The 54,759-nt window shown below is 60.2% G+C and carries 58 protein-coding genes (1 of these 58 cut by a window edge); 32 read left to right on the forward strand and 26 right to left on the reverse strand.

The features are described 5' to 3' along the window. Positions 1 to 322 carry the 5' end (the start) of a DEAD/DEAH box helicase gene (locus ACA066_RS19025; protein WP_461954045.1) on the reverse strand. The gene continues 1,352 nt to the left of window position 1, outside the view, so the window shows 322 of its 1,674 coding nt (coding positions 1–322); it begins with the start codon at positions 320 to 322; its stop codon lies off the left edge, out of view. Positions 323 to 741: 419 nt separating this feature from the next. On the opposite strand from ACA066_RS19025, the gene ACA066_RS19030 reads away from it, so the two are divergent. Then, a complete protein-coding gene (locus ACA066_RS19030) occupies positions 742 to 1,533 on the forward strand; it encodes a crotonase/enoyl-CoA hydratase family protein (RefSeq protein ID WP_497696182.1) in 792 nt (263 codons plus the stop codon). A 134-nt stretch (positions 1,534 to 1,667) separates the two neighbouring features. Here the strand turns inward: ACA066_RS19030 and ACA066_RS19035 are convergent, their stop codons facing one another. Next, a complete protein-coding gene (locus ACA066_RS19035) occupies positions 1,668 to 2,423 on the reverse strand; it encodes a spermidine synthase (RefSeq protein WP_497696183.1) in 756 nt (251 codons plus the stop codon). 149 nt (positions 2,424 to 2,572) lie between these two features. On the opposite strand from ACA066_RS19035, the gene ACA066_RS19040 reads away from it, so the two are divergent. After that, positions 2,573 to 3,919: a class II 3-deoxy-7-phosphoheptulonate synthase gene (locus ACA066_RS19040; RefSeq protein WP_017339794.1), complete on the forward strand. Its 1,347-nt coding sequence runs from the start codon at positions 2,573 to 2,575 to the stop codon at positions 3,917 to 3,919. Between the two features lie 89 nt (positions 3,920 to 4,008). Here the strand turns inward: ACA066_RS19040 and ACA066_RS19045 are convergent, their stop codons facing one another. Together ACA066_RS19045 and ACA066_RS19050 are read right to left on the reverse strand one after the other, a co-directional pair. Then, positions 4,009 to 5,238, reverse strand: a complete 1,230-nt coding sequence (locus ACA066_RS19045) for a winged helix-turn-helix domain-containing protein (RefSeq protein ID WP_497696184.1) — start codon at positions 5,236 to 5,238, stop codon at positions 4,009 to 4,011. Positions 5,239 to 5,302: 64 nt separating this feature from the next. Then, complete coding sequence (locus ACA066_RS19050; RefSeq protein WP_157709631.1) at positions 5,303 to 5,518, reverse strand: DUF1127 domain-containing protein; 216 nt, start codon at positions 5,516 to 5,518, stop codon at positions 5,303 to 5,305. A gap of 95 nt (positions 5,519 to 5,613) precedes the next feature. Between ACA066_RS19050 and ACA066_RS19055 the strand changes: the two genes are divergently transcribed. Next, positions 5,614 to 6,468 (forward strand): LysR substrate-binding domain-containing protein, encoded by an 855-nt coding sequence (locus ACA066_RS19055; RefSeq protein WP_497696185.1) that lies wholly within the window; start codon positions 5,614 to 5,616, stop codon positions 6,466 to 6,468. On the opposite strand, the gene ACA066_RS19060 is transcribed toward ACA066_RS19055, so the two are convergent. Then, the gene (locus ACA066_RS19060) at positions 6,458 to 7,192 is read right to left on the reverse strand and encodes a sulfite exporter TauE/SafE family protein (RefSeq protein ID WP_497699917.1); all 735 of its coding nucleotides are present in this window, start codon (positions 7,190 to 7,192) and stop codon (positions 6,458 to 6,460) included. The genes ACA066_RS19055 and ACA066_RS19060 overlap by 11 nt on opposite strands. 126 nt (positions 7,193 to 7,318) lie before the next feature. On the opposite strand from ACA066_RS19060, the gene ACA066_RS19065 reads away from it, so the two are divergent. The 4 genes from ACA066_RS19065 to ACA066_RS19080 all read left to right on the forward strand — a co-directional run bounded on the left by ACA066_RS19065 (position 7,319) and on the right by ACA066_RS19080 (position 10,636). After that, positions 7,319 to 8,275 carry a LysR family transcriptional regulator gene (locus tag ACA066_RS19065; RefSeq protein WP_497696186.1) on the forward strand — a complete coding sequence of 319 codons (957 nt, stop codon included), beginning with the start codon at positions 7,319 to 7,321 and terminating at the stop codon, positions 8,273 to 8,275. A gap of 69 nt (positions 8,276 to 8,344) precedes the next feature. Further along, positions 8,345 to 8,806 carry a MarR family winged helix-turn-helix transcriptional regulator gene (locus ACA066_RS19070; protein ID WP_497699918.1) on the forward strand — a complete coding sequence of 154 codons (462 nt, stop codon included), beginning with the start codon at positions 8,345 to 8,347 and terminating at the stop codon, positions 8,804 to 8,806. A 361-nt stretch (positions 8,807 to 9,167) separates the two neighbouring features. Continuing rightward, on the forward strand, positions 9,168 to 9,587 hold the full coding sequence (locus ACA066_RS19075) for an organic hydroperoxide resistance protein (RefSeq protein ID WP_497696187.1): 420 nt from the start codon (positions 9,168 to 9,170) through the stop codon (positions 9,585 to 9,587). A 32-nt stretch (positions 9,588 to 9,619) separates the two neighbouring features. After that, the gene (locus ACA066_RS19080; protein ID WP_497696188.1) at positions 9,620 to 10,636 is read left to right on the forward strand and encodes an alpha/beta hydrolase; all 1,017 of its coding nucleotides are present in this window, start codon (positions 9,620 to 9,622) and stop codon (positions 10,634 to 10,636) included. Positions 10,637 to 10,816: 180 nt separating this feature from the next. Here ACA066_RS19080 and ACA066_RS19085 read toward each other — a convergent pair whose 3' ends face one another. Then, positions 10,817 to 11,386, reverse strand: a complete 570-nt coding sequence (locus ACA066_RS19085; protein WP_007943632.1) for an elongation factor P — start codon at positions 11,384 to 11,386, stop codon at positions 10,817 to 10,819. A 48-nt stretch (positions 11,387 to 11,434) separates the two neighbouring features. Then, positions 11,435 to 12,577, reverse strand: a complete 1,143-nt coding sequence (gene earP / locus ACA066_RS19090) for an elongation factor P maturation arginine rhamnosyltransferase EarP (RefSeq protein ID WP_497699919.1) — start codon at positions 12,575 to 12,577, stop codon at positions 11,435 to 11,437. A 133-nt stretch (positions 12,578 to 12,710) separates the two neighbouring features. On the opposite strand from earP, the gene ACA066_RS19095 reads away from it, so the two are divergent. Continuing rightward, entirely contained in the window at positions 12,711 to 13,121 is a 411-nt protein-coding gene (locus tag ACA066_RS19095) for a hypothetical protein (RefSeq protein WP_497696189.1), read from the forward strand. Between the two features lie 2 nt (positions 13,122 to 13,123). Next, positions 13,124 to 13,606, forward strand: a complete 483-nt coding sequence (locus tag ACA066_RS19100) for a GreA/GreB family elongation factor (RefSeq protein WP_497696190.1) — start codon at positions 13,124 to 13,126, stop codon at positions 13,604 to 13,606. Between the two features lie 9 nt (positions 13,607 to 13,615). Here the strand turns inward: ACA066_RS19100 and cysB are convergent, their stop codons facing one another. The 5 genes from cysB to ACA066_RS19125 form a co-directional block, all read right to left on the reverse strand. Further along, positions 13,616 to 14,590 (reverse strand): HTH-type transcriptional regulator CysB, encoded by a 975-nt coding sequence (gene cysB / locus ACA066_RS19105; protein WP_497696191.1) that lies wholly within the window; start codon positions 14,588 to 14,590, stop codon positions 13,616 to 13,618. Positions 14,591 to 14,863: 273 nt separating this feature from the next. Next, on the reverse strand, positions 14,864 to 15,367 hold the full coding sequence (locus ACA066_RS19110) for a universal stress protein (protein WP_214377315.1): 504 nt from the start codon (positions 15,365 to 15,367) through the stop codon (positions 14,864 to 14,866). 94 nt (positions 15,368 to 15,461) lie between these two features. Beyond that, positions 15,462 to 16,367: a 5'-nucleotidase gene (locus tag ACA066_RS19115; protein WP_497696192.1), complete on the reverse strand. Its 906-nt coding sequence runs from the start codon at positions 16,365 to 16,367 to the stop codon at positions 15,462 to 15,464. A gap of 25 nt (positions 16,368 to 16,392) precedes the next feature. Continuing rightward, entirely contained in the window at positions 16,393 to 17,349 is a 957-nt protein-coding gene (locus ACA066_RS19120; RefSeq protein WP_497696193.1) for a putative 2-dehydropantoate 2-reductase, read from the reverse strand. Next, positions 17,346 to 17,732 carry a thioredoxin family protein gene (locus ACA066_RS19125; RefSeq protein WP_497696194.1) on the reverse strand — a complete coding sequence of 129 codons (387 nt, stop codon included), beginning with the start codon at positions 17,730 to 17,732 and terminating at the stop codon, positions 17,346 to 17,348. Before ACA066_RS19125 ends, ACA066_RS19120 begins: the two co-directional genes overlap by 4 nt. On the opposite strand from ACA066_RS19125, the gene ACA066_RS19130 reads away from it, so the two are divergent. Both ACA066_RS19130 and ACA066_RS19135 read left to right on the forward strand, forming a co-directional pair. Next, a complete protein-coding gene (locus ACA066_RS19130; protein ID WP_497696195.1) occupies positions 17,731 to 18,174 on the forward strand; it encodes a PilZ domain-containing protein in 444 nt (147 codons plus the stop codon). The two genes, ACA066_RS19125 and ACA066_RS19130, sit on opposite strands and share 2 nt — an antisense overlap. Before the next feature lie 162 nt (positions 18,175 to 18,336). Continuing rightward, positions 18,337 to 19,413: a 3-deoxy-7-phosphoheptulonate synthase gene (locus tag ACA066_RS19135; RefSeq protein WP_017339811.1), complete on the forward strand. Its 1,077-nt coding sequence runs from the start codon at positions 18,337 to 18,339 to the stop codon at positions 19,411 to 19,413. A gap of 63 nt (positions 19,414 to 19,476) precedes the next feature. Here the strand turns inward: ACA066_RS19135 and ACA066_RS19140 are convergent, their stop codons facing one another. Beyond that, a complete protein-coding gene (locus ACA066_RS19140; RefSeq protein WP_008057026.1) occupies positions 19,477 to 19,764 on the reverse strand; it encodes a GNAT family N-acetyltransferase in 288 nt (95 codons plus the stop codon). 643 nt (positions 19,765 to 20,407) lie between these two features. Here ACA066_RS19140 and oprI point away from each other — a divergent pair. Continuing rightward, the gene (oprI, locus tag ACA066_RS19145) at positions 20,408 to 20,659 is read left to right on the forward strand and encodes an outer membrane lipoprotei OprI (RefSeq protein ID WP_002553018.1); all 252 of its coding nucleotides are present in this window, start codon (positions 20,408 to 20,410) and stop codon (positions 20,657 to 20,659) included. A gap of 124 nt (positions 20,660 to 20,783) precedes the next feature. Here oprI and ACA066_RS19150 read toward each other — a convergent pair whose 3' ends face one another. From ACA066_RS19150 to ACA066_RS19160, 3 genes are all read right to left on the reverse strand, one after another. After that, positions 20,784 to 21,755, reverse strand: a complete 972-nt coding sequence (locus ACA066_RS19150; protein WP_497696196.1) for a L,D-transpeptidase family protein — start codon at positions 21,753 to 21,755, stop codon at positions 20,784 to 20,786. A gap of 97 nt (positions 21,756 to 21,852) precedes the next feature. Beyond that, a complete protein-coding gene (locus ACA066_RS19155; protein ID WP_003226812.1) occupies positions 21,853 to 22,146 on the reverse strand; it encodes a hypothetical protein in 294 nt (97 codons plus the stop codon). 56 nt (positions 22,147 to 22,202) lie between these two features. Next, on the reverse strand, positions 22,203 to 22,808 hold the full coding sequence (locus tag ACA066_RS19160; protein ID WP_497696197.1) for an arylesterase: 606 nt from the start codon (positions 22,806 to 22,808) through the stop codon (positions 22,203 to 22,205). A gap of 10 nt (positions 22,809 to 22,818) precedes the next feature. On the opposite strand from ACA066_RS19160, the gene ACA066_RS19165 reads away from it, so the two are divergent. The 3 genes from ACA066_RS19165 to greB are packed head-to-tail and all read left to right on the forward strand — an operon-like array spanning position 22,819 to position 26,538. Beyond that, positions 22,819 to 23,502 carry an ABC transporter ATP-binding protein gene (locus ACA066_RS19165; protein ID WP_497696198.1) on the forward strand — a complete coding sequence of 228 codons (684 nt, stop codon included), beginning with the start codon at positions 22,819 to 22,821 and terminating at the stop codon, positions 23,500 to 23,502. Next, positions 23,502 to 26,006: an ABC transporter permease gene (locus ACA066_RS19170; RefSeq protein ID WP_497696199.1), complete on the forward strand. Its 2,505-nt coding sequence runs from the start codon at positions 23,502 to 23,504 to the stop codon at positions 26,004 to 26,006. The genes ACA066_RS19165 and ACA066_RS19170 overlap by 1 nt, the downstream gene beginning before the upstream one ends. A gap of 34 nt (positions 26,007 to 26,040) precedes the next feature. Further along, entirely contained in the window at positions 26,041 to 26,538 is a 498-nt protein-coding gene (gene greB, locus ACA066_RS19175; RefSeq protein ID WP_017339816.1) for a transcription elongation factor GreB, read from the forward strand. Between the two features lie 3 nt (positions 26,539 to 26,541). On the opposite strand, the gene ACA066_RS19180 is transcribed toward greB, so the two are convergent. From ACA066_RS19180 to ACA066_RS19190, 3 genes are all read right to left on the reverse strand, one after another. Continuing rightward, entirely contained in the window at positions 26,542 to 26,850 is a 309-nt protein-coding gene (locus ACA066_RS19180) for a hypothetical protein (protein ID WP_084319875.1), read from the reverse strand. A gap of 395 nt (positions 26,851 to 27,245) precedes the next feature. Beyond that, the gene (locus ACA066_RS19185) at positions 27,246 to 27,680 is read right to left on the reverse strand and encodes a DoxX family protein (protein ID WP_497696200.1); all 435 of its coding nucleotides are present in this window, start codon (positions 27,678 to 27,680) and stop codon (positions 27,246 to 27,248) included. 106 nt (positions 27,681 to 27,786) lie between these two features. After that, entirely contained in the window at positions 27,787 to 29,208 is a 1,422-nt protein-coding gene (locus ACA066_RS19190; protein WP_497696201.1) for an MltF family protein, read from the reverse strand. 235 nt (positions 29,209 to 29,443) lie between these two features. Here ACA066_RS19190 and ACA066_RS19195 point away from each other — a divergent pair, with 235 nt between their 5' ends. Further along, the gene (locus ACA066_RS19195) at positions 29,444 to 30,250 is read left to right on the forward strand and encodes a TatD family hydrolase (protein WP_497696202.1); all 807 of its coding nucleotides are present in this window, start codon (positions 29,444 to 29,446) and stop codon (positions 30,248 to 30,250) included. Positions 30,251 to 30,363: 113 nt separating this feature from the next. On the opposite strand, the gene ACA066_RS19200 is transcribed toward ACA066_RS19195, so the two are convergent. Continuing rightward, positions 30,364 to 31,590, reverse strand: coding sequence for an acyl-CoA dehydrogenase (locus tag ACA066_RS19200; protein WP_497696203.1), 1,227 nt, complete (start codon positions 31,588 to 31,590; stop codon positions 30,364 to 30,366). A 176-nt stretch (positions 31,591 to 31,766) separates the two neighbouring features. Between ACA066_RS19200 and ACA066_RS19205 the strand changes: the two genes are divergently transcribed. From ACA066_RS19205 to ACA066_RS19215, 3 genes are all read left to right on the forward strand, one after another. Further along, positions 31,767 to 32,696, forward strand: coding sequence for a LysR family transcriptional regulator (locus ACA066_RS19205; RefSeq protein ID WP_008148497.1), 930 nt, complete (start codon positions 31,767 to 31,769; stop codon positions 32,694 to 32,696). Positions 32,697 to 32,900: 204 nt separating this feature from the next. Continuing rightward, the gene (locus ACA066_RS19210) at positions 32,901 to 33,299 is read left to right on the forward strand and encodes a MerR family transcriptional regulator (protein ID WP_497696204.1); all 399 of its coding nucleotides are present in this window, start codon (positions 32,901 to 32,903) and stop codon (positions 33,297 to 33,299) included. A gap of 129 nt (positions 33,300 to 33,428) precedes the next feature. After that, complete coding sequence (locus tag ACA066_RS19215) at positions 33,429 to 34,328, forward strand: hydroxymethylglutaryl-CoA lyase (protein WP_497696205.1); 900 nt, start codon at positions 33,429 to 33,431, stop codon at positions 34,326 to 34,328. A 669-nt stretch (positions 34,329 to 34,997) separates the two neighbouring features. Here the strand turns inward: ACA066_RS19215 and ACA066_RS19220 are convergent. Continuing rightward, positions 34,998 to 36,695, reverse strand: a complete 1,698-nt coding sequence (locus ACA066_RS19220) for an AMP-binding protein (RefSeq protein WP_497696206.1) — start codon at positions 36,693 to 36,695, stop codon at positions 34,998 to 35,000. Positions 36,696 to 37,042: 347 nt separating this feature from the next. Here ACA066_RS19220 and ACA066_RS19225 point away from each other — a divergent pair, with 347 nt between their 5' ends. The 4 genes from ACA066_RS19225 (at position 37,043) to ACA066_RS19240 (ending at position 42,717) form a co-directional block, all read left to right on the forward strand. Further along, positions 37,043 to 38,206: an isovaleryl-CoA dehydrogenase gene (locus ACA066_RS19225; RefSeq protein ID WP_017339825.1), complete on the forward strand. Its 1,164-nt coding sequence runs from the start codon at positions 37,043 to 37,045 to the stop codon at positions 38,204 to 38,206. A gap of 13 nt (positions 38,207 to 38,219) precedes the next feature. Then, positions 38,220 to 39,827, forward strand: coding sequence for a carboxyl transferase domain-containing protein (locus tag ACA066_RS19230; protein ID WP_253429386.1), 1,608 nt, complete (start codon positions 38,220 to 38,222; stop codon positions 39,825 to 39,827). A gap of 119 nt (positions 39,828 to 39,946) precedes the next feature. Beyond that, a complete protein-coding gene (locus ACA066_RS19235; protein WP_497696207.1) occupies positions 39,947 to 40,762 on the forward strand; it encodes a gamma-carboxygeranoyl-CoA hydratase in 816 nt (271 codons plus the stop codon). Next, a complete protein-coding gene (locus ACA066_RS19240) occupies positions 40,762 to 42,717 on the forward strand; it encodes an acetyl/propionyl/methylcrotonyl-CoA carboxylase subunit alpha (protein WP_497696208.1) in 1,956 nt (651 codons plus the stop codon). Before ACA066_RS19235 ends, ACA066_RS19240 begins: the two co-directional genes overlap by 1 nt. A 39-nt stretch (positions 42,718 to 42,756) precedes the next feature. On the opposite strand, the gene ACA066_RS19245 is transcribed toward ACA066_RS19240, so the two are convergent. Beyond that, positions 42,757 to 43,404, reverse strand: coding sequence for a LexA family protein (locus ACA066_RS19245; protein WP_497696209.1), 648 nt, complete (start codon positions 43,402 to 43,404; stop codon positions 42,757 to 42,759). 129 nt (positions 43,405 to 43,533) lie between these two features. On the opposite strand from ACA066_RS19245, the gene ACA066_RS19250 reads away from it, so the two are divergent. After that, on the forward strand, positions 43,534 to 43,875 hold the full coding sequence (locus ACA066_RS19250; RefSeq protein WP_497696210.1) for a DUF6124 family protein: 342 nt from the start codon (positions 43,534 to 43,536) through the stop codon (positions 43,873 to 43,875). 485 nt (positions 43,876 to 44,360) lie between these two features. Beyond that, positions 44,361 to 45,512, forward strand: coding sequence for a M14 family metallopeptidase (locus ACA066_RS19255; protein ID WP_497696211.1), 1,152 nt, complete (start codon positions 44,361 to 44,363; stop codon positions 45,510 to 45,512). Between the two features lie 39 nt (positions 45,513 to 45,551). Here ACA066_RS19255 and ACA066_RS19260 read toward each other — a convergent pair whose 3' ends face one another. Further along, positions 45,552 to 45,998: a winged helix-turn-helix transcriptional regulator gene (locus ACA066_RS19260; protein ID WP_497696212.1), complete on the reverse strand. Its 447-nt coding sequence runs from the start codon at positions 45,996 to 45,998 to the stop codon at positions 45,552 to 45,554. Positions 45,999 to 46,092: 94 nt separating this feature from the next. On the opposite strand from ACA066_RS19260, the gene ACA066_RS19265 reads away from it, so the two are divergent. After that, positions 46,093 to 47,322 (forward strand): MFS transporter, encoded by a 1,230-nt coding sequence (locus ACA066_RS19265; RefSeq protein ID WP_497696213.1) that lies wholly within the window; start codon positions 46,093 to 46,095, stop codon positions 47,320 to 47,322. A gap of 126 nt (positions 47,323 to 47,448) precedes the next feature. Here ACA066_RS19265 and ACA066_RS19270 read toward each other — a convergent pair whose 3' ends face one another. Both ACA066_RS19270 and ACA066_RS19275 read right to left on the reverse strand, forming a co-directional pair. After that, positions 47,449 to 47,994, reverse strand: a complete 546-nt coding sequence (locus ACA066_RS19270; protein ID WP_497696214.1) for a cytochrome b — start codon at positions 47,992 to 47,994, stop codon at positions 47,449 to 47,451. Next, entirely contained in the window at positions 47,991 to 49,076 is a 1,086-nt protein-coding gene (locus ACA066_RS19275) for a catalase family peroxidase (protein WP_497696215.1), read from the reverse strand. Before ACA066_RS19275 ends, ACA066_RS19270 begins: the two co-directional genes overlap by 4 nt. Before the next feature lie 158 nt (positions 49,077 to 49,234). Between ACA066_RS19275 and ACA066_RS19280 the strand changes: the two genes are divergently transcribed. Beyond that, the gene (locus ACA066_RS19280; RefSeq protein WP_497696216.1) at positions 49,235 to 49,741 is read left to right on the forward strand and encodes an RNA polymerase sigma factor; all 507 of its coding nucleotides are present in this window, start codon (positions 49,235 to 49,237) and stop codon (positions 49,739 to 49,741) included. Further along, on the forward strand, positions 49,738 to 50,490 hold the full coding sequence (locus ACA066_RS19285; protein ID WP_497696217.1) for an anti-sigma factor family protein: 753 nt from the start codon (positions 49,738 to 49,740) through the stop codon (positions 50,488 to 50,490). The genes ACA066_RS19280 and ACA066_RS19285 overlap by 4 nt, the downstream gene beginning before the upstream one ends. Before the next feature lie 122 nt (positions 50,491 to 50,612). On the opposite strand, the gene ACA066_RS19290 is transcribed toward ACA066_RS19285, so the two are convergent. Beyond that, a complete protein-coding gene (locus tag ACA066_RS19290; protein ID WP_497696218.1) occupies positions 50,613 to 51,449 on the reverse strand; it encodes an IclR family transcriptional regulator in 837 nt (278 codons plus the stop codon). Between the two features lie 241 nt (positions 51,450 to 51,690). Here ACA066_RS19290 and ACA066_RS19295 point away from each other — a divergent pair, with 241 nt between their 5' ends. Genes ACA066_RS19295 through ACA066_RS19310 form a run of 4 tightly spaced genes read left to right on the forward strand, consistent with a single transcriptional unit; the run spans position 51,691 to position 54,675 of the window. Continuing rightward, a complete protein-coding gene (locus ACA066_RS19295; RefSeq protein ID WP_497696219.1) occupies positions 51,691 to 52,710 on the forward strand; it encodes an ABC transporter ATP-binding protein in 1,020 nt (339 codons plus the stop codon). Beyond that, positions 52,707 to 53,576 carry an ABC transporter permease gene (locus tag ACA066_RS19300; protein WP_497696220.1) on the forward strand — a complete coding sequence of 290 codons (870 nt, stop codon included), beginning with the start codon at positions 52,707 to 52,709 and terminating at the stop codon, positions 53,574 to 53,576. Before ACA066_RS19295 ends, ACA066_RS19300 begins: the two co-directional genes overlap by 4 nt. Before the next feature lie 6 nt (positions 53,577 to 53,582). Further along, the gene (locus ACA066_RS19305) at positions 53,583 to 54,377 is read left to right on the forward strand and encodes an ABC transporter permease (protein ID WP_497696221.1); all 795 of its coding nucleotides are present in this window, start codon (positions 53,583 to 53,585) and stop codon (positions 54,375 to 54,377) included. A gap of 7 nt (positions 54,378 to 54,384) precedes the next feature. Further along, positions 54,385 to 54,675, forward strand: coding sequence for a (2Fe-2S)-binding protein (locus ACA066_RS19310; RefSeq protein ID WP_497696222.1), 291 nt, complete (start codon positions 54,385 to 54,387; stop codon positions 54,673 to 54,675). Positions 54,676 to 54,759 lie beyond the last annotated feature (84 nt).

Consider the following 54,759-nt stretch of genomic DNA (forward strand, 5'->3'; position numbering starts at 1 on the left):
CCACAACGGTAACGCCCGGCATTTGCTTGGCGTAGGTTTCGAAAGCGGTTGCTACTTGCAGCGCCAACTCACGGGTTGGCGCCAGGATCAGGGCTTGCGGCTCGCGCTTGGCAGGATCGATGCAATGCAGGATAGGCAGGGCGAACGCAGCGGTTTTACCCGTACCGGTTTGCGCCTGGCCAATCATGTCCTGGCCGGCCATGATGATCGGGATCGATTGCTGCTGAATAGCCGAAGGCTCTTCGTAGCCAGTCGCAATGACGGCTGCAAGAATATTCGGATTAAGATTAAAAGCGGCGAAGCCGCCGGTTTCCTGGGTCATGGGTCTGCCTCTAAGTGCATCCGCAAAGACCCATGCTCCAAAGCTGCGCATGCCGTGTAAGACTCAAGAGTCGCCCTGGCTGCTTTGTCGGCGGGGATTTGCGAAAACGAATGAATGAAAAAGATTCGTCAAGGGAGAGTCCGCTGTGCGGACGTGCAGCCGAAGCTGACTTCGGGGAATTGCGCTACCTAAACGCGGCCCGGTTAAAGGCCGGCGCGCACTATACCGGAATTCGCCCAAAAAGGGAGCATTATTTGTCGGAAATCTGACGCATACACCGTTATGTCACAGGCTTTGCAGATAATCGTGCAGCGGTCTATTTTTCAAAGGCCCGGCCCTGCTGGCGATGGCGCTAAAACGGTCACCCTTGGGACGCAGCCCTGCGGTCTCAAACCCCTTCCCGCCCGAGGAATTGCTTGATGAATCAATCCGTTACCAGCCGTGTAACCTGCGAACGGCACGGCCATGTCCTGTTGATGGGCCTGGATCGGGTGGCCAAGCGCAACGCCTTCGATCTCGACCTGCTCAATGCCCTCAGCCTGGCCTACGGCGAATTCGAGGCCGACAGCGAGGCGCGGGTGGCGGTGGTGTTCGGGCATGGCGAGCATTTCACTGCCGGGCTCGACCTGGTCAATGCCAGCGCAGCGCTGGCCGAAGGCTGGCAAGCGCCACCCGGGGGGTGCGATCCGTGGGGGGTGTTTGCAGGTCCGCGAGTCAGTAAACCGGTGATTGTCGCCGCGCAAGGCTACTGCCTGACCATCGGCATCGAGCTGATGCTGGCCGCCGACATCAACCTGTGTGCCAGCAACACCCGATTCGCCCAGAAAGAAGTACAGCGCGGGATCTTCCCGTTTGGCGGCGCGACGTTGCGCCTGCATCAGGTTGCAGGCTGGGGCAATGCCATGCGCTGGCTGCTGACCGGCGATGAGTTCGATGCCCATGATGCGCTGCATCTGGGCCTGGTGCAGGAAGTCATGGCCAGCGAGGATTTGTTGCCGCGAGCGATTGAACTGGCTGAGCGGATTGCCCGGCAGGCGCCGCTGGGGGTTCAGGCGACGTTGATGTCGGCGCGACAGGCACGTTATGAAGGGGAAACCGCGGCGGCGCAGGGATTGCCGGCGCTGGTGAAGAAGTTGTTGGCGAGTGAGGATGCGAAGGAAGGTGTGCGGTCGATGCTGGAGAAGCGGCCGGGCATTTTCAAAGGCTGCTGACAAGACGGCTTTATGTGGCGAGGGAGCTTGCTCCCGCTGGGCTGCGAAGCGGCCCCAAAACTCCGGCCGCCCAGAGATTTTGTGAGTGCTGCGCACTCAAGCGGGAGCGAGCTCCCTCGCCACAGGATTTCGCATCAGGTAGCCGGGCGAATCGCCTTGATCAACGACTGCAACGAATACCCCAACCGCGGCGCCAACGCTTCGGCCCGCGCAACCAACCCGTCCATGTCCAGTTCCTGATCCAGTTCCGAAGGCACGATCAGAATCACATTGCCCTCCTTCACCGGCAGCTCCCAGTAATGCCGATGATAAAGCCCGCGCAACAACGCCGCGCCCAACGGTTTGCCATCGTCGGTGGCCCATTGGTTGATCACCAGCCAACCGCCCGGATTCAGGCGTTTCTGACAGTTTTCCAGAAAACTCCAGGCCAGATGCCCGACGCCCGGCCCGACATCGGTATAGAGGTCGACGAAAATCAGGTCCGCCGGCTCGGCGGTTTCCAGCAATTCCAGCGCATCGCCAACCCGGATGTACAGTCGCGGATCGTCATCCAGCCCGAGGTATTCGATGGCCAGGCGCGGCACGTCGGGGCGCAGTTCGATGGCCTCGACATCTTCCAGCGGCAGGAATTTCAGGCAGGCCTGGGTCAACGTGCCGGCACCGAGGCCGAGGAACAGCGCGCTCTCCGGTTGCTCGTGGCACAACGCACCGATCAGCATCGCCCGGGTGTAATCGTATTCGAGCCAGCTCGGGTCGGCGGTGAACACACAGCTCTGTTCGATGGCATCACCGAACTCGAGAAACCGGTAATCGGCCACTTCCAGCACACGAATCACACCGAACTCGTCCTGTACCTCGGCGAGCAGATGCTCGACGCGCTCCTCAGTCATTTCGTCTCCTGATCGTTACCGGACCCGGCAACGTAGTACACCGCAACATGAGGCGGCAAAAGCGCGATTGTCCGCGAAGCGACGGGAACAGGTCACGCACTAATTTGCTGATAACATGAACGCCCGAGCGTAAAACAACCGAGACCGTGATGAGCCAACCCTGGAGCCCTGACAGCTGGCGCGCCCTGCCGATCCAGCAACAACCTGTTTATCCCGACGCGGCGCATTTGCTGCACGTCGAGCAAACCCTGGCCAGCTATCCGCCGCTGGTGTTTGCCGGTGAGGCCCGGGAGTTGCGCCGTCAGTTCGCCGAAGTGACCCAGGGTCGCGCGTTTCTGTTGCAGGGCGGCGACTGCGCCGAAAGCTTCGCCGAGTTCTCCGCCGCGAAAATTCGCGACACCTTCAAAGTGCTGCTGCAAATGGCGATCGTCATGACCTTCGCGGCCGGTTGCCCGGTGGTCAAGGTCGGGCGCATGGCCGGCCAGTTCGCCAAACCGCGTTCGGCCAACGATGAAACCATCGATGGCGTGACGCTGCCGGCCTATCGTGGCGACATCGTCAACGGCATCGGTTTCGATGAAAAAAGCCGCGTACCGGACCCGGAACGCCTGCTGCAGTCTTATCACCAGTCCACCGCCACCCTGAACCTGCTGCGCGCCTTCGCCCAGGGCGGTTTTGCCGACCTGCATCAGGTGCACAAGTGGAACCTGGATTTCATCGCCAACTCGGCGCTGGCGGAAAAATACAGCCACCTCGCCGACCGCATCGATGAAACCCTGGCGTTCATGCGCGCCTGCGGCATGGACAGTTCGCCGCAATTGCGCGAAACCAGTTTCTTCACCGCCCACGAAGCGCTGCTGCTGAACTACGAAGAAGCCTTCGTGCGTCGCGACAGCCTGACCAACGATTACTACGACTGCTCGGCGCACATGCTGTGGATCGGCGACCGCACCCGCCAGCTCGACGGTGCCCACGTCGAATTCCTGCGCGGGGTGAACAACCCGATCGGGGTCAAGGTCGGCCCGAGCATGAACCCGGAAGACCTGATCCGCCTGATCGACGTGCTCAACCCGGACAACGATCCGGGGCGCTTGAACCTGATCGCGCGGATGGGCGCGAACAAGGTCGGCGATCACTTGCCGGCGTTGATCCGCGCGGTGCAGCGTGAAGGCAAGCAAGTGCTCTGGAGTTCCGACCCGATGCATGGCAACACCATCAAGGCCAGCAGCGGCTACAAGACCCGCGATTTTGCGCAGATCCTCGGCGAAGTGAAGCAGTTCTTCCAGGTTCACGAAGCGGAAGGCAGTTATGCCGGTGGTATCCATATCGAGATGACCGGGCAGAATGTCACCGAGTGCATTGGTGGTGCGCGGCCGATTACCGAGGATGGGTTATCGGACCGGTATCACACCCATTGTGATCCGCGGATGAATGCTGATCAGTCGCTGGAATTGGCGTTCCTTATTGCTGAAACTTTGAAGCAAGTCCGACGTTAAATCGCGTCGCGCCCTTCGCGGGCAAGCCTCGCTCCTACAGGGTTTCGCGATCCCTTGTAGGAGCGAGGCTTGCCCGCGAAGGCGTCTGATCAATCACCGCCAATACTGGCCAATGCCACCCGCAACCGCGCCGCACTCGCCCGCGGACAATTCAACTGCACCCGCTCCAACCCCAACCAATCCGCCATCCGCCGTAAATTCACCGCCAACGCCAGCATCCCCTCCTCGTCCAGCCCCGGTTCTTCCTCATGCACGGCATGCACCGCGAGCCGCCCCAACGCCCGTTCCGCCCGCAAATCCACCCGCGCGGCAATCCGTTCGTTGTGTAAAAACGGCAGCACGTAATACCCGTAGATGCGTTTGTCCGGCGGCGTGTAGATCTCCAACCGATAGCGAAAATCGAACAAGCGCTCGGTACGGCTGCGTTCCCAGACCAGCGAATCAAACGGTGAAAGCAAGGCACTGGCCTCGACCTTGCGCGGCACTTTTGGCTCCGGCAGACAAAACGCCGGTTGCCGCCAACCCTGAACCTCGCAAGTCTGCAACTCGCCTGCCTCCACCAGTTCCGCCAGACGCGGACGCGCATCGCCGGGGCTCAAGCGAAAGTAGTCGCGCAGGTCCTTCTCCGTCGCCACCCCCAAAGCATTCGCGGCATGCAGCAGCAGCCCGCGCTGGGCCTCGTCTTCCGAGAGCAACGGCTGCTGCAGAATCGCTGAGGGAATAACCCGCTCCGGCAAATCATAAAGCCGCTCGAATCCGCGCCGTCCGGCCACGGTCACCTCACCGGCGGCGAACAGCCACTCCAGCGCATGCTTTTCCGCGCTCCAGTCCCACCACGGCCCTGCCCGCTCCTGGCGGGTCGACAGACTCCCGGCACCCAGCGCGCCGAGCTCCTGAACCGAGGCCAGCACGCGGCGAATGGTGTCCTGCTGCTCACGCCCGAAACACGCCAGTTGCTGATAGATGTCTTCGCCACGGCTCGCACGCCGCATGCGCCAGCGCATCAACGGATACATCGACAGGGGCAGCAACGAGGCTTCATGGCCCCAGTATTCGAACAACGTGCGTCGACGGCCCGAACTCCAGGCAGCCTGGTCGAGCAAATCGGATGAGTAGTTGCCGAGACGGGAAAACAAGGGAAGGTAGTGCGAACGCACCAACGCATTGACCGAATCGATCTGCAGAATGCCCAGCCGTTCGATCAGCCGATTGAGCTGAACCGCTTTGATCGCCGCCGGCGGCTGGCGCCCATTGAACCCTTGGGCGGCCAGCGCCAGGCGTCGAGCCTGCTTGATGGAAAAGGACAGCGTTGCGGGCATGAGCATCTCCTTGTCTGCTCGCAACCTACCTCACCGGGAGACGGTTTGTGTAGTTGTGGGTTACTCATTTGTGCATCGGGTCATTCCAGAATGGTTTGACCGACTCGAACTCCACATCCGCACGGCTCATGCCGATGTCCTTCAGTGCTTCGTCGCTCAGACTCGCCAACAGCTCGCGCTCCCGGTGAAGTTCGTACCAGCGACTGAATTTATGCAGCAGATCGGATACCAGGTGGACCGAGTGTTTTTCTACGGCTGGATACTCATGTTGACCTTTCATCTTGTTGCCCTCCGTTTAGGTGGTTCCAGTCTCGCCCCAGGACTAAGATCAATCCAACGAATGTTTCTGATGTCACATATCTCGGAGATTGATGAATGTCAGCCTTCCCAAGTATCGACACCGAAGTGCTGCGCACCTTTGTCGCCATCGCCGACCAGGGTGGTTTTACCCGCGCCGGTGAGCTGGTGAATCGCACGCAGTCCGCCGTAAGCATGCAAATGAAGCGGCTGGAAGAGGATGTGTTGCAGCGTCAACTGTTCCAGCGTGACGGACGGCAGGTACGCCTGACGGCTGAGGGCCAGGTGCTGCTGGGTTATGCCCGACGTATCCTCAAGCTGCACAGCGAAGTGTTCAACACGTTGCGCGAGCCGCACATGGTCGGCATGGTCCGCATCGGCACACCAGACGATTATGTGATGCGTTTTCTGCCAGGGATTCTGCGTCGGTTTGCCCAGTCGTATCCGCTGGTCCAGATCGAGGTGCACTGCGAATCATCAAAACAATTGCTGATACGTCAGGACCTGGATCTGACGATCGTTACCCGAGAACCGGGCAACGAGATCGGCCAGTTGTTGCGCAAGGAGCGTTTTGTCTGGGCTGAAGCGCAATGTTTCAGTGCCCATGAGCAAACGCCGCTGCCGCTGGCGATGTTCAACAGCGATTGTTTCTGCCGCCTGTGGGCCTGCAATGCCCTCGATGCCATGGGCCGCGATTATCGCGTGGCCTATAACAGCGACAGCCTGTCGGCGATCATGGCGGTGGTCAGCGCCGGCCTGGCGGTGACCGCGCAACTGGAAAGCCTGGTCACCCCGGACATGCGCATTCTCGGTGAAGCCGAAGACCTGCCGATCTTGCCGGAGGCGAGCATCATGCTGCTGCGCAACCTGCACAATCCGTCACCGATCACCGAATGCCTGGCCGAACATATCGTCGAAGGGTTCAAACTTTAAAGGCGAGCATCGCCGCGCACAGCACCAGGAAGCCACAGAACAGCCCGCGCAGCAGCCGCTCCGGCATGGCGTGGGCGATCTTCACGCCCCAGCTGATGCTCATCAGACCGCCGACGGCCAAAGGCACACCGATCATCCAGTCCACTTGATGATGCGCGGCATAAGTCACCAGCGTGACGCCCGTGCTGGGTAACGCCAGCGCCAGCGACAAGCCTTGGGCCACCACTTGGCTGGTGCCGAACAGGCTGGTCAGCACCGGCGTTGCCACCACCGCCCCGCCCACGCCGAACAATCCGCCCATGGTCCCGGAAGCCGCGCCGAGTACGCCCAGCCATGGCCATGAGTAATTCATCTGCGAAGTAGCCGACGCGTTGGCGTAGAACATTCGCATCAGATTGTAGGCCGACAGCGCGATCAGGAACGCGACAAATCCTGCGCGCATGGTTTGCGCATCAATGCCCACCGCCCAGATCGAGCCGATCCACGCAAAGCAAAAACCCATCGACGCCAGCGGCAGCGCGTGACGCAATTCGATTTTATTGCGCTGGTGATAGCGCCACAGCGCCAGCATCACGTTCGGCACCACCATGACCAGCGCAGTGCCTTGGGCGATCTGCTGATCGAGACCAAACAACACCCCCAGCAACGGAATGGCGATCAGCCCGCCGCCAATGCCAAACAAACCGCCCAGGGTTCCCAGCGCGGCGCCGAATACCAGATACATCAAAAACTCAATCACGGCCGATTTCCTATCATCTCAGGCGATCCATCCTACGCAGTCGGCGCTGGCGGGGAAACGCACAGCAACGCACAATGGCTGTGCCAACTTCGCACAAGCACTGATGACACCATGAACCCCAATCAATTGACCGACCAACTGGCTCTGTTCCTCGATGTACTGGAAACCGGCAGTTTCTCCGCCGCCTCCCGCCGTCATCCGATGACACCGTCGGCTGTGGCGCGGCGCATCGACAGCCTGGAAAACGCCGTCGGCAGCCAGTTGTTTATCCGCAGTACCCATGCAGTGCGTGCGACGCCCGCCGGGTTGGCGTTCGCCGAACGTGCGCGGCGGATTGTGGCGGAACTGCAACTGGCGCGGGCCGAAGCGGTGTCCCTGAGCAGCGCGCCGGAAGGCCTGATCCGGATCGACGCGCCCGCCGCGTTCGGCCGGCGGCATCTGGCGCCGGTGATCGCTGATTTTCTGATGCTCTACCCCGGCCTCGACGTGCAATTGCACCTGATCGACAGTTTTGTCGACATGCAGGGTTTGAACCTGGGCAAGGTTGATCTGGTGCTGCGTGCCGGGCAAATGGCCGATACCCGCCTGGTGGCCACGCCGCTGGCGAGCATGGTGCGCATTGCCTGCGCCAGCCCCGACTATCTGAAGCGTCGCGGCGTACCGACCGACCCGGCGCAGTTGATTGAACACGACGGCCTCGACTGGGATGGCCTCGCCCCGCCCTTCGCCTGGCGTTTCGAGCGGGATGGGCAAATGTACCTGCACCGTCCGTCGCGCATCCGCATGAGCGCCAACAATGCCGAAGCGCTGGTCTGCGGCGCGCTGGCCGGGCTGGGTGTCGCGCATCTGCCGACCTGGCTGGCCAGCGAATATTTGTTGCGTGGCGAGTTGCTGCCTCTGTTTTGCGAGAGCGGCCTGCCACCACCGGAAACCACCGGCATCTATGCCTTGCGCCTGGAGCAACAACCCAATTCCCGCAGTCGTTTGTTGCTGGAATACCTGAAAACCCGCTTCAGTCCGATTCCGCCTTGGGACCTGGCACTGCAAACCAACCTGGACCGGCACTAGTCCAGAATTGTCTGGCGCATTAAAGATTCGCCCGCTAGATTTATGACGATCACTGATCAAGGCTTCGAAATGAACACCGAGCGCAACATCTCCGATAACTGCGACGCCCTGCTGCTGGATAATCAGGCCTGCTTCGCCCTGCACTCCACCTCGCTGCTGATGACCAAGGTCTACAAGCCACTGCTGCAAGCGCTGGGCCTGACCTATCCGCAATACCTGGCGATGATGGTGTTGTGGGAACAGGACGGTTTGACCGTAGGCGAAATCAGCACGCGCCTGCTGACCGATCCTGGCTCACTGACGCCACTGCTCAAACGCCTGGAAGCCGAAGGCTTGCTCAGCCGCACCCGCAGCCGCGAAGACGAACGAGTGGTGATTGTCGAACTCACCGAACAGGGTCGCACCTTGCGGGAAAAGGCTCGCGGAGTTCCCCAGTGCATCCTCGGCGCCAGCGGGATGACGCTGGAGAGACTGCAGAAATTGCAGGCGGAGCTGCAAGTGCTGCGTAGTAATCTGCAAGACAGCCTCTAATCTTCCAGACACCGTAGATCCCTTGTAGGAGCAAGCTTGCTCGCGATCGCGGTGTGTCATTCAGCGATGATGGGGCTGAGACGACGCCATCGCGAGCAAGCTTGCTCCTACAAGACTTCGGTGTTCCTGCTGCCAGTGCTCGACTTCACCCTCTTCTGAAAAAAATCTTCGCCGGAAAACCTGCTTCGACAGCTCTGGATCGACTGTTTCGCTACCACTCCCTCCACACTCCTCTCTCCTTTTCGCGATTTTTTCAAAATTTATCTTGCGCACTAAATATTAGCGCGATACATTTACTTCGCACTTACTTAGCGCGCAAACATTTAGCGCAAAACACCCAGACCCGAACGAGGCTTACATCATGCAAACTCTCTACACCGCAATCGCAACCTCCACTGGCGGCCGTGACGGTCGTGCGGTTTCCAGCGACAACATCCTCGACGTCAAACTCGCCACCCCGAAAGAACTCGGTGGTGCTGGCGGCGCTGCCACCAACCCTGAACAACTGTTCGCCGCCGGTTACTCGGCCTGCTTCATCGGCGCGCTGAAATTCGTCGCCAGCCAGACCAAACGCAGCATCCCGACCGACGCATCGATCACCGCCCATGTCGGCATCGGTCAGATTCCTGGTGGTTTCGGTCTGGACATCGACCTGCACGTCAGCCTGCCAGGTCTTGAACAAGCCGATGCGCAATCCCTGGTCGACGCTGCCCACCAGGTCTGCCCGTACTCCAACGCCACCCGTGGCAACGTCGATGTGCGCCTGCACGTTACCGTCTAACTGCTGACTCCAAGACCGAACAGGAAACGAACATGAACACTTTCAGCAAAGTCTTGACCGGTACCCTTCTCGCCCTGTCCATCCACAGTGCATTCGCGGGCGACGGGGTTGAGCACAACACCCAGGCGTTCCTCGATGTGCTGAATGCCGGCACCGGCAAACCGATGGAACAGCTTTCACCGAAAGATGCCCGGGCCATTTTGGTCGGCGCGCAAGCCGGGGTGAAATTGACGCTGCCAAAAGCGGATGTCAGCCAGAAGACCATTCAAGTCGACGGCCAACCGATCAGCCTGACCATCGTCCGGCCGGCCGGGGTCAAAGGCGAGCTGCCGGTGTTCATGTTCTTTCACGGCGGCGGCTGGGTGCTGGGGGATTTCCCGACCCACGAACGCCTGGTTCGGGATCTGGTCACGGGTTCGGGTGCGGCGGCGGTGTTCGTCAATTACACCCCGTCGCCGGAAGCGCATTACCCGGTGGCAATCAACCAGGCTTACGCCGCGACCAAGTGGGTGGCTGAGCACGGTAAAGAAATCAACGTCGACGGCAAGCGTCTGGCCGTGGCCGGTAACAGCGTCGGCGGCAACATGGCGGCCGTGGTTGCACTGATGGCCAAAGACAAAGGCACCCCGGCAATCAAGTTCCAGGTGCTGCTGTGGCCGGTGACGGACGCAAACTTTGAAACGGCGTCTTACAACCAGTTTGCCGAGGGGCACTTCCTTACCAAAAACATGATGAAGTGGTTCTGGGACAACTACACCACCGACGCCAACCAACGTAACGAGATCTACGCTTCGCCACTGCGGGCGACCACTGCCCAACTCAAAGGCTTGCCACCTGCGCTGGTGCAGACGGCCGGCGCCGATGTGCTGCGCGATGAAGGTGAGGCCTACGCCCGCAAACTCGACGAGGCCGGTGTGCCGGTGACGGCGGTTCGCTACAACGGCATGATTCACGACTACGGTTTGCTGAATGTGGTGAGCCAGGTGCCAGCGGTGCGTTCGGCGATGTTGCAAGCGTCCGAAGAGCTCAAGCAACACCTGAAGAAATAACACTTCCACCCTGTAGGAGCCCGGCTTGCCGGCGATAGCGATCTCGAGGACGCCATCGCCGGCAAGCCGGGCTCCTACAAGGTCCGCGCAATGTTCCAGTCAGCGAATGCCTGCTGCATTTCTGCCAGGCACAAAAAAGCCCGACTCAATGGTCGGGCTTTTTCATTCCTGAAGCGGTGCTTATTTGGCACGGCCTTTGTAGGAACCGCCTTCGCGGGTATCGATCTCGATCATGTCGCCGATTTCGATGAAGTCAGCAACCGACAGTTCGGTACCGTTCTTCAGTTTGGCAGGCTTCATCACCTTGCCGGAAGTGTCGCCGCGAGCGGAACCTTCGGTGTAGTCAACCTGACGCACGATAGTGGTCGGCAGTTCTACGGAAACCAGACGCTCTTCGAAGAAGATCGCTTCGCAAACATCGGTCATGCCTTCTTCAACGAAAGGCAGAACGGCTTCGATGTCTTCAGCGTTCAGTTCGTACATGGTGTAGTCGGTGGTGTCCATGAACGTGTAGGTGTCGCCGCTGATGAAGGACAGGGTCGCTTCTTTGCGGTCGAGGATTACGTCGTCCAGTTTGTCGTCGGCGCTGTAAACGATCTCGGTCTTGTAGCCGGTCAGCAGGTTTTTCAGCTTGGTCTTCATGATCGCGCTGTTACGACCAGATTTGGTGAATTCAGCTTTCTGAACCAGCCAAGGATCGTTTTCGAGACGGATCACGGTACCGGGTTTCAGTTCTTTACCAGTTTTCATTGCGAATATCCGAATTTGGATGGGATTTACAAAAATCTAGGCCGCGCATCATATCCAATTTAGGTAAAACTGTACCAGCGCCGCGGCAAGATCTGCCTGCAAGGCTTGTTCCAGACACCACGCTTCGGCATGTTTTTGCAGTTCCGGCCAGTGTTTACGAGTCGTCAGCCAGTGACCGGACATATCATGCCCGGCATTCCACGCACGCCAAAGACCGCTGATCGCCTCGCGGGCAGGCGCAGACAGGCCTTTTGTGTACAGCGTCAGGAAGGCTTCGAGCTTGTCCAGGTGAATGTCTTCGTCCTGCCGATAGATGTGCCAGAGCAGTGGCCGGCCCGCCCACTGGGCGCGGACAAACGAATCTTCGCCGCGCACGGCGTTGAAATCGCAGCACCAGAGCAGGTGATCGTATTGCTCCTGTCGGACGAACGGCAGCACTTGCACGGTCAAGGCCTCGCGCACATGCACGGCACCCGCCGCCAATCCGTCGACACCGAGCCACCGCTCGACATCACCCAGAATCCGGCCTTCGGGCACCAACAGATGGGTGGGCGCCGAATCGGCGGCCATCACCTCCAGCCAACTTGCCAGGCCGGTATTCTCATAGGCAAACAGCGAGATCAGCTGCGCACCTTGTGCGCGATCAATCCCTAACCCTTGCAGGAATTTTCGCTGAGCCTCGGGGCTCTGCTGAAATTGCCGGCGCCGCTCGAGCAATCCGCTTTCACGCAGCAAGCCACCGGTGCCCTTCTGGAAACCCGGAAAGAAAAAGTACTTCTGCACGCTTTTGTATTTCACCGACGGCAAACCATGGCAGCCGATGACCCAGTCTTCGGCACTCAGGTAATCAAGGTTCATCCACAGTGGCGGCTTTTCCCGAGCGGCCATGGCGTCCATGTAGATGCTCGGCAGTTGGCAGGCGAATGCGGCGATCACTACATCGGCGGCGTCGGTGGGTAACCAGTCGGCGGGCCATTGCCGGACTTCGACACCGTCCTGCCATTGTTGCGCGACATGGATGTCGATCTGCGGACAGAGTCGCTCGAAGGCCCGCAAGTCGTCGACCCACAAACGCACCTCCAGCGAATGCTCGGTGACCAGTTGTCGGGCCAGGCGCCAGGTCACGCCGATATCGCCAAAGTTGTCGACCACGGCGCAAAAAATATCCCAGCGGGTTTTCATTTGAGACATTTCAGGCATTCCAGGCTCCCGTTGGCAAAGGCGCCGATTGTCCGCATAAATTACTCCGTGCAGAAGAGCCGACGGCGATTAATCTTCATGCGACAATCGCCACTCGCCCGCGACCACCCGCCAGGAGGCAGTCATGCCCTACCGCCCCAACCCGCGCCGCCCCTTGCCGATTCAGCTCAACGCCCTGCAACTGACCGGCAGCATTGCCCTCGGCTTGTGGCTGGGATTCCTCGCCATCGCGCTGACCTGCTGGCTCGCTTCCCGACTGTTGTTCAGCGAGCAATTGGCGCCGGTCGCGCAAGCGATAGAGCAACTGGCGAAACCACCCGTGGTCGCGCAACCAGTGCCGGATATTCCGCCGCAGAGCCCGCTGTTCGATCAATACGAAGAGAACCTGCGCAAGAACGAGCAGCAGCAACGACTGGATCAGGCGCGCAGCACCAGCCGCAATCTGGCCAATCCGAAATGCCAGTTCTGGCTGCAACAGGACCAGACCGCGCCAAGCGAAAAGAGCCGCGCCAACGTCCTGCAATTCTGCGATTGATCATGAATAAACAGACTGTCCACCAACTGATTCTCGACAAGCTGCGTGTCGACCTCGACATCGCCGAACGTGCCGCGCAAACCGCGTACGAAACGGCGACCCACGAAGAAAACATCGCCGAAAACAAGTACGACACACTGGGACTGGAGGCGTCATACCTGGCGGCCGGGCAGGCGAAACGGGTCGAGGAAATCAGGCAATCGCTGGCGCTGTGCCAGAACCTGACGCTGCGGCCTTACGACGATCAGCGCGGCATCGATGTCGGCGCCCTGCTGGGTCTGGAAGACGAAAAGGGTCGTGAACAATGGCTGTTTCTGGCCCCCGACGCAGCGGGCTTGAAGGTCGATCTGGTGGGGCAATGGATTACCGTCATCACCCCTCGCTCACCGCTGGGCAAAAGCCTGCTGGGCAAGTTCGAAGGGGATGAGGTGGAGATTCTGGTGGCGGGCGCTCGGCAACAGTTTTCTGTCACCGAGGTGATCTGAAACCGGAGATTAATGAACGGGCAGTTCGACGCCGTCGAACAGCTCTTCCAGTTCCTGCTTGTTGTGGCACTGAATGGCTTTGGCCATGACTTCGCGGGTCAGGTGCGGGGCGAACTTCTCGATGAAGTCGCACATGAAGCCACGCAGGAAGGTGCCACGACGGAAACCGATTTTGGTGATGCTGGATTCGAACAATTCGCTGGCGTCGAGCACCACCAGGTCATTGTCGAGTTTGGTATCGACCGCCATTTTCGCCACGATGCCCACACCCAGACCCAATCGCACGTAGGTCTTGATCACGTCGGCGTCGGCCGCGGTGAACACCACTTTCGGCGTCAGGCCGCGATGGCTGAACGCTTCGTCGAGTTTCGAACGGCCGGTGAAACCGAACACGTACGTCACGATCGGGTATTCGGCCAGCGCTTCAAGGGTCAACTGCGACAGCTTGGTCAGCGGATGGCCCTGAGGCACGACCACGCAGCGGTTCCAGCGGTAGCACGGCATCATTACCAGGTCACCGAACAGCTCAAGGGCTTCGGTGGCGATGGCGAAATCGACGGTGCCGTCAGCGGCCATTTCGGCGATCTGCATCGGCGAACCCTGGTGCATGTGCAGCGCAACGTCCGGGTATTGCTTGATGAAATTGCTGATCACCGGCGGCAATGCATAACGTGCCTGGGTGTGCGTGGTGGCGATCGACAGGGTGCCTTTCTTCTCGTTGGAGAATTCCTGGGCGATCTGCTTGATGCTTTCAACCTTGCGCAGGATCTCACCGGCGGTGGTGATGATGCGCTCGCCGGCCGGGGTGACGCGGGTCAGGTGCTTGCCGCTGCGAGCAAAAACCTCGACGCCCAATTCGTCTTCCAGCAGACGGATCTGCTTGCTGATACCTGGTTGCGAGGTGTAAAGGCTTTGGGCTGTAGCGGAAACGTTGAGGTCGTGGTGCGCCACTTCCCAGATGTAGCGCAGTTGTTGAAGCTTCATATGAATCCCTCAAAGCAGGTAGACGCCACGGGCATCAGCGACGGTATATAACTATATTAATGGTTTGAAGAATAAATCTAGAACTTTTTTATCAAAACGCCACTATTTGTGTTCTGTGTCCTGCCTCGTGAATACGTTTCTCTTTTGACGAATGGCTGTTGCTGCCAGGCAAGGCGCCGCGACGAGTCATAGCCCGCTATGGCGAGGAGCGGCAACGCAGCATGGCAGAAACAGACGCCGTCAAAAGAGGAACAGTATTTGCGAGGCAGGACACTAGCGGTCTCCCTGGCGACGGCGTTCCACCAGCGGCACCAGATAGACCGGGACCCGAGCCAACTGCAACACCCGCGCTGCGGTCCTGCCCAAAGGCGTTTCCGCGCCAGCACCATGGCTATGACTACCTACGATCAACAAATCCACGGAGAGTTTCTGCGCCTGGTCGAGAATCACCTGCGACGGATCGCCCTGAAGCACCCGCACCGCTTGTATCCTTTCCAGGTCCTGCTCCCCTTCATCCCCCAGTTCTTCACGAAAGCTGTCGAGCACGCGCTGCTCGATACTGGCGATCACCGTGTTCAAGCCCTGACTGTGAAATTCGTTCAGCGCCTGCTCATCGAGGTAACTCTGCAGCACTGATTCGGCAAACAGCCCCATGGGTTCCACGGCGTGCACCACATACAAGTCGGCATTGAATGTTCGAGCCAGCGCCAGGGCATGCTGCATCACCAAAGGGGCGTACAGGCCGAGGTCAGTGGCATAGAGCATCGAACGAATCATATGACCTCCTCGAGTGCCAACATGGCGGAGATTGATTCAGCTTAGCAGTGCCTTGGCGAGTACGACGGCCCGCGTAACGCGTTGAACGGCGGGCTTAAACCTTTTGCTCGTTGCTTATGCCATGGGGTACATGGCCGGTAGCGACCACCTCGCGGGCCAACTCGCAATGGCCGGCCTGATCGTCGAAAAACACGTCGGCGGCAAAGGCTTCGAGGAAAGCGGATTTGGTCAGGCCGCCGAGGAACAACGACTCATCCAGGCGAATGTCCCACTCGCGCAACGTGCGGATCACCCGCTCATGGGCGGGCGCCGAACGGGCGGTGACCAGCGCGGTGCGGATCGGACAGGCGTCCTCCGGAAATTCGCGCTGCAACAGATTGAGCGCCGCGAGAAAGCCTTTGAACGGCCCACCGCGCAGTGGCTCGCGGGCGCTTTCGCGTTCGCTGGCCTGAAACGCTTCCAGGCCGCCCGCCTGATAAACACGCTCCGACTCGTCGGAAAACAGCACCGCGTCACCGTCGAAGGCAATCCGCAATTCATCGCTCGCAGCACGGCTGGCGCCGCCCGACAGAATGGTCGCTGCAGCGAAACCGGCATCCAGCGCACTGCGCACGTCTTCGGCGTGGGTCGACAGAAACAGGTCGCAACCAAAAGCCTTGAGATACGGGTACGGACTGCGCCCACCGACAAACGCCGCACGGGAGATCGCCAGCCCGTAATGGTGAATCGAGTTGAACACCCGCAGCCCGGTGTCGGCGCTGTTACGCGACACCAGGATCACCTCGACCCTGGCGCGGCCGAGGCTGGTATTGAGGCTGAGGAGTTTTTCCACCAGCGGGAAGGCATCACCGGGTTCGAGGATTTCGTCTTCGTGTTCGATCTGATATTGCCGATAGGCCTCGACGCCGCTCGACAGGTAAACCTTGTGGCTTTCGCTCAGGTCGAACAGCGCGCGCGAAGAAATCGCCAGCACCAGTTTGTCGTCAATCGTCTTTGCCATGCCCTTCCCCCTCGGGTTGATCGACTCAGGTGTTCCGTCGATCGATAAAACTCAAACTGCGATACAACGCTTCGATTCGCGGCAATTCGCAACCGGCGGCCTTGGCTGCCGCCAGTGGCCGGGCGTAAATCGCCGCCAGTTCCAGCGGTCGCTTGTGCAGAAAATCGTGGTACATGCTCGGCCAGTAGTCCGGCATTTTCTCGGTCATCATGAACAGATAGTCGGCGTAACCGGCCGGCATGTCGTGACCGCAGGCCTTGGCGCCCTGAACCACTTCGGCCATCAAGGCCTTGATCAGTTCCCGGCTGTCGGCATCGGCCATCAACGGTGTGGTGCCTGCACCGAGCAGAACCGACAGGCCGTTGTAAGGGATATTCCAGACCAGTTTCTGCCAGCGTGCCTGGTGCAGGTTCGGCATGGCCTGGGAGTCGATGCCGGCGCTGCGGAACAACCCGGCGCCTTCCTCGACAATCGCCATGCGCACCTGTTCATCGGCGGCGGGGCCACTGTGGTAGCCGACGTTCACCGCGCCAAGGGCCTGATGAGTGATCGCACCCGGGCCGGTGCGATGGACGCAGATCAGGCAAAGCCCGCCGAGCAGGTGCAGGGAATCCGGGAGCAAGGCTCGCAGACTGTCTTCGACATCCAGGCCGTTTTGCAGCAACAGCACCTTGGCGTTCGGTGCCGCCGCTTGAATGATCGCCGGCGCCAGACCGGCATTGCTGGTGGTCTTCGCGCCCACCAGCAACCAGTCGCAGGGCGGCATGTCTTCGGCCGACGAATAGGCCTGAACCGGATTCAACGTCAGCGCACCATGCACCGCGCTGTCGAGTTGCAACCCGCGCTCGGCCACCGCTGAAAATTCGCTGCGCAACAGAAAATGCACGTCGAAACCGGCACGCGCCAGCATCAACCCGTAGAAACCACCGATCGCACCGGTTCCGATAATACCGATGGTCGGCCTGGCAACTGCACCCGTCATGGCAACTCCTCTGCTGTTCTGGTCAGCGCCTGACCCACGGCCGCATTGAGCTCGGTGCTGGTCAGGCGCGATTCAAGTGCTCCGAAAAACTCACCGTCGCGCACCACAAACAGCGCCGGCAAATGAAAGACCTGATAACGCTCGACCACCCCGCCATTGTCCCCGGCATCGATCCAGCACAAGCGGTCGACCTGCAGATCGAGCCTCGGCAATTGCTCACGGGCAAAACGGCAGCTGGCGCAGCCGACGCTGGTGAATATAACCAGCGACACCCCGCTCATCGCCAGCAACCGTTGGTCGGCGTCGAAATCGGTCAGTTCCGATTCGACCACTATACTGGGGGAAACAATGTCAGATGGCCGACACATGGAGTCCGTGCTCATGGGACGTTTTATTCCTCATCCTGACGATGTACCCGTCGAATTAACGTTGCTCAAACCTGAGTGTATTTCACGACAACAGCTGCACACTATCAGCCTCGGGGGCATGGCTTGCAATTACCACCGCGCCTGGCGCCACGGTACGGCGCTGGAAGTTCGCATACCGACCTTGAACCCCGATTTGCGTTTTCTGGGCTATGTAGCCTGGTGCCTGCGACGCAAACACGGTTATCTGGTGGGCATTGCCTTTGTCGACGAGCAGATGATGTTCAGTGCCCGAATGGGCGAACAGGTGTGCCAGATCGAACGTTATTGTCGCCAGCATGACGCCCACGACGACCTGCAGGAAACCCAGGCGCTGGCCCTCGAATGGGTCCAGCAACACGCCGACGAGTTCTCCCACGACACGGTTCGCAGGGCATTTGCACAGGCGGTGCTGGATTAAGGGACGTTATCAATTCGTTGCGAATGCCCCTTAAACCGCTGTCTGCCCATTGTCGAGCCACGGTGTAACGCGCTAAGGTTCCGCTCCCCGACGCGCTTAATTTGCTGTGCTCCGCCGCGCGGGTTCGCTGGCGGCCGGCACCCGTGACCTGACGAGTAAACGATGGCTGATTTACCGATCAACGACCTAAACGTCGCCTCCAACGAGACGCTGATCACTCCCGACCAGCTCAAGCGTGATATTCCTCTGAGCGACGCTGCCCTGCGCACCGTCACCAAGGGTCGCGAAGTCATTCGCAACATCCTGGATGGCACCGACCACCGCCTGTTTGTCGTCATCGGGCCGTGCTCGATCCACGACATCAAGGCTGCCCACGAATACGCCGAGCGCCTGAAGGTACTGGCTGCGGAAGTGTCCGATACCTTGTATCTGGTCATGCGCGTGTATTTCGAGAAGCCACGCACCACCGTCGGCTGGAAAGGCTTGATCAACGACCCGTACCTGGACGACTCCTTCAAGATTCAGGACGGTCTGCACATCGGTCGTCAGCTGTTGCTGGACCTGGCCGAGATGGGCCTGCCAACCGCTACCGAAGCCCTCGACCCGATCTCCCCGCAGTATCTGCAGGACCTGATCAGCTGGTCGGCCATCGGCGCGCGCACCACTGAATCCCAGACTCACCGTGAAATGGCCTCCGGCCTGTCTTCGGCCGTCGGCTTCAAGAACGGCACCGACGGCGGCCTGACGGTGGCGATCAACGCCCTGCAATCGGTTTCCAGCCCGCATCGTTTCCTGGGGATCAACCAGGAAGGCGGCGTGTCGATCGTCACCACCAAGGGCAATGCCTACGGTCACGTCGTATTGCGCGGCGGCAACGGCAAGCCGAACTACGATTCGGTCAGCGTCGCACTGTGCGAGCAGGCGCTGAACAAGGCGAAGATCAAGCCGAACATCATGGTCGATTGCAGCCACGCCAACTCCAACAAGGACCCGGCACTGCAACCGCTGGTAATGGAGAACGTCGCCAACCAGATCCTCGAAGGCAACCAGTCGATCATCGGCCTGATGGTCGAAAGTCACCTGAACTGGGGCTGCCAGGCCATCCCGAAAGACCTCGCCGACCTGCAATACGGCGTGTCGATCACCGATGCCTGCATCGACTGGTCCGCTACCGAAAACACCTTGCGCAGCATGCATGCCAAGCTCAAGGACGTGCTGCCGAAACGCGCTCGCACCTGATCCCTTTTCAGCGCACAAAAAAAACGCCGGGCTATAAACCCGGCGTTTTTTTATGCATTCGTTTTACTGGCTCAGCTTGGCCGCATGCCGCTGGTGACGTTCCATGTAGCGCTCCACGTAGGAACACGAAGGAATGACGGTGTAGCCCATCTCCTCGGCGTATTCCAGCGCCTTCTCGGTCAAGGCTGCCGCAATGCCGCGACCACGCAAGGCATTGGGCACGAATGTGCGATAGATATCCAGGGTCTGTTTCCCGAGATCCATATAGGTCAGGTAGGCACGATGACCGTCCACATTGGTCTCGAACTGATGACCAGCCTGGTCATGGTGGATGGACAACGCCTCACTCATCACTACTCCTCGCGGGTCTTTGATTCTGACCCCTACCTTACCGATGTTTTTCCGGCGAAGGAACATCTACGCCACCCCGTGCCTGAATGGACACCGAGAAGAACTGCACCGATCTCGCGCAACCGAGCACGTATCAAATAGTAGGCACCATTGGCAGAAAATGCTCAAGGTACGCTCGTCATCATGCAAGGTTGGGCAGGTGCTGCTCCGGGGTTACGCAGGGGCGGCTCGACCGAAGATCCCGGGTGGTCGATCGCCTGAACATTGCCGGATGTTGAGACTTAAGACGAGCGCCCTTCTTTTAAGTCACCTCAACTAGGAGAAAGATATGAGAGGTGCACCGCAAATCCCGAACAAAAGTGTAGACGAATCCATGTAGACAGACTTTAGCCAAGACCGCGAAAACACTCGCGGCCGTCGGGAACTTTTTCGTGCCAACTCGCTCAGCGCGGGCCTTGCAGCTGGATATTTTTTAATCAAATGCAAGTAAAAGTTGCTCGAAAAAGAATCAACGCCTACAATTTTTTTTGCTTCTTGCTTTACGTCAGTTTACTTACGACAAGTAATGGGTAGTATGTACGCCGGCTATTTCCTCACTCTGAGGAGACAGCTACTTAATAGAAAGTCCTTGAAGGGGAACACGATGAACAACGTTCTGAAATTCTCTGCTCTGGCTCTGGCCGCAGTTCTGGCTACCGGTTGCAGCAGCGTATCGAAAGAAACCGAAGCACGTCTGACCGCTACTGAAGACGCAGCTGCTCGCTCCCAGGCTCGTGCAGACGAAGCTTACCGTAAAGCTGATGAAGCTCTGGCTGCTGCTCAAAAAGCACAACAGACTGCTGACGAAGCTAACGAGCGTGCTCTGCGCATGCTGGACAAAGCTAGCCGCAAGTAATAATCCTTCGGGATTGTTATCAAGCCGACCCATTTTTTGGGTCGGCTTTTTTATTGCCCGCTATTTCGTACAGGCAATAAAAAACCCGCCGACGCGGTCAGCATCGGCGGGTTCCTTTCAAGCATTACTGCAACGGGTCGATCGGCGCACTCGTCACCATCGGCGCCGAGGAATTCGGCACTCCGATTTCCACCGGCAGACCATCTTCGGCGGCAACCACGTCGCGGACCACATCCCAGTTCATGCGCAGGTTGTTGGTGATGTCCTCACGCTTGAGCATCGCGTTGATCACCGCGGTGTGTTTGTCGACCACAGAAGGGTTGCCCTTGTCGTCCAGCGGCGTGTGCGCTTCCAGATACACCTTGCCGCCACTGACACCGAACTTGTACGGGTCGCTGATAATGCGCACCGACGTGCCTACCGGCACCATGCCCGCCATCTCCAGCACATTGTTGTTGAACATGCGGAAGCAACCGTGGCTGGTGCGCATGCCAATGCCGAACTTCTTGTTCGAGCCGTGGATCAGGTAACCCGGCGTGCCCAGGTTGAATTTGAACGGCCCCAGCGGGTTGTCCGGGCCGGCCGGCACGACGTTTGGCAACGGATCACCGTCTGCAAGGTGCTCGGCCTTGATCGAGGCTGGAGGCGTCCAGGTCGGGTTCGGCGTCTTGGCCGTGATGGTGGTGTGAGCGATCGGTGAACCCCAACCCTCGCGACCGATGCCCAGCGGGAAGGTGTAAACCACATTCCGGCCTTTCGGATAGTAATAGAGACGGTATTCGGCCAGGTTGATGACGATACCTTCACGTGGTCCTGGCGGCAGGATGAAGCGCGTCGGCAGCACGATTTCGGTACCGGCGCCCGGCAGCCATGCATCGACGCCAGGGTTGGCCGCGACCATTTCCGAGTAACCCAGATCGTAAGTGGTGCCAAGGTCGGCGAAGGTGTCTTCGTATTTGGCCTTGATGACCTGAACCTGGCCGATGATGTCTTCACCGGGCGGTGGCAGGGGCAACTCCAATGCTGCTACGGGGCCTGCCACACAAAGGGCGGCAAGAGACAGGCAGCGGGTGACGGCAGGAAAGCGCGGCAACATCCGGAAAATCCTTCGCATGGTCAGGGGTAAGAACGGGATTGTACACCGACGTCCGTAAATTCGGGGAGTTGGCCGATAGCACGCTATCTTTATTGCATCAAAGCTCGAAGCGCAGCTCTGGCCAGATCGGCGAAGTACCGCGTTTCTGCGACTCCAGGATCGCCCGGCACAGCGAGCAAAGGCGCTGGTCCTGGAAAACGCGGCGGTCGACGCTCGACCAGCGCGGCTGCGCCGGAAGCAGGCTGCCGCACAGGGTTCGATCGGCCGAGCCACCCAGTTCCAGCTGACGGGTCACCAGATGTACCCGCACTTCCTGGCAGGCGAACAGATCCAGCTGTTCGTCAGGCTCGATCAGTTGGTAGGCAAAAAGTGACCAGGCGGGACGCGGCATCGGGGGCTCCAAATCGGGGGCGCCACCTTAGCCGAAACGCCGCCGCTAGAAAAGCGTCAAAGCAACGGCTTCAGTGTCGGCCAGACATTTTCCAGCAACTTGTCCTGAGCCCCCGCAGCGGGGTGCAAGCCGTCGGCCTGCATCAGGTCTGGATGACCGCCCACGCCGTCGAGAAAAAACGGCACCAGCGGAATTTTTTTCTCGGTGGCGACGTTGCTGTACACCTCGGCGAAAGCCTTGGTGTAACGCGCGCCGTAGTTGGGTGGCAGTTGCATGCCGAGCAGCAGCACCTTCGCCCCACTGGCGCGGGAGCTGTCGATCATCGCTGCAAGGTTTTGTTGCAATTGCGTTGGCAGCAATCCGCGTAGCCCGTCATTGCCTCCCAATTCGAGGATCACCAGCTCAGGCTTATGCTCTGCAAGCAGCGCAGGCAGGCGCGCCTGGCCTCCGGCGCTGGTGTCGCCGCTGATGGATGCGTTGACCACCTTATCGTCGAAACCTTCGCGCTTGAGCCGTTGCTCAAGCAACGAGACCCACCCAACGCGGGTATCCAGTCCGAAACCGGCGCTGATACTATCGCCAACGATCAGGACTGTACCCGCCGCTGCGTTCTGGGCCATGCACATCAGGGCCAGGCCAGCACTCAAAAACCACACACGCATCGGATTCTCCATGGGCGCAAGCATTCTCACCGCGAAGAACCTCAGCAAAGTGGTTCCCAGCGCGGAAGGTGAACTGACTATCCTGCACGAACTCAGCCTGGAACTGAACAAGGGCGACAGCCTGGCCATCGTTGGCGCGTCCGGTTCCGGCAAATCCACCCTCCTCGGTCTGCTCGCCGGCCTCGACCTGCCGAGCAGCGGCGAAGTCACCCTCGCCGGCCAGGGCCTGAGCAATCTCGATGAAGATCAACGCGCGCGAATTCGCGCCGAACACGTCGGTTTTGTCTTTCAATCATTTCAGTTGCTCGACAGTCTCAACGCCCTGGAAAACGTCATGCTGCCGCTGGAACTTGATGGCCGCAAAGACGCCCGCGAGCGTGCCACCGAACTGCTGCGAAGGGTCGGCCTCGGCCAGCGCCTGACCCACTCGCCACGCCAGCTCTCCGGTGGCGAACAGCAGCGCGTGGCGATTGCCCGTGCGTTTGCCGCCGAGCCCGACGTGTTGTTCGCCGACGAACCCACCGGCAACCTCGACAGCCACACCGGCGAGCGCATCAGCGACTTGCTGTTCGACTTGAACAAAGAGCGCGGCACGACGCTGGTGCTGGTGACCCACGATGAACGCCTGGCCCATCGCTGCCGGCGCCTGATCCGACTTGAAGCCGGCCTGCTGGTCGCCCCTCTGGAGCCCTGATGGCACGCCTGCCGCTGTTGCGCCTGTTCAGTCTCGCCATCCGCCAACTGCTGCGCGATGCTCGCGCCGGCGAGTTGCGGGTGTTGTTCTTCGCCTTGCTGGTGGCGGTGGCGGCGAGTACCGCCATCGGTTACTTCGGCGCCCGCCTGAATGGCGCCATGATGCTGCGCGCCACCGAATTCCTTGGCGCCGATCTGCTGCTTGAGGGCAGTTCACCGGCGCGACCCGAACAGATCAAAAGTGGTACGGAGTTGGGCCTTGAACATGCACAGGTGGTGGAGTTCTCCAGCGTCATCGCCACCGACAACGGCATTCAGCTGTCCAGTATCAAAGCCGCCGACGATGTCTATCCCCTGCGCGGCGAACTGAAAAGCGCCCCCGCGCCCTTCGCTCCGGAAGAGCTCGGGGGAGGACCGAAACCCGGTGAGGCCTGGGTCGAGGCACGACTGCTGACCGCACTGGACCTGAAGATCGGCGACAGCATCGACGTCGGCATGCGCACTCTGAAACTCGCGCGAGTGCTGACTTACGAACCGGATCGCGCCGGCAATTTCTACAGCCTGACGCCGCGCGTGCTGATCAACCTCAGCGACCTCGCCGCCACCGGCGTGGTGCAACCCGGCAGCCGCGTCAGTTACCGCGAACTCTGGCGCGGCAACGCCGAAGCGCTGGAAACCTATCGCCAACTGATCAAACCCGGCCTCGCCGCCAACCAGCGCATCCAGGATGCCCGCGATGGCAACCGGCAGATTGGTGGCGCTCTGGGCAAGGCCGAACGTTACTTGAACATGGCGAGTCTGGTGGCGGTCCTGTTGTCCGGAGTCGCGGTGGCGCTGTCGGCGACGCGTTTCGCCACCCGTCGCTTCGATGCCAGCGCGTTGTTGCGCTGCCTGGGGTTATCCCGTCGGGAAACCATGGTCCTGTTCAGTTTGCAGCTGACGGTACTTGGACTGTTGGCCAGCATCAGCGGCGCGTTGATTGGCTTGCTGGCTCAGCTCGGCCTGTTCGCGCTGCTGCATGATTTGTTGCCAACCGACGTTCCACCAGGGGGCCTGTTTCCGGCCATCGCCGGGATCGGCACCGGGTTGGTGGCGCTGGCCGGTTTTGCCTTGCCGCCCCTCGCGGCGCTGGGCCGGGTTCCGCCATTGCGGGTTTTGCGCCGTGACATGCTGCCGATTCCTTCCAGCACCTGGATGGTCTACGGCGCGGCATTGGGCGCTCTCGGGCTGATCATGTGGCGCCTGAGCCTGGACCTGTTGCTGACCTTCGCCCTGCTCGGCGGTGGCGTGATTGCGGCGCTGATGTTGGGTGGCTTGCTGTTGCTGCTTCTGAAAAGCCTGCGCCGGATGCTCGCGCGCGCTGCGTTGCCGTGGCGTCTCGGGTTGGGTCAATTGCTGCGTCATCCACTGGCGGCGGCAGGCCAATCGCTGGCCTTCGGTTTGATTCTGCTGTCCATGGCGTTGATCGCCTTGCTGCGCGGTGAGTTGCTCGACACCTGGCAAAACCAGTTGCCGAAAAATGCGCCGAACTATTTCGCGCTGAACATCCTGCCGGCAGACAAACAGGCCTTCACCGATCGCCTGATCGAACTGTCGGCGCAATCGGCGCCGCTGTACCCGGTGGTGCCGGGACGGTTGATCAGCATCAACGGCGAGCCGGTGCAGGAGATCGTCAGCAAGGATTCGGCCGGAGATCGGGCGATCCAGCGCGACCTGAGCCTGACCTGGGCGGCGGACCTGCCAGCGGGCAACAAGCTCACGGCGGGAAACTGGTGGAGCGAACAGCCAGCGGATGACATTCCCGGCGTGTCGGTAGAAGGCAAAGTCGCCGAAAGCCTGAAGCTCAAGCTGGGCGATCACATGGTGTTTACCGTCGGCGGGGTCAATCGCGAAGCGAAAGTCACCAGCCTGCGGGAGATCAACTGGGACAACTTCCAGCCGAACTTCTTCATGATCTTCCAACCAGGGACATTGAAGGATTTACCGGCGACTTACCTGACCAGCTTCTATCTGGCGGCTGGTCATGATCAGCAGATTGTCGACCTGTCCCGCGCCTTTCCGGCGGTGACCATCCTGCAAGTCGAAGCCTTGCTGGAGCAACTGCGCAGCATCCTCGCCCAGGTCACCCTGGCGGTGGAATATGTGCTGTTGTTCGTGCTGGCGGCGGGGATGGCAGTGTTGTTCTCGGGTCTGCAAGCGACGCTGGATGAACGCATCCGTCAAGGCGCATTGTTGCGAGCGCTGGGGGCCGAGCGACAATTGCTGGTCAAGGCCCGGCGAATCGAGTTCGGCCTGCTCGGCGCGGTCAGCGGATTGCTGGCAGCGCTGGGTTCGGAACTGGTGAGCATGGTGCTGTACCGTTACGCGTTCGATCTGCCATGGCACCCGCATCCATGGCTGTTGGTACTGCCATTGATCGGCGCTGCGCTGATCGGCGGTGCCGGTGTGTTCGGCACCCGTCGGGCCTTGAACGCCAGCCCCCTGACAGTGTTGCGCGAGGGTTGATAGACTCAAGCCTTCTCCATCACAAGAAGTTGCCATGAGCCGTTATCGCCCTCCCCGCACCGCTGGCACCGCGCTGATCACCCCTGAAGGTGAAGCGCGGATGCGGGCCGAGTTTCATGAGCTCTGGCATGTGCGCCGACCGCAAGTCACGCAATCGGTCAGCGAGGCCGCGGCGCAAGGTGATCGCTCCGAAAATGCCGAATACACCTACGGTAAAAAGATGCTGCGTGAGATCGACAGCCGCGTGCGTTTTCTGACCAAACGCCTGGAAGCGCTCAAGGTCGTCAGCGAAAAGCCGAGCGATCCGAACAAGGTCTATTTCGGCGCGTGGGTCACGATAGAGGACGAGGACGGCAAGGAGTCGCGTTACCGCATCGTCGGCCCGGATGAACTGGACTTGAAACTGGGCCTGATCAGTATCGACTCACCGTTGGCACGCGCCCTGATCGGCAAGGCGCTGGACGCCGAAGTTCGGGTGCAGACGCCTACCGGCGAGCAGTGCGTGTATATCGTGGCGATTGAATACCCCTAGGCCTCAGCGGCGGGTGATCAACCCTTGTCTGGCCACGCGGGTCAGTTGTTTGATCACTTCAGGCGCGTCTTCGAGGCTGGGTGACTGAATCACCGCCAGATCGAAACTGTCGCTGGCAAAGCGAGCCAGCGACTCACCGTCTTCGACAAACTGGATCAGGAACGCTGCCGGCCCGCCGGTACGACGTGGCCAGCCATCCAGATAACGCAAGAGCGTCGGCTGATGTTTGCCGCCAAGCAGGATTTTTGGATTGCGCTGGGTGAGATGTGCCGTAATCGGCGCGGGGCGTACAACGGGGTTTAGTGCATTCATCGTGTCGTGTCTCTGCCTCAAAAGTCTGCATGGCAGGTGAGAGGCAACACCGAACCAGCGCTTTAGCGGTATTTCGAAGCCTGTTTCAAGCTTCTGTCGGCAACTGAATGAGTCACCTGGCGCCCCGCAAGTAGCTGTTTAAATCGGCGCATGAGCAGCATCCTAGAGAAGCTGACTGGACAGTGTCAAGAATGACGCATGTCTAGTCCTGAAATTGGTTTACACCGCATTTCATTTTGTAGGAGCGAGCTTGCTCGCGAATAACCCAAGGTCGCCACGGGGCATCTGGTTTTACGCATTATCGTTCACGACCATCGCGAGCAAGCTCGCTCCTACAGTGTTTTCACAACAAAAAAGGCCCGCGCAATGCGGGCCTTTTCGTTGAGCCAGAGCGGTCAGCCAGCGATGGCGCGGTCGGCCGACAGTTTGCCGGCGCCTTCGATCAGCACGGCGATGCTGCCACCCAGCAGTGCCAGGGCGAATTCATAACCGTTGTTGGCCATGAACAAACCGTGAGGGAGGTGCACAGAGAAGATCGCCACCAGCGAGAGGATGGTCAGGCCGAGGGCCGCCGGACGGACCAGCAAGCCGATGATCAAGGCAAGACCGCCGAAGAACTCGGTACCGCCCGCCAGCGTCGCCATCAGGTAGCCCGGTGCCAGACCGATGCTCTCCATGTACTGCGCGGTGCCGGCCAGACCGTAACCACCGAACGCCCCGAAGAGTTTCTGCGCGCCGTGGGCAGCGAAGATGATGCCGACGAAGATCCGCAGAATAGTCAGGCCGTAGCCGGCGCGAGTAAACAGTACCTTGTTGATCAGTGTGCTCATGCTGTGTCATCCATTCTGGAGTTATGTGTGTTGGTTGGCCGCTATATTAATCAGTAAATCGAATGTTAAAAGCGCAATTTTCCGCCATAACAATCAGTTTAGCCGATCATTTGCGTGAGGCCACTTTCTGCCCTTGGGGCTCCAACGACTCCCGCTCCCGATCGAACGCCAAGTAATACTTGTTGACGCTATTAACATAGCTGACGGGGCCCATTCCCACCTGTTCCATGGCGATGCGTTCGACCTGGAAGAACCACTGATTAGGATTCAAACCCCGCCGACGAGCTTCGGCACGCATGCCCTGTACCCGCTCCGGCCCGATGTTGTAAGCCGCCAGCACGAACGCCATGCGCTCACGCTCGTTGAGTTTGGGGCTGGCAAAAAACTTGCGGCGGATCATCGCCAGGTACTTGGCTCCGGCCTGCACGTTGGCGTCGAGGTCCTGAATATTATTGACCCCCACGCGCTGGGCTGCGGACGGGGTGATCTGCATCAAGCCAGTGGGGCCGCTACCGCTGCGGGCATGGGGCTGCAGGGCAGATTCCTTGAACGCCAGTGCCGCCAGGTTCAGCCAGTCCATGTCTTGGGCAGCAGCGTGCTTTTGCAGCACCGGTCGAAGTTTTTCCAGGCGCAGGCGATCAGCCTTGGCCAACGGATAGTGCACTTGATACAGACGCCGATAGATCCGCAGGAACGCCGCGTCCTGATCCGAGGGCTTTTTGTACCCGATCAGGAAACGATCGATGCTCGCCCGCAGCATTGAGGCATCACGACGCACAAACCAGAACTCTTCTCCCGGCTCGCTGATCAGCACCTGCCGATCGAAGCGCAGCTTGGGCAAGATCTTGCCCCAGCGCTCGGCAATCGGTTGCTCGACGATAGTCAGGTGAAAGATGCCGCCCTGAACCATCTCCAGCACGTCTTCGACCGCCAGGCTCGGATCGACCCACTCGATCTTCACCGGCGCCAGTTTGTGCAGGGCAAGTTTTTGATTGATCTGACTGATCGCTTCCCCGGCGGCACTGCCGGTGGGCAATGCCAGGGTTTTACCGGAGAGTTGTTCAACGTGGGTGTAGCGTTTCTCGCCTTTGATCCCGACCAGCACCAGCGGGATGTTGCTGGCAATAGGCTCACTGGTGCTGACGGCGTAACCCGGTTGCAGATCGAGCAATTCCCCCGGCGCAACCAGATCGCCCTCCCCGCGCTGTAATGCGCCGAGCAGTTGATCCTTGGCTTTGGGGATGATCTTTAGGGTGACTTCCTGACCGTCGCGTGCGTAACCATTGAGGTATTGCTCGAAAGCGCGCAAACGATGGTATTCAACGCCAATGGCCTGGCCCTGGACTTCGCCGGAGCTGTTGCGGCTCTGGTTGACCAACACCTTCAGCACACGGCTGCTGCGGATTTCCTGCAGATCGCGCACCTTGGCCGCCGGCACGGCTTGCAGTGGGCCGGCCAGACGCGCAACCGCCGGCATCGGCAGCAGCAACGAACCACACAGCAGTAACAAAATCGAGGGACGTGTCATCCACTCTCCGGAAAGAATACTGGGCCGATTTCAACCATTTTCATGAAACCGGACGACAGAAACAGAGCGCCTTGAGCGCTGGCAAAGTGCGAAAGACTGGCACAGTGATGGCACGCTGACCACCACGGCTTGCCTCGCGGCATCAAAAGACAGCTTTAACTCGTTGTAGTTCTTGGCTTTTCTTATAAATCTACAGCTCTGATATGCTTTCCGGCCTTTGGTCCGAGGTAGCACCATGCAACTCATCGATATCGGCGTCAACCTGACCAACCCCAGTTTTGCCGACAAGCACCAGGCTGTACTCGACCGTGCGTATGCCGCCGGGGTCTGCCAATTGGTGCTCACCGGCACCAGTGTCGAGGGCAGTGAACAGGCGCTGGAACTGTGCCAGCAATTGGATGACACGGCTCAACGGCTGTTCGCCACCGCCGGCATTCACCCGCATGCGGCCAGCGACTGGAACGCCGACAGCGCCCAGCGTCTGCGCAGTTTGCTCAAAGAGCCGAACGTGGTGGCCGTGGGTGAATGCGGCCTGGATTTCAATCGCGATTTCTCTCCACGTCCGCAACAGGAAAAAGTCCTCGAAGAGCACCTGGCGATGGCGGTCGAACTGCAACTGCCGGTGTTTCTCCATGAGCGAGACGCCAGTCAGCGCTTGCTGGAAATCCTCCGCGATTACCGCGACCAATTGCCGGCCGCCGTGGTGCATTGCTTCACCGGCGAGAAGAAAGCGCTGTTCAGCTACCTCGACCTGGACTTGCACATCGGCATCACCGGCTGGATCTGCGACGAGCGTCGCGGCACGCATCTGCAACCGTTGGTGAAAGAAATCAAGCGCGGGCGGTTGATGCTGGAGAGTGATGCGCCGTATCTGCTGCCGCGCAGCTTGCGGCCCAAGCCTAAGAATGGTCGCAACGAACCTGCGTATCTGATCGAAGTGTTGCGGGAAGTGGCGTTGCATCGCGGGGAAAGCGAGGAAGAACTGGCGGCTCACAGCACCGCATGTGCACGAGCCTTTTTCGGGCTGCCAATACTCGACTGAGGTCTTGATCATTGTAGGAGCGAGCTTGCTCGCGATGGTCTAAAGAGCACCACGTTTATCCAGCAAGCACGCGTTATCGTTAGCGACCATCGCGAGCAAGCTCGCTCCTACAATTAATGGCTGCGCATCATTTCCTTTGGTACGTACTTGCCGATTTCGAACTTGCCGATCGCCGCGCGGTGCACTTCGTCCGGGCCGTCGGCCAGACGCAGGGTGCGCTGCATCGCATACATGTAGGCCAGCGGGAAATCATTGGAAACCCCTGCCCCGCCATGGATCTGGATCGCCCGGTCGATGACGCGTAGCGCCACGTTCGGTGCGACCACCTTGATCTGCGCGATTTCGCTCTTCGCCACTTTGTTGCCGACGGTGTCCATCATGTACGCCGCTTTCAAGGTCAGCAGGCGCGCCATGTCGATTTCCATCCGCGAGTCGGCGATTTTGTCGATGTTGCCGCCCAGGCGCGCCAACGGTTTGCCGAACGCGGTGCGGTTCACCGAGCGTTTGCACATCAGTTCCAGCGCACGCTCGGCCATGCCGATCGAACGCATGCAGTGGTGAATCCGGCCCGGGCCAAGGCGACCCTGAGCGATTTCGAAGCCGCGTCCTTCACCCAACAGAACGTTTTCGTACGGCACCCGGACATTTTCGAACAGCACTTCGGCGTGGCCGTGTGGCGCGTCGTCGTAACCGAACACCGGCAGCGGACGGACGATCTTCACGCCAGGGGTATCCACCGGCACCAGAATCATCGAATGCTGGGCGTGGCGCGGCGCGTCGGGATTGCTCAGGCCCATGAAGATCAGAATCTTGCAGCGTGGATCGCAGGCACCCGAGGTCCACCATTTCTTGCCGTTGATCACCCACTCGTCACCGTCACGCACGGCGCGGGCGGCCATGTTGGTGGCGTCGGAGGAAGCCACGTCCGGCTCGGTCATGGCGAACGCCGAGCGGATCTCACCGCGCAGCAGCGGTTCGAGCCAGCGTTGTTTCTGTTCTTCGTTGGCGTAACGCACCAACACTTCCATGTTGCCGGTGTCGGGTGCCGAGCAGTTGAACGGCTCGGGGCCCAGCAGCGAGCGGCCCATGATTTCTGCCAATGGCGCGTATTCGAGGTTGGTCAGGCCGGCGCCGAGTTCGGACTCAGGCAGAAACAAATTCCACAGGCCTTCGGCCTTGGCCTTGAGTTTGAGTTCTTCCATGATCGCAGTCGGCTGCCAGCGGTCACCCTCGGCAACCTGGCGCTCGAACACGGCTTCGGCGGGATAAACGTAGGTGTCCATGAACGCGGTCACGCGCTCACGCAGTTCTTGCACCTTGGGCGAATAAGCGAAATCCATGAGCAGCTACCTTCTTGAGGGAGGTTGTTTAGGTCATGCAATCGATGCTAGAACAGCTACGAAAATTTACCTAGCCTATTCTCGGCGTGTATTAACATTCATCACCGATATATGATCGGGTGATTGCCGAGGCCCCCGGCCTCATCAAAACGCCCCAACAATAAGAGTGCAGCGCAATGAATCTGAGCAAGGTCGACCTCAACCTTTTCATCGTCTTCGACGCGATCTACACCGAAGCCAACCTGACCCGCGCCGGGCAGATTGTCGGCATTACTCAGCCTGCGGTCTCAAACGCTCTGGCACGCTTGCGCGAGACCTTCAACGATCCGCTTTTCGTTCGCACCGCCCAGGGCATGGTGCCAACGCCGATGGCGCAAAACATCATCGGTCCGGTGCGCAATGCCCTCTCTCTGCTGCGGGTATCGGTACAGGAAAGCCGCATCTTCAATCCGCTGCAGGCGGTCAAGACGTACCGCATCAGCATGACCGACCTCACCGAAGCGGTGATCCTGCCGCCGCTGTTCCAGCGCCTGCGTCGCCTGGCGCCAACGGTGATCATCGAAAGCTTTCTGTCCAAGCGCCGCGAGACCACCAAGGAACTGGCGGCCGGGCGTCTCGACTTTGCGGTGGACGCACCGCTCAACACCGACCCGCAGGTGCGTCACGTCAAGTTGATGGAAGACCGCTACGTGTGTGCCATGCGCAAGGGCCATCCGCTGGCGGGCAAAGAGAAATTCACCCTCGATGATTACCTGTCGCTGACCCACATCCATATTTCCAGCCGCCGCAGCGGTCTCGGCCATGTAGACCTCGCGCTCGGTAAAATGGGCATCCAGCGCAAGATCGCCTTGCGTTCCCAGCATTACCTGATGGCGTCGCAGGTGTTGCAGCAGACCGACATGGTCATGACCGTTCCGGAACGCTTCGCCCGCCGCCATGATTTGTACTCGGTGAACCTGCCGGTCAACGATGTACCGCCGGTGGAAACCCACCTTTACTGGCACGAAAGCACCGACCAGGACCCAGCCAACCGCTGGATGCGCGAGCAGATGATCGAGCTGTGCCAGCAGGTGACGGCGCATGAGAAGAAGCTTGATAAGGTGTAGGACTTTGCACCGCGTTATCGTTCTTCGCGGGCAAGCCTCGCTCCTACAGGTTCAATGTCGTGCCAAATATCGTGGCAAACATAAATCCTGTAGGAGCGAGGTTTGCCCGCGAAGAGGCCAGTGACAACACCACAGAACCATACCCCTTGACGTAAACGTCAACCTGCCATTAGCTTAGCGCCATGACCTTTTTCGAGCGCTTCCATGAGCAGCCAGACCTACAGCATTTCCGACCTCGCCCGCGAACTCGACATCACCACGCGGGCCATTCGCTTTTATGAAGAGCAAGGCCTGCTCAGCCCCGAGCGCCGAGGCCAGGAACGCATCTATTCGCCCCGGGACAAAGTCAGCCTGAAGCTGATCCTGCGGGGCAAGCGCATTGGCTTCTCCCTGGCCGAATGCCGTGAGCTGATCGAACTTTACGACCCCACCGGCGGCAACCAGAAACAGCTGCAAACCATGCTCAACAAAATCGCCGAGCGCCGCGAGCAACTGGAGCAGCAGATGCTCGACATCGAACAGATGAAGCTGGAACTGGACACGGCGCAGGAGCGCTGCACTCAGGCGCTGGAACAGACGATGAAAAGCCAGCCGGTGGTGTAGGAGCCGAGCTTGCTCGCGATGGCGGAATATCATTCAGCATTAATTTTGAATGTGACGCCCTCATCGCGAGCAAGCTCGGCTCCTACAGGGTTCTATGAACATTCAGACAATCAGCACAGGTCAATTCCCATGACTCTTCCAACCCACGTACGCCTGGTCGAAGTCGGCCCCCGCGACGGTCTGCAAAACGAAGCCCAACCCATCAGCGTTGCCGACAAGGTGCGACTGGTCGACGCGCTGACCGCTGCCGGCCTCGGCTATATAGAAGTCGGCAGTTTCGTCTCGCCCAAATGGGTGCCGCAGATGGCCGGGTCCGCCGACGTCTTCGCGCAGATCAAGCGCAAACCGGGCGTGACCTACGGCGCCCTCGCCCCTAACCTGCGCGGGTTCGAAGATGCGATCGCCGCCGGGGTCAAGGAAGTTGCGGTGTTCGCCGCGGCCTCCGAAGCCTTCTCCCAGCGCAACATCAACTGCTCGATCAGCGAAAGCCTGGAGCGCTTCGCGCCGATCATGGAGGCAGCCAAACTGCACGGTGTCAGCGTGCGCGGTTATGTGTCGTGTGTGCTGGGTTGCCCGTACGAAGGTCACGTCGCACCGGAACAGGTCGCCCGGGTCGCCCGCGAGCTCTACGCCATGGGCTGCTACGAAATCTCGCTGGGCGACACCATCGGCACCGGCACGGCAGGCGCGACGCGCAAGATGTTCGACGTGGTGTCCGCCGACGTACCGCGGGAAAAACTCGCCGGGCACTTCCACGATACCTACGGCCAGGCCATGGCCAATATCTACGCCAGCCTGCTCGAAGGCATCGCGGTGTTCGACAGCTCCATCGCCGGCCTCGGCGGCTGCCCGTACGCCAAGGGCGCCAGCGGTAACGTCGCCACTGAAGACGTGGTTTATCTGCTGAATGGTTTGGGCATCGACACCGGTATCGACCTGGACGCCTTGATTCTGGCCGGCCAGCAGATTTGTACCGTGCTGGGCCGTCCGACCGGTTCGCGCGTGGCCAAGGCTCGCAGCGCACAGTGAATGTGTCCCGGTGTTACCGCCCTCTTTGAAATGTGGGGCTCAACCGAGTAACACGGAAACAAGTTGTCGGGTTTTGACTGACCGAAAAATACTAGGAAAACTCAAGCTGTTGATTTTAAAGGTTTTTTAAAAGTTGGCACGGCTTCTGCTATCTCTATGGCATAACAAGAATAAAAAGCAGCAAACCAATAAAAATAAGACGAAACGACTCTGACATAACAAGAACAACACGGCAGAGACGCAGCTAACAGATTTTTTTGGAGAAGGTGTGCTTTTCAGGGTGCTTTTCGGAGTAACCCGCAACCGGGCAGAGAACAATAAAACTACCTTCAGGTAGCTCCCGAACTGGTTGGATCGCTTAGCGAAAAAGTAGATCAGCGCTCAAAAAAATACGTTTGCTCTTGATCCCGGATGGGGATCGATAAAAACAGCGGTAAAGGGTCACGGTTGCCAAAAACAAAAACAGACCGCCCCTCAATAATAAAAAAAGAGCACGCGCAACGAAAATTAAAGGGGAGCTTCGGCTCCCCTTTGTGCTTTCTGCGATTCAGGTTTTCACCACCGCCCCTGTGGGAGCCAGCCTGCTGGCGATTGCGGTGGTTCAGACAAATGAATGTTGACAGACACTCCGCTATCGCCAGCAGGCTGGCTCCCACAAGGGAGAATTTGTCAGACCTGCTTTTCGCGCAACTCCTCGATACTGATCTCCCGCATCCGGAATTTCTGGATCTTGCCGGTGACCGTCATCGGAAACTCTTCCACAAACTTGAAGTAACGCGGCGTCTTGAAGTGCGCGATGCGCTCCTTGCACCAGGCTTGCAACTCCTGCTCGGTGGCGCTGTGTCCCGGGTGGAACTTGATCCAGGCGACAATCTCTTCGCCATAGCGCGAACACGGAATGCCGATCACTTGCACGTCCGCCACCGCCGGGTGGGTAAAGAAGAACTCTTCCAGCTCCCGCGGGTAAATATTCTCACCGCCGCGGATGATCATGTCCTTGTTGCGTCCGGCAATGCACACGTAGCCTTCGTCGTTCATGCTCGCCAGGTCACCGGTATGCATCCAGCCGGCCTGGTCGATCGCTTCCGCGGTGCCTTCGGGGTTGTTCCAGTAACCGAGCATCACGCTGTAGCCGCGGGTGCAGAGTTCGCCAATGGTGCCGCGGGGCACCAGATTGCCCGCCTCGTCGATGATTTTGCTTTCAAGCTGCGGTTGGGTGCGACCGACCGTGGTGACGCGCAATTCCAGTTCGTCTGACGGACCGGTCTGCAAAGACACCGGACTTGTTTCCGTCATGCCGTAGGCAATCTGCACTTCGCTCATGTGCATTTCATTGATGACCCGACGCATCACTTCGATCGGGCAGGTCGCGCCGGCCATGATTCCGGTACGCAGGGTCGACAGGTCGAACTCGGCGCGCCGGGGTTGATCGAGCATCGCGATAAACATCGTCGGCACGCCATAGAGGGCGGTGGCTTTCTCTTCGGCGACAGTGGTCAGGGTCAGCAACGGATCGAACGCATCATTGGGGTAGATCATGGTGCTGCCGTGGGTGATGCAGCCGAGGTTGCCCATGACCATGCCGAAGCAGTGATACAGCGGCACCGGGATCACCAGCCGATCATGGGCGGTCAGGCCGAGGCTTTCGCCGACCATGTAACCGTTATTGAGGATGTTGTAGTGGCTGAGGGTCGCGCCCTTGGGGAAACCGGTGGTGCCAGAGGTGTACTGGATATTCACCGGTTGGTCGAAATGCAGGCTGTCCTGACGTTCGCGCAACTGTTCGGCGGACACGCTGGCCGCGAGATCGGCCAGTTGTGACCAGGGCAGGAAACCCGATGGCGGTTGCGCATCCAGACTGATGACCCCGCGCAGTTCAGGCAGGCGTTCACTCTGTAACTGTCCGATGGATTGCTCCGCCAGCTCAGGCACCAGCCCTTGCAACATGCCGTGATAGTTGGAAGTCTTGAAAGAGCCCGCGCAGACCAGCCATTGGCAACCCGACTGCTTCAACACGTATTCGAGTTCAGAGCTGCGATACGCCGGGTTGATGTTGACCAGAATCACGCCGATTTTCGCGCTGGCAAACTGGCTGATGCACCACTGCGCGCAATTCGGTGCCCAGATGCCGAGGCGATCTCCGGCCTGCAAACCCAGCGCCAGCAATGCCCTGGCGTGCAGGTCCACCGCGTCGGACAGTTGTTGCCAGGTGTAACGCAGCTGTTGATGGCGTACGACCAATGCCTCTCCAGCCGAGTGCTTCGCGACGGTGTTATCGAACGCCTGACCGATGGTCATCGCCAGCAAGGCTTTGTCCTGAGCACCACGGGTGTAGCTGCGCTGCGGGCTTGCACTGGGTTGATCCATGACGACCCCTATTGTCTTTATTGTAGGAGCGAGGCTTTGTGTGGCGAGGGAGCTTGTCGAATCGTCGCACCGTCCCGTTCGGCTGCGCAGCAGTCGTTAAATCATCGGCCAGAGTGCTTTCTGACACACCTGACTTGCCGATTTGCGACCGCTTCGCGCTCGAGCGGGAGCAAGCTCCCTCGCCACAGATTACGACGCTGGTCTTTTCAGAACGGCCTCTACTCTCGCTCAAGTTAACGTTAACGTAAAGGGTGATTGACAGCCATTCGTCACAGGCTTACGTTAACGTAAAGGTGAGAGCCCAATCACTGCCCTCCCCGCCCTACAAAAAAGCCAATAGGTGACCCATGAGCTACCCATCCCTGAACTTTGCCCTCGGTGAAACCATCGACATGCTGCGCGATCAGGTTCAGTCCTTCGTCGCCAAAGAGATCGCGCCGCGCGCCGCTCAGATCGACATCGACAACCTGTTCCCCGCCGACCTGTGGCGCAAATTCGGCGACATGGGCCTGCTCGGCGTTACCGTGCCGGAAGAGTACGGCGGTGCTGGCCTGGGTTACCTGGCCCACGTGGTGATCATGGAAGAAATCAGCCGTGGCTCCGCGTCGGTTGCCTTGTCCTACGGCGCGCACTCCAACCTCTGCGTCAACCAGATCAACCGCAATGGCAATCACGAACAAAAAAGCAAATACCTGCCGAAGCTGATCAGCGGCGAGCACATCGGCGCCCTGGCCATGAGCGAACCGAATGCCGGTTCCGACGTGGTGTCGATGAAACTGCGCGCCGACAAACGCGGTGATCACTACGTTCTGAACGGCAGCAAAACCTGGATCACCAACGGCCCCGACGCCAACACCTACGTGATCTACGCCAAGACCGACCTGGAAAAAGGCCCGCACGGTATCACCGCATTCATCGTCGAACGTGACTGGAAAGGCTTCAGTCGCAGCAACAAGTTCGACAAGCTCGGCATGCGCGGTTCGAACACCTGCGAGCTGTTCTTCGATGACGTCGAAGTGCCGGAAGAAAACATCCTCGGCGTACTCAACGGCGGCGTGAAAGTGCTGATGAGCGGCCTCGATTACGAGCGTGTTGTCCTCTCGGGCGGCCCGACCGGGATCATGCAGGCGTGCATGGACCTGATCGTGCCGTACATCCACGACCGCAAGCAGTTCGGCCAAAGCATCGGCGAATTCCAGCTGATCCAGGGCAAGGTCGCCGACATGTACACCCAACTCAACGCCAGCCGCGCCTACCTGTATGCCGTCGCTCAAGCCTGCGAACGCGGCGAGACCACGCGCAAGGACGCCGCCGGCGTGATCCTCTACAGCGCCGAGCGCGCCACGCAAATGGCCCTCGACGCGATCCAGATTCTTGGCGGCAACGGCTACATCAACGAATTCCCGGCCGGTCGTTTGCTGCGTGACGCCAAGCTGTACGAAATCGGCGCCGGCACCAGTGAGATCCGTCGCATGCTGATCGGTCGCGAACTGTTCAACGAAACCCGCTAAGACGGAGCTGTCCATGGCTATCCTGCATACCCAGCTCAACCCCCGTTCGGCGGAATTCGCGACCAACAGCGCGGCGATGCTCAAACAGGTCGACGCCCTGCACACCCTGCTCGCGCAAGTGCAGCAAGGTGGCGGCCCCAAGGCGCAAGAGCGCCACACCTCGCGGGGCAAATTGCTGCCCCGTGAGCGCATCAATCGCCTGCTCGATCCGGGTTCGCCGTTTCTTGAAATCAGCCAATTGGCGGCTTACGAGGTGTATGGCGAAGACGTTCCGGCTGCTGGCGTGATTGCCGGGATCGGCCGCGTGGAAGGCGTCGAGTGCATGATCGTGGCCAACGATGCCACCGTGAAAGGTGGCTCGTATTACCCGCTGACCGTGAAAAAGCACCTGCGCGCCCAGACCATCGCCCAGCAGAATCGCTTACCGTGCATTTATCTGGTGGATTCCGGCGGCGCCAACCTGCCGCGCCAGGATGAAGTGTTTCCAGACCGCGAGCACTTCGGGCGGATCTTCTTTAACCAGGCCAACATGAGCGCCATGGGCATTCCGCAGATCGCCGTGGTCATGGGCTCGTGCACCGCCGGTGGCGCTTATGTGCCGGCGATGGCCGACGAAGCGATCATGGTTCGCGAGCAAGCGACAATCTTCCTCGCCGGTCCGCCGTTGGTAAAAGCCGCGACCGGTGAAGTGGTCAGCGCCGAAGATCTGGGCGGCGCCGATGTGCACTGCAAGATTTCCGGTGTCGCCGACCACTACGCCGAGAGCGATGAACACGCCTTGGCCATTGCCCGACGCAGCATCGCCAACCTCAACTGGCGCAAGCTCGGTGAAGTCCAGCAACGCACGCCCATCGCCCCGCTCTACAACAGCGACGAGTTGTACGGCGTCGTGTCGGCGGACGCCAAGCAGCCGTTCGACGTACGCGAAGTGATTGCGCGACTGGTGGACGGTTCGGTGTTCGACGAATTCAAGGCACTGTTCGGGACTACGCTGGTGTGCGGTTTTGCCTACCTGCACGGTTACCCGATCGCCATCCTCGCCAACAACGGCATCCTGTTCGCTGAAGCGGCGCAGAAAGGCGCGCACTTCATCGAACTGGCCTGCCAGCGCGGCATCCCTCTGCTGTTCCTGCAAAACATCACCGGTTTCATGGTCGGCCAGAAATACGAGGCTGGCGGCATTGCCAAGCACGGCGCGAAACTGGTGACCGCCGTGGCGTGCGCAAAAGTGCCGAAATTCACCGTGATCATCGGCGGCAGTTTCGGCGCCGGTAACTATGGCATGTGCGGGCGGGCTTACGATCCGCGCTTCCTGTGGATGTGGCCTAACGCACGCATCGGCGTGATGGGTGCCGAGCAAGCGGCGGGCGTTTTGGTGCAGGTCAAACGCGAGCAGGCTGAGCGCAGTGGCCAGGGTTTCAGTGCCGAGCAGGAAGCCGAGATCAAGCAACCGATCCTCGATCAATACGAAGAACAGGGCCACCCTTACTACTCCAGCGCACGGCTGTGGGACGACGGTGTCATTGACCCGGCGCAGACCCGCGACGTGTTGGCCCTGGCCTTGTCCGCGTCGCTGAACGCGCCAATCGAACCGAGCCGCTTCGGCGTGTTCCGGATGTGATCCGATCCTGTAGGAGCATGGCTTGCCCGCGAAGCGATTTGTCAGTCACATCAATGTTGGATGTACCGACGCCTTCGCGGGCAAGCCTCGCTCCTACAAGTACCGTGGAGACGGACAATATGAGCGACTTCAACACCCTCGAGCTGCAGACTGACCCGCGGGGTTTCGCCACCCTGTGGCTCAACCGGGAAGAAAAGAACAACGCGTTCAACGCCGAAATGATCCGCGAACTGATCCTCGCGCTGGACAAGGTCTCGGGCGATACCAGCCTGCGCTTCCTGATAGTGCGTGGACGCGGCAAGCATTTCAGCGCCGGCGCCGACCTGGCCTGGATGCAGCAATCAGCCGAGCTCGACTACCACACCAATCTGGACGACGCCCGGGAACTGTCGGAGTTGATGTACAACCTCGCCAAGCTGAAAGTACCGACGCTGGCCGTGGTGCAAGGCGCGGCGTTCGGCGGCGCGCTGGGTCTGATCAGTTGCTGCGACATGGCCATCGGTGCCGATGACGCGCAATTCTGCCTGTCGGAAGTGCGCATCGGCCTGGCACCGGCGGTGATCAGTCCGTTCGTGGTGCAAGCGATCGGCGAACGCGCGGCGCGGCGCTATGCCCTGACCGCCGAGCGTTTCGGCGGACAGCGGGCGCGGGAAATCGGTTTATTGTCGGAAAGCTATCCGATCAATGAGCTGGAGCAGAAAGTCGAGCAATGGATCGACAACCTGCTGCTCAACAGCCCCGCGGCCATGCGCGTCAGCAAGGACTTGCTGCGTGAAGTCGGCAACGGTGCGCTGACGCCGGCGCTGCGCCGCTACACCGAAAATGCCATCGCGCGAATCCGCGTCAGCCCCGAAGGCCAGGAAGGCCTGCGCGCCTTTCTGCAAAAACGTCCGCCGAGCTGGCAGGCCGAAACCACCCCCAAGGAGCCGCGTTGATGAGCGCACCTGTTATCACCTCTCTGCTGGTGGCCAACCGTGGCGAAATCGCTTGCCGGGTGATGCGCACCGCCAAGGCGTTGGGCCTGACCACCGTCGCCGTGCACAGCGCCACCGACCGTGAAGCCCGGCACAGTCGCGAAGCGGACATCCGCGTCGACCTCGGCGGCAGCAAGGCCGCCGACAGTTACCTGCAAATCGACAAACTCATCGCTGCCGCCAAGGCCAGCGGCGCTCAGGCCATTCATCCGGGCTATGGCTTTCTGTCCGAGAACGCCGGGTTCGCCCGTGCGATCGAAGCGGCGGGCCTGATTTTCCTCGGCCCGCCCGCCTCGGCCATCGATGCGATGGGCAGCAAGTCCGCCGCCAAAGCCCTGATGGAAACCGCTGGCGTGCCACTGGTGCCGGGTTATCACGGCGAAGCTCAAGACCTCGACACCTTCCGCGACGCCTGCGAACGCATCGGCTATCCGGTGCTGCTCAAGGCGACGGCGGGCGGCGGCGGCAAAGGCATGAAAGTGGTCGAGGACGTCAGCCAACTGGCCGAAGCCCTGGCCTCGGCTCAGCGCGAGGCGCAATCCTCGTTCGGCGATTCACGGATGCTGGTCGAGAAATACCTGCTGAAGCCGCGCCACGTGGAAATCCAGATCTTCGCCGACCAGCATGGCAACTGCCTGTACCTCAACGAGCGGGATTGCTCGATTCAGCGTCGGCACCAGAAAGTCGTCGAGGAAGCACCGGCGCCGGGCCTGAGTCCGGAACTGCGTCGTGCCATGGGCGAAGCCGCCGTGCGTTCGGCGCAGGCCATCGGTTATGTCGGCGCCGGCACCGTGGAATTCTTGCTGGATGCGCGCGGCGAGTTCTTCTTCATGGAGATGAACACGCGCCTGCAAGTCGAACACCCGGTCACCGAAGCCATCACCGGCCTCGATCTGGTGGCCTGGCAGATTCGCGTGGCGCGCGGTGAAGCGCTGCCGATGACCCAGGACCAGGTGCCGTTGATCGGGCATGCGATTGAAGTGCGGCTGTATGCAGAAGATCCGGGCAATGATTTCCTGCCAGCCACCGGGCGTCTGGAGTTGTATCGAGAATCTGCCGAAGGTCCGGGGCGTCGGGTCGACAGCGGTGTGGAAGAAGGCGATGAGATTTCACCGTTCTACGACCCGATGCTCGGCAAGCTGATTGCCTGGGGTGAGGATCGTGAGCAGGCGCGCCTGCGCTTGTTGAGCATGCTCGATGAATTCGCGATTGGTGGGCTCAAGACCAACATCAACTTCCTGCGTCGAATCGTTGGTCACCCGGCGTTTGCGGCGGCCGAACTGGATACCGGGTTTATTCCGCGTTATCAGGAGCAACTGCTGCCGGAACCTTCAGAGCTCAGCGATGAATTCTGGCAAGCCGCGGCGCAGGCGTTTGCCCAGAGCCAGCCTCGTTCACCGCGCGTTGATGATCTGAGTTCGCCTTGGGCCAACAGCAACGGTTTTCGGGCCGGCCTGCCGACGGAAATTACCTTGCACCTGAGTTGTGAAGGTCAGGACCGCGCATTGACGTTGGGCGACCGCAATGCCCAAAGCGCCCAACTCAAAGGCGAGCAACTGCTGACCGAACACAGCGGCGTGCGCCGCCAGCATCGGGCAATCCGCCGCGACGGCATTGTGTATCTGCAATGGGAAGGTGAATTGCGCCGCATCGAGTCCTACGACCCGATCAGCGCCGTCGAAGCCAGTCACAGCCATCACGGCGGGCTGACCGCCCCCATGAACGGCAGCATCGTGCGGGTGCTGGTGGAAGCCGGGCAAACGGTCGAAGCCGGGGCGCAACTGGTGGTGCTGGAAGCGATGAAGATGGAGCACAGCATTCGCGCGCCACACGCCGGGGTGATCAAGGCGTTGTATTGCCAGGAAGGCGAAATGGTCAGCGAAGGCAGTGCGTTGGTCGAACTGGAAGAAGCCTGAAATGAAGATCGGTCCTACGCCTCGCGAGGACCGATCTGATCAGAACCTGGCCGTTGCCTGAACCACTACGCCGATGATTCGGCAGGCTTCAGTGAAAAGGGCTTTCGGATACGTCGGATTGAGCGGGACCAGGTAACGCTGCCCGCCCTCTTCGATCAGCTTGCGAAAGGTCGCCTCGGTGCTGTCCGGCCATTGGGCGATCACCAGCTTTCCGGGCTCCGGCACAATGGCCGGGTCCACCAGGATCATCATCCCCTCGGCGATACTGACGCCACTCGGTGCGGTCATTGCATCGCCCACCACACTCAACCAGAACGCCGCGCCCTGAGCGTGGTAATCGGTCAGTTCGAATCGCGCCTTGTCATACACCGTCGGCTCGCCGTCGCGCACCTCGCAGGATTCTCGCCAGTCGCTGACCGGGTAACGGAAGTACGGGTTGTACTTTCGCACCAGATCCTGGCTTTCCGCCTTCGACGTGTCCGGCTCGCGGATGACCAGCGCCACTTCGAGAAACTCCATGCCCAGTGCGTGTAACACCCGATTCATGTCATCGATGCCCGGCTGGCGACGTTTGTTCAGCCAATGGCCGATGCCGCCCTGGGACATTCCGAGGCGCTCGGCGAGTATCTCTTGAGTGACGTTGAGTTCACTCATCTTGGCCTTGACCAATTCAATCCATTTATCCATGTGCGGCACGATACGTGGGCGCCTCCGGCCATCAAAACACAAATTGTAGTATTTAAATCCTCGTCACAAATACAGTTCGTACTAGGATTGGATCACGGATCTGAACCTATCACGGAGCTTGCCATCGCCATGACTATCCCCAGCAACGACCTGCCCGACCTGCAAATCGACACCTCCCTCACCTCGCCAAAAGGCTCGGCCGCCGCACAGCGGGCGCTGGATTATTACTTGAAACCAGCTGTGTCCGAGGAGGTAGAAGAAGAGCGTTTTTTTGAGGTGAACCGCAACGTCAGCAGCGAGGAAGCGCTGGTGCGTGCTTCAGATCTGTTGCGCTGCGCCGCCGCCACGGCGTCCGAGTCGGCAAATAATCTGCACGGTGCCCACCGGGACCTGGCGTTTTCGACGGTGCACATGATCGATATGGCCAAGGCGTTGCTGGATCGATCCCTGGACGGGGATCATCACGGGTAAAAAAGGAGGGTATTTCGAGGGCGCGAAAAGAATTTTCCAATCGCGCAGATAAAACCATTTGACTTGCAAACGAGAATGATTATTATTGCATGCGGCTGGTCGCGAGATCAGTCGATTGTCCAAGTGACCTTAGGTCGGTCTCCTGGACTATCTCCTCATCAGGCTAATCACGGTTTTTGACCCGGCTTTTTGCCGGGTCTTTTTTTTTGCCAGTTATTCTGGCTTGACCTTCAGGCTAATGAAGTCTTTACGTGCTGCAAATTCGATGGCGCGGATGATATCAAAAGAATATCTGTTGGCAAGAGAAGCCCGGCAACATTGGCTCAAACTAACGAAAAATAGCACTTGAGAATCAATCGTACAGTCTCTAAGCTGCGTCGGCGTCAAGGAGGACGCCCCCCCCGCTACACCCCGCAATTTCCCCCGGTTTTTCCCTTCCCAGCGTGTAAAGTAGCAGCCATAAAAATCATATTCAGGAATCGACTATGACCGTGGCTAAATCCTCTTTCAGCATCAGTGCAAATTTCGACAGCGGCAATATTGAAGTGCTGGATATCAGCAATCCGTTGCAAGCACTGTTGTCCATCAAGCCGGATACCCGCAGCCAGCATTTCCAGTGGTTTCACTTCAAGGCCAGCGGTTTGCACGTCGGACAGGAACACTGGTTTAGACTCAACAATGCCAGCAGATCCTCGTACAACAAAGCCTGGGATGGTTATCAGGCAGTGGCGTCCTACGACCACGTCAACTGGTTCCGGGTGCCGACCATCTTCGAAGGCGACTGCCTGCGTTTCAGCCTCGAAGCCACGGCCACCAACGCCTGGTTTGCCTACTTCGAACCCTACAGCCGCGGTCGCCATGACTGGTTGATCGAGCAGGCGCTGACCAAGGCCGGCACCGAACTGCTGGCCACCGGCAAGAGCGTTGAAGGGCGTGACATTCAGCTGCTACGCAAAGGCACCGGAGCCGAAGGTCGGCGCAAGGTCTGGATGATTGCCCAGCAACACCCCGGCGAGCACATGGCCGAGTGGTTCATGGAAGGTGTGATCGAACGCCTGGAAAGGCACGACGATCCCGTCCTGAACAAACTGCTGGCCAGCGCCGATGTGTACCTGGTGCCTAACATGAACCCGGACGGCGCCTTTCACGGTCACCTGCGCACCAACGCCATGGGCCAGGACCTCAACCGCGCCTGGCAGAGCGCCAGCCAGGAAGTCAGTCCGGAAGTCCTGTTCGTTCAGCAGCAGATGGAAAAGTATGGTGTCGACCTATTCCTCGATATCCATGGCGATGAAGAAATCCCTTACGTGTTCACCGCCGGTTGCGAAGGCAACCCTGGTTACACGCCGCGGATCGAAAAACTCGAAGAACACTTCCGCAGTCATCTGAAGCACCTGACCAAGGATTTCCAGACCAAGCACGGCTACACCCGCGACGAGCCGGGCAAAGCCAACATGACCCTGGCGTGCAACAGCATCGGCGAGAAATTCGACTGCCTGTCGCTGACGCTGGAAATGCCGTTCAAGGACAACAATGACGCGCCGAACCCGCTGACGGGCTGGTCGGGCAAGCGGTCGAAGCAGTTGGGCAAGGATGTGCTGACGACCGTCGCGGACATGGTCGATAACTTGCGCTGATCCCCTTCAAGGGCTGCCTGCCCGGCATGCAGCCCTGCTTCATTCGGCCGCGACCCGCACGCAATCCTCCGGCCCCAACAAACGCCCGTCCTCGGCGCGCAACTCCAATGTTCGCACCGGTCGACCGTTATCTCGGTCAACCACCCGCGAATGCGCCTCCCCTTCCTCATAAAAGAACGCCTCACCCCACTGCCGCAAACCAATGATCAGCGGGAATAACCCTTTGCCCTTCTCCGTCAGCACATATTCCTGATACGCGCTGCCGTCCGATGCCGGCACCAGATCGAAAATCCCGTGGGTCACCAGCGTGCGCAATCGCGCCGAGAGAATGTTCTTCGCCATGCCCAGACTGCGCTGAAACTCGCCGAACCGACGAATGCCGTCGAATGCATCGCGCACGATCAACAACGACCACCAATCGCCAATGGCATCCAGTGAACGGGCGACCGGGCATTCGGCGCTTTGCATGCTTGTGCGTTTGGCCATGACTGCGCCCTCGAAAACAAATGTGGTTGCAATATAAAACCGGTTTACTTATCGTACAACTGGTTTTATTTAGAAACCACTTGAGGAGCCCGGCATGAAGCCCACTCAAACAACACTCAGCACCGGCGTTGTACTGCTGTTCGCCGTCGCCTGCGGCCTGGCCGTCGGCAACGTGTATTACGCGCAGCCCTTGCTCGATGCCATGGCCGAGGCGTTTGCCATGGACCCGGCCACCATCGGCATCGTCGTCACGCTGACTCAGGTCGGTTATGGCGTCGGATTATTGCTGCTGGTGCCGCTCGGCGATCTGTTGAACCGTCGACGCCTGATCGTCACGCAAACCCTGCTGTCGGCGCTGGCCTTGTTGATGATCGCGTTAGCCTCAAACAGTGCCTGGTTGTTGATGGGGATGACGTTGACCGGGTTACTGGCGGTCGTGACACAAGTGTTGGTGGCCTACGCCGCGACATTGGCCATCCCGGCGCAGCGCGGGCGCGTGGTCGGCGTGGTCACCAGCGGCATCGTCGTCGGCATTCTGCTGGCCCGGACAGTGGCGGGCGGCATGGCTGATCTGGCGGGGTGGCAGTCGATTTATCTGTTGTCGGCGGGGTTGACCCTGGTGATGGCGTTGCTGCTGTTTCGCGTGCTGCCGAAACACGAGAACACGCAACCCGCCAGTTCCTATGCGGCGTTGCTCGGCTCGGTGTTCACGTTGTTCAAGGAAGAACCGGTGCTGCGTCAACGAGCGATGCTCGCACTATTGACCTTCGCCAGCGCCATGGTGCTGTGGACGCCCATGGTGTTGCCGCTGAGTGCCCCGCCGCTGTCGTTGTCCCACACGCAAATCGGATTGTTCGGACTGGCCGGTGCTGCCGGTGCATTGGCGGCTGCACGCGCCGGGCATCTGGCCGATCGCGGTTTGGGTCAATGGACCAGCGGGTTGTCACTGTTACTGATGCTGGTTTCCTGGCTGCCGATCGCCCTGACCCAATCCTCCTTGTGGGCCTTGTTGCTGGGGGTGATTACCCTCGATCTTGGCTTGCAAGCCGTGCACGTGACCAGCCAAAGCATGATCTACAGCGTGCGCCCCGAAGCCCAAAGCCGTCTTACCGCGGGTTATATGCTGTTCTATTCGATTGGCAGCGCGCTGGGTTCGATCGGTTCGACGGCGATGTATGCGTGGGGCGGGTGGCTCGGCGTTTGCCTGCTGGGGGCAGGCATCAACGCCGTGGCGCTGGGTTATTGGTTGCTGACATTGACCTCCAAAACACCCGAACCCTGTGGCGAGGGGGCTTGCCCCCGTTCGGCGGCGCAGCCGTCGTAAACCCATTCGACTCGGTGATTCTGGAAAACCGCGTCGTTTGGGTATGGGGCTGCTGCGCAGCCCAACGGGGGCAAGCCCCCTCGCCACAATGCAATGCCTCACCACTGTGCCTCGCCAGACTTCGGGTCATCCCCGATCCTTCCCCCGCAACATGCTATCCAGCACGTCATCACGCCGCACCCAGCCGTGAAACAACGCCGCCGCCAGATGCAGCAGCACGGTCAGAAACAGCAGATATGCCAGATACCCGTGCGCTTTGCGCAGGAACGCAAACACCTGCGCATTGGCCGGCACGATCGAGGGCAATTGCAACGAACTGCTGAGCATCACCGGGTCGCCCGCTGCCGAGATCATCGCCCAACCGAGCAGCGGCAGGATAAACATCAAGGCGTACAGCAAGACGTGCGAGGCCTTGGCCGCCAGCGCCTGCCAACCCGGCAAGTCCGCGGGCAGCGGTGGTTGTCGGGTAGAAAAGCGCACGCCGAGGCGCACGATCACCAGCAATAGAATCGCAATGCCCAGCGGTTTGTGCAGATGGATCAGCCATTCATGGCGCTCTGATACAGAAGCGACCATGCCCGCGCCGATGAACAGCATGGCAATGATCATCAACGCCATCAGCCAGTGCAGCAGTCGCGCCAGTGGCGCGAAGTGGTTCGGTTGGGCGCTCATTGTTGAGCCTCCTGTTTGGCGGCAGGCAACTGGCTGACTTCACTGGTGCGGCGCAGGTAGGAACTGGCGTAGCCGGCTGAACGAGCAGCGAGCAATGGGTCGTCGGAGCCTTCGATGCCGGCGGGCAATACCAGCGGGTCGTAGTTGATGTCCCGGCATTCGCCATTAAGTTGCGGCTGGGTGCTTTCGAGCACCAGCGTGCCGGCGTTCACCACTTTGCGACCGTCGGGCCAGGTTTTGCTGGCGTCGTTCACCGGATCACCAGGGTCGGCCAACGTGATCTTGAGCTGCCAACGCAACGGTCCTGCGGCGATCCGCTGAACAAGGTCTTTCTCGAGGAAATCACCGCCCTCCGGCGCCGTAGAGCCTGCTGCATCCTGCGCCACCGGCACCATGCTCCAGCGCACCGCTTGCCGTTGCCCGGTCGCATTGACCAGGTAAAACGCATTGACGCTGTTGTAGGTTTCCGTCACGTAACTGGCGGACGGCTTGGCGGTTTTGATCCAGGCCAGGAACGGCGCGGCTTCCGGGTGCGCACCGAAGAACGCCGGCACCGCTGCCGGGTTCGGTTTGCCGGTGGCCGGGTCTGGCGACTGGGCCTGCTGCAATTGGTAGAACGCTTCGGGCGTACCCACCGGGAACACTGGCATGCTGTTCATCCCGGTGCGCCACTGCTGGCCGTTGGCCTGGGTGAAGCGCAGCGCGAGGCTGCGGATTGGCACGCTGTTGTCCGGCGCGTAAGGATTGCCGGCCGGCAACGCGAAACGTCCGACCACCGGGGTCCGCGCCTCATTGAACACCTGAGCGCTGGAATAGCTGCGCGCTTCACCGCTGCTCTCGAAGTGCCCGATCACGCACACCCCTTTGGAGTGATTACGCCGAAATCCCGGGTGCACGCCGTTGTTGGTTTCCAGCACGTTGATCAGTTTTTTCGGCGTCAGGCGCTGTGGGTCAAAGGTGCCGTTGACGTAGGCAAAAGCCCCGGCCACGACAGCGACCACCACGGCAATGCCGGCCAGGCGCAACGTCAGGCTCGCGGCACTCAAGGGTGGCCGGGTGGGCGGTGATGAGCGATCTACCATGAAAGACTCCAGGGCCATCGGCCACAAGTGAGAAGAACCAAGCAGACGCACCCCGCGCGGGTTTATTCCATCGCCCGGTATTTATTTTTGCAGGCGTGGAATAACCTCGGATGCCGGGCGTCTTTCTAGTCCGAAGCGTAGTGACTAGTCAGAACTCCATGAATGATATCGACGAACAACTGAGTGAAATCATTCCCAGATTGCGCCGGTTTGCCGTGTCGTTGACGCGCAACCCCAGCAGCGCCGACGATCTGGTGCAGTCGTGCCTTGAGCGGGCGCTGTCAAGCTGGAGCGCAAAACGCCCCGAGGGCGACTTGCGGGCCTGGCTTTTTTCGATTCTCTATCGGCAATTTCTCGACGCTCACCGACGCTCGCGGCGTTATGCGCGGATGCTCGAATTCTTTACCGGACGTGACGATACCCTGCCATCGGTAGAACGTACCGTGATCGCCCAATCGACTTTGCGGGCTTTCGATCAACTCAGCACCGAACAGCGCGCCTTGTTGCTCTGGGTGTCGGTCGAAGGCCTGAGTTACAAGGAGGTTGCCGAAATCCTCGACGTCCCCACCGGCACCGTGATGTCGCGCCTGTCCCGCGCCCGCCAGGCTTTGCGCCAACTCAGCGATGGCGAAATCACCCGCCCTTCTCTGCGGAGACTCAAATGATCAGCATGCCCCCGAGCGAGCGTGACCTGCACGCTTATGTGGACCACCAACTCAATGATGACGACCGACGCCTGGTGGAGACTTTTCTGGCCGGCAACGTGGAAATGTCTGCACAGGTCCGCGCCTGGCAGCAGGACGCCCAGCAACTGCGCGCGGCCCTCAGCGGCGCGTTGCAGCAACCGGCCAACCCGGACCTCGACCCGGTGCTGATTCGCCAGCGCCTCAAGCGACAATCTCGCCGTCACCTGGCCAGCGCTGCTGTGTTGCTGATCGCTGTGAGCCTCGGCGGAATCAGCGGTTGGCAGGCGCGGGAAATGACCCTCCTCAGCGCTGCGGCGCCGATGACCGATGCGATGCAGGCGTACCGTCTGTTTGCCCAGCAAGGCATTCTGCCGGCGGATTACAAGGTCAGCGACGATGGCGATATGCAGGGCTGGCTCGACCGCTATTTCACCCAGGCCCATCGCTTGCCGGACCTTTCCGGCGCTGGGTTCAAACCGGTCAGCGGGCGCTTGCTCAGTACCGAGCAAGGGCCGGCGGCGATGGTGGTTTATGAGGATTTGAGCGGGCATAAAGTCAGCTTCTACGTGCGCCCGCCGGGGCCGAGAAACTTCCTGCTGCCGAGGGGCAGTCGCAGTGACGGTGAATTGCAGGCTGAGTATTGGTCCGGAAGCGGATACAACTACGCGATGGTCAGCCCGAGCGATACGCCGGCGGCGCAGATGCTCAAGCAAACCGTGCAGTTCTGAACACACCCCAATCCCCTGTGGGAGCGAGCCTGCTCGCGATAGCGGTGGGTCAGTCAACATTGATTTATCTGACACACCGCTATCGCGAGCAGGCTCGCTCCCACAGGGGATTTGGGGTGGCTTCAGCCCTGCCCAAAGACTTGGGATGGCCGGCGCAACAGCGGATCAAACGGATTGATCCGCGGTCCGATCAGCGCCGCTTCGCGCTTGAGCATGTCCACCACCGTCGGCAAGCGATCCGGCCCCAATCGATCACTCACGGTAGCGACACTCAACGCCGCCACCGCACGCCCTTCACGATCAAGAATCGGCACCGCCACGCCGGCCATGCCCTGCAACACGCCGGTGTTGCGCCCGGCGTAACCGAGGGCGCGCACGTTCTCGACTTCCGAGCGCAGGAACACCTCGTCATACAGGTGAAAATCCTTCAGCCGCGGCAAGTTGTAATGAATCACCGTGTCGCGCTCCTCTACCGGCAGGAATGCCAGGATCGCCAGGCTGCCCTGCCCCACACCCAACGCCACCCGCCCGCCGATGTCGCCGGTAAACGTACGGATCGGAAACGGCCCTTCACTGCGGTCCAGGCAGATCGCATCAAAACCACTGCGCGCCAGCAAAAACAACGAATCCCCCAACGAGGCCGATAGCCGCAGCAACGACGGCCGCACCAGCTCGCGCAGGTTTCCGGTGTTGCCCGCACGCGCCGCCAGCGCAAAAAAATCCAGGCTCAGGCGATAGCGTTTGCTGCGCACGTCCTGCTCGACCATGCCCTCGTCCATAAGGCTGCGCAGCAAGCGGTGCGTGGTCGGTTGCGACAAACCGATGCGCTGGGCCAATTGCGTCACACGCTCGCCGCCCTCGACGGTGTCACCCAGGCTGCGCAACACGGCGAACAGTCTTGAGACGGCACCGACACCGACTTCATTTTTGTTTTCATTCCGCTCAATGGAATCAGTCATATCATTTCTCGATGATTAATTTACTCACTGAATGAAACTGAAAATAACCATCGATTCAGTGAAATAGGCCATTGAGCCCATCCTAGTCTTCGTCCTAATCTGCGTCCACAGGGGCGATTCGAACAACAGCGGCAGCCGACCCAAGTCGAGCGCCAACGCACCCCGCAACACCTTTCGTATCTGCCCATACAAAAAAGCGCGACCTCAGGCCGCGCATAACAATCTCAGGTGGAGCGCAGTTATGGCTTTTGTGCAACTTGAAGGACTCGGCAAACGTTACGGCGAGATCGACGCCGTCGTCGCCACTCACCTCTCGGTCGAGAAAGGTGAGTTCGTTTCCCTGCTCGGCCCCTCCGGCTGTGGCAAAACCACCACCCTGCAAATGATCGCCGGCTTCGTCGAAGTCACCAGCGGGCGCATTCTGCTCGACGGTCGCGACATCACCCACGCCAAACCCGCCAGCCGTGGCTTGGGCGTGGTGTTCCAGAGTTACGCGCTGTTCCCGCACATGACCGTCAAAGACAACGTCGCCTTCGGCCTGCGCATGCGCAAAGTGCCCAACGGCGAGCTGCAGCAGCGCGTGGATCGGGTGCTGAAACTGGTGCGTCTGGACCAGCACGCCGAGCGTTACCCACGAGAATTGTCCGGCGGTCAGCGCCAGCGTGTTGCCCTGGCCCGAGCGCTGGTGATCGAACCGCCGGTGCTGCTGCTCGACGAGCCGCTGTCCAACCTCGACGCCAATCTGCGCGAAGAGATGCAGTTCGAGATCCGCCGCATCCAGCGCGAAGTCGGGATCACCACGTTGATGGTCACCCACGACCAGTCCGAAGCGCTGTCCATCAGCGATCGCGTGGTGGTGATGCAGGCCGGGCGCATCACCCAGATCGACGCGCCCTACACCCTTTACGAACACCCGCGCACCGAATTCATTTCCGGCTTCGTCGGCAAGGCCAATCTGCTGCCCGGCGAGCGTGACAGTGCAGGTGTGGTTCAGGTGCGCAGCGGCGGTGAACTGACCCTCAGCCTGCGCCCGGAAAAAATCGATCTGCGGGAAAAAGATCACGGCCGTCTGCAAGGCAGGATCGTCAGCCGCTTCTTCCTCGGCAGCCAATGGCTCTACGGCGTCTCCACGACCCTGGGCGAACTCTGCGTGGTGCGCCGCAACGATGGCTCGGCGCCGATGAACGAAGGCACGGCCGTCGGCCTCGACTGGGACGCGGCGCTGCTGCGGGTGCTGAGTGTCGACGAGGTGTCGGCATGAGTACGCTCGTCGCCCTTCGCCAGGGACGCCAGGGTTACCTTTTGTCGGCACCGGCCCTGGCGTTGTACGTCAGCCTGCTGGTGATCCCGCTGCTGCTGACGCTGGTGTTGTCGTTCAATGTCTTCGACTACAGCTCGGGCATCAACGGTGACGCCTACACCGTCGACCATTACAGCAGCCTGCTGGGTGACCCGTACTTCTACGAAATTTTCCTGCGCACATTCTGGATCAGCGCCCTGACCACCCTGCTCTGCGTGGTTATCGGCGTGCCCGAGGCCTACATCCTCAGCCGAATGGGCGCGCCATGGCGCTCGATTTTCCTGATTCTGATCCTCACGCCGTTGCTGATTTCGGTGGTGGTGCGCGCCTTCGGCTGGAGCCTGTTGCTCGGCGCCGACGGCCTGGTCAACCAGACCCTGCAAGCCTTCGGTGGCTCACCGATGAAGCTGCTCTACACGCCGTTCGCGGTGGTGATTGCGCTGGTCCACGTGATGCTGCCGTTCATGATCATTCCGGTCTGGACCTCGCTGCAGAAACTCGACCCCGCCGCCGAGCAAGCCGCGCTGTCCCTCGGTGCCAGCCACTTCACGGTGATGCGCAAAGTAGTGCTGCCGCAAATCATGCCCGGCGTGCTCTCCGGCACCTTGATCGTGTTCGGCCTCGCCGCCAGCTCCTTCGCCATTCCCGGCCTGCTCGGCGGGCGCCGCATAAAGATGGTCGCCACGCTGATCTACGACCAGTACCTGTCGGAGCTCAACTGGCCGATGGGCGCGGCCATCGCCGTCGCGCTGCTGTTGCTCAACCTGCTGATCATGCTGTCGTGGAACCGGATGATCGAAGGCCGCTACAAGAAGTCATTGGGATAACTCGTCATGTCCAAGAACGGTCCTTTTGCCCTGCTGTTCCATACCCTGGTGGTGCTGTTCATGCTCGCGCCGCTGGTGGTGGTGTGCCTCGTCGCGTTCACTCCGGAAAACACCCTGAGCCTGCCGACCACGGAGTTTTCCCTGCGCTGGTTCCGCGCAGTGTTCGAGCGCGCCGACTTTGTCGATGCGTTCTACAACAGCCTGATCCTGGCGTTCAGCGCGGCCAGTCTGGCGACGCTGATTGCGGTGCCGGCAGCGCTGGCGATCACCCGTTTCGAGTTTCCCGGACGGGACTTTTTCAACGGGCTGTTCCTGTCGCCGATCATCATTCCGCACTTGGTGCTGGGTGTCGCGCTGCTGCGGTTGTTTGCGCTGATGGGCGTCAACGGCAGCTTCGCCTGGCTGATTTTCGCCCACGTGCTGGTGATCACGCCGTATGTGCTGCGTCTGGTGCTGGCGTCGGCCATCGGCCTGGATCGCAGCGCCGAACACGCCGCGCAATCGCTGGGTGCCGGGCGCTTCACGCTGTTCCGCCGAATCACCTTGCCGATGATTCTGCCGGGGGTCGCCGGTGGCTGGCTGCTGGCATTTATCAACAGTTTCGACGAAGTGACGCTGTCGATCTTCGTCACCTCGCCGGCCACGCAAACCTTGCCGGTGCGCATGTACGTGTACGCCACCGAATCCATCGATCCGATGATGGCGGCGGTGTCGGCCCTGGTGATTGCGCTGACCGCGCTGACCATGATTCTGCTCGATCGGGTGTACGGCCTGGATCGGGTTCTGGTGGGTAAACAATGAGGGCGCCATGGCTCTGCTGAAACGACTGGCCGAAGGCGACCGCCCGGCCCTGGACTTCACCCTCGACGGCCAACCGGCCAGCGGGCTGCTCGGCGACACCGTGCTGACTGCGGTGCTGACCTGCAGCGAGCATTTGCGCGGCAGCGATTTCAGTGCCGAGCCTCGCGCCGGGTTTTGTTTGATGGGGGCATGTCAGGACTGCTGGGTTCGGCTGGGCGATGGCCGGCGGGTGCGCGCGTGTTCGACGTTGCTCGAAGCCGGAGAGCAAATCAGTCGTGAACCGGGGCGTTGCCTATGAACACACCTTTCAACTGCCCACCCCCAATCCCCTGTGGGAGCGAGCCTGCTCGCGATTACGGAGTGTCAGTCACCATCATTTTTG

It is taken from the genome of Pseudomonas sp. LBUM1651 (assembly GCF_059716135.1).

Bases quoted from the DNA above. Each gene is read 5' to 3' on its own strand.
- ACA066_RS19060 (WP_497699917.1), bottom strand. From the start codon at position 7,192: ATGTATCTGGTATTCGGCGCCGCGCTGGGAACCCTGGGCGGTTTGTTT.
- ACA066_RS19285 (WP_497696217.1), top strand. From the start codon at position 49,738: ATGATCAGCATGCCCCCGAGCGAGCGTGACCTGCACGCTTATGTGGAC.
- ACA066_RS19135 (WP_017339811.1), top strand. From the start codon at position 18,337: ATGGCTGATTTACCGATCAACGACCTAAACGTCGCCTCCAACGAGACG.
- ACA066_RS19030 (WP_497696182.1), top strand. From the start codon at position 742: ATGAATCAATCCGTTACCAGCCGTGTAACCTGCGAACGGCACGGCCAT.
- ACA066_RS19185 (WP_497696200.1), bottom strand. From the start codon at position 27,680: ATGAGCACACTGATCAACAAGGTACTGTTTACTCGCGCCGGCTACGGC.
- ACA066_RS19100 (WP_497696190.1), top strand. From the start codon at position 13,124: ATGAATAAACAGACTGTCCACCAACTGATTCTCGACAAGCTGCGTGTC.
- ACA066_RS19280 (WP_497696216.1), top strand. From the start codon at position 49,235: ATGAATGATATCGACGAACAACTGAGTGAAATCATTCCCAGATTGCGC.
- ACA066_RS19065 (WP_497696186.1), top strand. From the start codon at position 7,319: ATGAACCCCAATCAATTGACCGACCAACTGGCTCTGTTCCTCGATGTA.
- ACA066_RS19080 (WP_497696188.1), top strand. From the start codon at position 9,620: ATGAACACTTTCAGCAAAGTCTTGACCGGTACCCTTCTCGCCCTGTCC.
- ACA066_RS19050 (WP_157709631.1), bottom strand. From the start codon at position 5,518: ATGAAAGGTCAACATGAGTATCCAGCCGTAGAAAAACACTCGGTCCAC.
- cysB (WP_497696191.1), bottom strand. From the start codon at position 14,590: ATGAAGCTTCAACAACTGCGCTACATCTGGGAAGTGGCGCACCACGAC.
- ACA066_RS19245 (WP_497696209.1), bottom strand. From the start codon at position 43,404: ATGGATAAATGGATTGAATTGGTCAAGGCCAAGATGAGTGAACTCAAC.
- ACA066_RS19220 (WP_497696206.1), bottom strand. From the start codon at position 36,695: ATGGATCAACCCAGTGCAAGCCCGCAGCGCAGCTACACCCGTGGTGCT.
- ACA066_RS19230 (WP_253429386.1), top strand. From the start codon at position 38,220: ATGGCTATCCTGCATACCCAGCTCAACCCCCGTTCGGCGGAATTCGCG.
- ACA066_RS19190 (WP_497696201.1), bottom strand. From the start codon at position 29,208: ATGACACGTCCCTCGATTTTGTTACTGCTGTGTGGTTCGTTGCTGCTG.
- ACA066_RS19075 (WP_497696187.1), top strand. From the start codon at position 9,168: ATGCAAACTCTCTACACCGCAATCGCAACCTCCACTGGCGGCCGTGAC.
- ACA066_RS19150 (WP_497696196.1), bottom strand. From the start codon at position 21,755: ATGTTGCCGCGCTTTCCTGCCGTCACCCGCTGCCTGTCTCTTGCCGCC.
- greB (WP_017339816.1), top strand. From the start codon at position 26,041: ATGAGCCGTTATCGCCCTCCCCGCACCGCTGGCACCGCGCTGATCACC.
- ACA066_RS19155 (WP_003226812.1), bottom strand. From the start codon at position 22,146: ATGCCGCGTCCCGCCTGGTCACTTTTTGCCTACCAACTGATCGAGCCT.
- ACA066_RS19085 (WP_007943632.1), bottom strand. From the start codon at position 11,386: ATGAAAACTGGTAAAGAACTGAAACCCGGTACCGTGATCCGTCTCGAA.
- ACA066_RS19195 (WP_497696202.1), top strand. From the start codon at position 29,444: ATGCAACTCATCGATATCGGCGTCAACCTGACCAACCCCAGTTTTGCC.
- ACA066_RS19035 (WP_497696183.1), bottom strand. From the start codon at position 2,423: ATGACTGAGGAGCGCGTCGAGCATCTGCTCGCCGAGGTACAGGACGAG.
- ACA066_RS19165 (WP_497696198.1), top strand. From the start codon at position 22,819: ATGGGCGCAAGCATTCTCACCGCGAAGAACCTCAGCAAAGTGGTTCCC.
- ACA066_RS19045 (WP_497696184.1), bottom strand. From the start codon at position 5,238: ATGCCCGCAACGCTGTCCTTTTCCATCAAGCAGGCTCGACGCCTGGCG.
- ACA066_RS19290 (WP_497696218.1), bottom strand. From the start codon at position 51,449: ATGACTGATTCCATTGAGCGGAATGAAAACAAAAATGAAGTCGGTGTC.
- ACA066_RS19125 (WP_497696194.1), bottom strand. From the start codon at position 17,732: ATGAGCACGGACTCCATGTGTCGGCCATCTGACATTGTTTCCCCCAGT.
- earP (WP_497699919.1), bottom strand. From the start codon at position 12,577: ATGTCTCAAATGAAAACCCGCTGGGATATTTTTTGCGCCGTGGTCGAC.
- ACA066_RS19205 (WP_008148497.1), top strand. From the start codon at position 31,767: ATGAATCTGAGCAAGGTCGACCTCAACCTTTTCATCGTCTTCGACGCG.
- ACA066_RS19055 (WP_497696185.1), top strand. From the start codon at position 5,614: ATGTCAGCCTTCCCAAGTATCGACACCGAAGTGCTGCGCACCTTTGTC.
- ACA066_RS19260 (WP_497696212.1), bottom strand. From the start codon at position 45,998: ATGGCCAAACGCACAAGCATGCAAAGCGCCGAATGCCCGGTCGCCCGT.
- ACA066_RS19295 (WP_497696219.1), top strand. From the start codon at position 51,691: ATGGCTTTTGTGCAACTTGAAGGACTCGGCAAACGTTACGGCGAGATC.
- ACA066_RS19275 (WP_497696215.1), bottom strand. From the start codon at position 49,076: ATGGTAGATCGCTCATCACCGCCCACCCGGCCACCCTTGAGTGCCGCG.
- ACA066_RS19240 (WP_497696208.1), top strand. From the start codon at position 40,762: ATGAGCGCACCTGTTATCACCTCTCTGCTGGTGGCCAACCGTGGCGAA.
- ACA066_RS19180 (WP_084319875.1), bottom strand. From the start codon at position 26,850: ATGAATGCACTAAACCCCGTTGTACGCCCCGCGCCGATTACGGCACAT.
- ACA066_RS19130 (WP_497696195.1), top strand. From the start codon at position 17,731: ATGGGACGTTTTATTCCTCATCCTGACGATGTACCCGTCGAATTAACG.
- ACA066_RS19215 (WP_497696205.1), top strand. From the start codon at position 33,429: ATGACTCTTCCAACCCACGTACGCCTGGTCGAAGTCGGCCCCCGCGAC.
- ACA066_RS19270 (WP_497696214.1), bottom strand. From the start codon at position 47,994: ATGAGCGCCCAACCGAACCACTTCGCGCCACTGGCGCGACTGCTGCAC.
- oprI (WP_002553018.1), top strand. From the start codon at position 20,408: ATGAACAACGTTCTGAAATTCTCTGCTCTGGCTCTGGCCGCAGTTCTG.
- ACA066_RS19170 (WP_497696199.1), top strand. From the start codon at position 23,502: ATGGCACGCCTGCCGCTGTTGCGCCTGTTCAGTCTCGCCATCCGCCAA.
- ACA066_RS19160 (WP_497696197.1), bottom strand. From the start codon at position 22,808: ATGCGTGTGTGGTTTTTGAGTGCTGGCCTGGCCCTGATGTGCATGGCC.
- ACA066_RS19110 (WP_214377315.1), bottom strand. From the start codon at position 15,367: ATGATTCGTTCGATGCTCTATGCCACTGACCTCGGCCTGTACGCCCCT.
- ACA066_RS19210 (WP_497696204.1), top strand. From the start codon at position 32,901: ATGAGCAGCCAGACCTACAGCATTTCCGACCTCGCCCGCGAACTCGAC.
- ACA066_RS19140 (WP_008057026.1), bottom strand. From the start codon at position 19,764: ATGAGTGAGGCGTTGTCCATCCACCATGACCAGGCTGGTCATCAGTTC.
- ACA066_RS19115 (WP_497696192.1), bottom strand. From the start codon at position 16,367: ATGGCAAAGACGATTGACGACAAACTGGTGCTGGCGATTTCTTCGCGC.
- ACA066_RS19200 (WP_497696203.1), bottom strand. From the start codon at position 31,590: ATGGATTTCGCTTATTCGCCCAAGGTGCAAGAACTGCGTGAGCGCGTG.
- ACA066_RS19120 (WP_497696193.1), bottom strand. From the start codon at position 17,349: ATGACGGGTGCAGTTGCCAGGCCGACCATCGGTATTATCGGAACCGGT.
- ACA066_RS19250 (WP_497696210.1), top strand. From the start codon at position 43,534: ATGACTATCCCCAGCAACGACCTGCCCGACCTGCAAATCGACACCTCC.
- ACA066_RS19265 (WP_497696213.1), top strand. From the start codon at position 46,093: ATGAAGCCCACTCAAACAACACTCAGCACCGGCGTTGTACTGCTGTTC.
- ACA066_RS19310 (WP_497696222.1), top strand. From the start codon at position 54,385: ATGGCTCTGCTGAAACGACTGGCCGAAGGCGACCGCCCGGCCCTGGAC.
- ACA066_RS19070 (WP_497699918.1), top strand. From the start codon at position 8,345: ATGAACACCGAGCGCAACATCTCCGATAACTGCGACGCCCTGCTGCTG.
- ACA066_RS19255 (WP_497696211.1), top strand. From the start codon at position 44,361: ATGACCGTGGCTAAATCCTCTTTCAGCATCAGTGCAAATTTCGACAGC.
- ACA066_RS19040 (WP_017339794.1), top strand. From the start codon at position 2,573: ATGAGCCAACCCTGGAGCCCTGACAGCTGGCGCGCCCTGCCGATCCAG.
- ACA066_RS19225 (WP_017339825.1), top strand. From the start codon at position 37,043: ATGAGCTACCCATCCCTGAACTTTGCCCTCGGTGAAACCATCGACATG.
- ACA066_RS19095 (WP_497696189.1), top strand. From the start codon at position 12,711: ATGCCCTACCGCCCCAACCCGCGCCGCCCCTTGCCGATTCAGCTCAAC.
- ACA066_RS19305 (WP_497696221.1), top strand. From the start codon at position 53,583: ATGTCCAAGAACGGTCCTTTTGCCCTGCTGTTCCATACCCTGGTGGTG.
- ACA066_RS19235 (WP_497696207.1), top strand. From the start codon at position 39,947: ATGAGCGACTTCAACACCCTCGAGCTGCAGACTGACCCGCGGGGTTTC.
- ACA066_RS19300 (WP_497696220.1), top strand. From the start codon at position 52,707: ATGAGTACGCTCGTCGCCCTTCGCCAGGGACGCCAGGGTTACCTTTTG.